We start from the raw sequence: 56,580 nt of genomic DNA on the forward strand, positions 1-56,580 counted from the left end.
GATCGACAACACCATGCAGGAACTGGGCTGGAAGCCCGAGGTGACGATGGAGCAGGCGCTGCGACGGATATTCGAGGCCTACCGCGACCACGTGGTCGACGCCCGCACCCTGGTCAGCGGCGACTAAGGCATACGCGCGGGCCGCCGTGTCGGCGCCCGCCAAGCACCCCCAACCTCAACCCTCCCTCAATCCGCCCAAGAACAAAACAAAGCCCCCGCCCGGCCTGCGCCTGCGGGGGCTTTGTCCTACTACCGCGGCAAGGATCAAATCTCGACCTTGGTGCCGAGTTCGACCACGCGGTTGGCGGGAATCTGGAAGAAGTCTGACGGCTTGGCGCCGTTCTGGTGCATCCAAGCGAACAAGCTCTCGCGCCACATCGACATGCCCGGCAGCTTGGACGGGATAACCGATTCGCGCGCGATGAAGAAGGACGTCTCCATCAGCTCGAACTGCATGCCGAGCTTGCGCTGCGCGAGTTCCAGCACCTTGTGCACGTCCGGGGTTTCCTTGAAGCCGTAGTCGGACTTCAGGATATACACGCCACCGCCCAGGTCCTTGCAGCTCAGGCGGTGTTCGTCATCGACATAAGGAATGTCGCGCGTGACGAAACTGAGAAAGACTACACGTTCATGCAGCACGCGGTTGTGCTTCAGGTTGTGCAGCAGCGACACCGGCACCGAGTCGGTATTGCCGGTCAGGAACACGGCCGTGCCTTCCACCCGGTGCGGCGGGTGCGCCAGCAGGCCGGCAATGAAGGGCTCAAGCGGAATGCCATCTTCAAGGCTGCGTGCGCGCAACAGCTTGCGGCCGCTGTACCAGGTCATCAGCAGGAAGAACGCGGTACCGCCCATCAGCAGCGGGAACCAGCCGCCTTCCGCGATCTTCAGCAGGTTGGCCGCGAAGAACGCCAGGTCCACCATCAGGAACGACAGGCCGATCAGGGTCACCAGCACCGGGTTCCACTTCCAGACATTGCGCATCACCACGGCGGCCAGGAAGGTGGTGATCACCATGGTCGTGGTGACCGCAATGCCATAAGCAGCGGCCAGGTTATCCGATTTCTTGAAGGCCACCACGACCGCCACCACGAGCACCAGCAGGATCCAGTTGATGACCGGCAGGTAGATCTGGCCGATTTCCGCCTCCGACGTGTAGCGGATCCGCATGCGCGGCACGAAGCCCAGCTGGATGGCCTGGCTGGTCAGCGAGAACGCGCCAGAAATGACCGCCTGCGAGGCAATCACCGTGGCGCAGGTCGCCAGCAGCACCATGGGCAGTTGCAGCGCACTGGGCACCATCAGGTAGAACGGATTGGCCACGGCTTCCGGATGGTTCAGCAGCATCGCCCCCTGGCCAAAGTAGTTCAGCATCAGGCACGGCATCACCAGCACGAACCACCCATAGCGGATCGGGCGCGCGCCAAAATGCCCCATGTCCGCGTACAGCGCCTCGGCACCGGTCAGCACCAGGAACACCGAGCCCAGCACGACAAAGGCCTGCAGCGAATGCTCCATCAGGAACTTGATGCCATGGTGCGGGCTGATGGCCATCAGGATGCCCGGCGCCTGCAGCAGGTGCAGCAGGCCCAGCGCGCCCAGGGCAATGAACCAGGCGACCATGATCGGCCCGAACAGCTTGCCGACGGCATGCGTGCCGCTGCGCTGAATGAAGAACAGCGCGGCCAGGATGACCAGCGTGATGGGAATGACAAAGTGGGAAAGACCCGGGGCGGCAATCTCCAGCCCCTCCACCGCGGACAACACCGAGATGGCCGGCGTGATGACCGCGTCGCCGTAGAACATGCAGGCGCCGAAGATGCCCAGCATCATCAGCAGCTTGGCCATGCGCGAGCGTGGCGCCGCGGTGCGCAGTGCCAGCGCCATCAGGGCCAGCACGCCGCCCTCGCCATTGTTGTCCGCCCGCATCACGAACAGGACATATTTGAGCGACACCACGATGATCATGGCCCAGAACAGCATCGAAATGATGCCGAGCACCGCGTCCGGGCTGAAGGGAATGCCATGTTCCTGGCTGAAGCACTCCTTGAGCGCGTACAGCGGGCTGGTCCCGATATCGCCGAATACGACGCCGATTGCGCCGATCACAAGAGCGCGCGTGCTCGGGCTCTCGACAAAGTAGTGGCTGGTGGTTGCGGATTGGGTGGTCATGAATTCTGGTCTCGACGACCGGATCGCGGGCGGTAGAGCGCTCTACCCGGAATCCGGCCCGACACAGCAGCCGTGAATCGGCCGCCTCCCTCTTCAGTTGTTCTATTGCGTTGCACAAACGGCCGCAATTCTAGATGAACTGCGGCGCGCCGGCCACTGACGATGCCCCCGATACCGCTGGCGGAACGCATCAAGCATGGGTGGGAAGTGGTGGATGGTCAAGTCCTGCAGCAAATAGCACCGGACCTGCCAGCGCTGGAACGACGTTGCCATGTTGCCACAAAATGAGATATTTACATCACTTTTCGTGTGAGATGGTCTTATACGCCGAGGTAGCGATCGAGAGCCTCATGCTTGCCGGCGAGGTCTGCGGCGGGGCCGGTCAGGACGACACGCCCCTTCTCCAGCACGACCACGCGGTCCGCGTGGGCGAGCACGGACCGGAAGTTGCGATCCACCACCACGGAGGCGATGCCCGTCGCCCGCACGGTGGCAATGACCTCCCAGATCTCGCGCACGATGCGCGGCGCGAGCCCTTCCGTGGCTTCGTCAAGCACCAGGCAGTCGGGGTTGGTCATCAACGCGCGGCCGATCGACAGCATCTGCTGCTCGCCGCCGGACAGTTGTTGTCCTCCATGGTCCAGGCGCTCCTTGAGCCGCGGAAACAGGTCGAGCACGCGCGCCTCGTCCCAGTCATGGCGGCCATTGCAGCCCTTGCGTGCCGCCATGACCAGGTTCTCGCGCACCGACAGGTTCGGGAAGATGCCGCGCCCTTCGGGCACGTAGGCCACCCCAAGGCGCGCCACCTCGTGGGGCTGCGCGCGCGAAACATCGCGCCCGGCCACGCGGATGCTGCCGGTGCGCTGGCGCACGTGGCCCAGCAGCGTTCGCAGCAGCGTGCTCTTGCCCATGCCATTGCGCCCGAGCAGGCCCACGGTCTCGCCCGTGCCGACGCGGAAGTCCACGTCGCGCAGGATATGGCTGGAGCCGTACCAGGCGTTGATGCCGCTGGCTTCGATCATCGCTGCCGTCATGCCGGCACCTCGTGGTCTTCGCCCTCGCCCAGGTAGGCGAGCTGGACTTCCCGGTTGGCGCGAATGGCATCGGGCGTGCCGCTGGCAATGACCGCGCCGTTGACCATCACCGTGATGCGGTCGGCCACGGCAAACACGGCATCCATATCGTGCTCTACCAGCAGGATCGCATGGCCTTCGCGCAGGCCGCGCAACAGCGCCAGCATGCGCGACGACTCTTCGGCGCCCATGCCCGCTAGCGGCTCGTCCAGGAGGAGGGCCACGGGCTGCGTGGCCAGGCACATGGCCACTTCGAGCTGGCGCTTCTGGCCGTGCGCGAGTTCGCTGGCGAGCCGCCCCGCATGCGCGGCAAGCCCCGCACGCTCCATGGCCTCGTCGGCAAGCGCGCCGCTCATGCGGCAGCCGCCGGCGCCCTCCCAGAGCCGCCAGGCGCGCTGGGCACGCGACTGCGCCGCCAGCCGGCAGTTCTCGCGCACGGTGAGCGGCAGGAAGATGTTATTGCGCTGGTAGCTGCGGCCAATGCCATGCCGGGCCAGCCGCGGCTGGGACCACCCGGTCACATCCCGCCCCTGCAGGTGAAGCTGGCCTGCCGAAGGCGGCAGTTCGCCGGACAGCATATTGATCAGCGTGGATTTGCCGGCGCCGTTGGTGCCGATCACTGCGTGGATCTCGTGCAGCGCCAGCGACAGATCCACTCCCGCCACGGCGGTCAGGCCGCCAAAACGGCGCGTCAGGCCGGTGGCCTGCAATACCGGTGTGCTCATGCGGCCTCCGTGTTGCGGTGGTGGCGGCGTTCACCGCCCGCCTCCTGCGCTGCGTCGTCGTCATCGCCGTTGCGCACGCCCGGGGCTCGCGCCTTCGGGCGCAGCACCGCCGGCAGGCTCACCAGCCCGCGCGGCAGCAGGGCCACCGCGACGATGATGAAGCCGCCCATCAGCAACTGCCAGTGCTTGGTCATCGTGCTGAACCACTCGGCCACCAGCACAAAGGAAAAGGCGCCCAGCACCGCGCCGGCCAGGCTGCCCACGCCGCCCAGGATGACCATCAGCATGGCATTGCCCGACTGGTGCCACGAGGCGATTTCCGGGTTGACGAAGCCGAACTGGACCGCATACAGGAAGCCCGCCAGCCCCGCCAGCATGCCGCCGGCGACGAACGCACCGAGCTGGTAGCGGTACGTGGCATAGCCCGCTGCGCGCATGCGCTGCTCGTTATGGCGGATGCCCACCAGCGCGTGCCCGAAGCGCGAACGCAGCAGCAGCGCCAGCACTGCTACGGTCACGCCCATGGCGGCCCAGACCATCCAGTAGAAATGACTGGGGTCGTTGACGGTCACTTGCCGCAGGCCGGGCACCGGGAATTCCGGGCGGAAGTAGATGTACGTGCCGTCGCTGCCGCCAGCGATCTTGGTGTCGTGGAAGACGAAATACACCATCTGCGCGAACGCCAGCGTCACCATGATGAAGTAGACCCCGCGCGTGCGCAGCACCAGCATGCCGACCAGCATCGCCAACACTGCCGCGGCGCCCAGGGCCCCGGCCAGCAGCAGCCAGCCGTTGCCGGGACCGGACTCCGGCGCCAGCATGGCCGTGGCATAAGCCGCCGCCGCGAAGTAGGCGGCATGGCCCAGGCTCACCAGGCCGGTATAGCCGATCAGCAACTGCAGCGAGAGCGCGAAGATGGCCATGATCATGACCTTGCTCAGCAGCTCGATATAAAACTTGTGGCTGTCTGCGGTCAGCACCAGCGGCAGGCTGGCCAGCACCGCGAATGCCACCAGCCACGCAAAGGCGACGCGCGCGCTGCCGTGCGAAGCCGCCGGGGAAAGCTTGGTATCCATATCAACCCGCCTTGAACAGGCCTTGCGGCTTCCACAACAGGATCACCGCCATCAGGAGGTAGATCAGCACGCCCGACGCATCCTGCCAGAACACTTTGCCAAAGGTATCGACGAAGCCCAGCAGCAGCGAGGCGACCAGCGCGCCCTTCACCGAGCCGATGCCGCCGATCACCACCACCACGAAGCAGACGATCAGCACCTGCGCGCCCATGCCCGGGTACACCGACGACACCGGCGCGGCAATCATCCCCGCCAGCACCGCCAGCGCCACGCCCAGCGCGAACACCACGCGGTACAGCACCGTCACGTTGATGCCGAGCGACTGCACCATTTCACGGTTGGTGGCGCCCGCGCGGATCATCATGCCCAGGCGCGTGCGCCGGATCACGAAGTACATTGCCGCCGCCACCAGCAGGCACACCGCCGAGATGAACAGGCGGTAGACCGGGTACGTCATGTCGTTGCCGATCGGCAGCGCGCCGTCCAGCAACGCGGGCACGGGCACGCCGTGCACATCGTCGCCGACCAGGATGCTGCGCAATTCCTCGAACACGAGGATCAGGCCGTAGGTCATCAGCACCTGCTGCAGGTGGTCGCGCTCGTAGAGGAAGCTGAAGAACACCCACTCCAGCACGTAGCCGAACGCCACGGCCAGCACGATGCCGAGCGGCACGGCAATCAGCAGGTTGCCCGTGAGGCTGGCCAGCGTGAACGCCAGATAGGCCCCGAGCATGTAGAAGCTGCCATGTGCCAGGTTGATGACGCCCATGATGCCGAAGATCAGCGTCAGGCCGCTTGCCACCAGGAACAGCAGCAGCCCGTACTGCACGCTGTTCAGGCACTGGATCAGGAAAGAGACGATGTCCATGCTGCGTGGGGAAGATGCCCGGCGCGCGGCAGGCCGCGGCACCGGCGCATCATGCCGGTCGAAAGGTCGGAATCAGAGACGGCAGCCGCGCGCCGGATCGGCCAGCGACTTCACCGCCACGGTGCTCACCTTGTTCTCGCGGCCGTCCACCTTGCGCAGGTAGAAGTCCTGCACCGGGTTGTGCGCCTTGGACAGTGTGAAGGCACCGCGCGGGCTGTCCACCCTGGCCGCTTCCATGGCCTTGTAGACATCGGCCTTGCGCGACATGTCGCCCTTTACCGCATTGGCACCGGCGGCGAGCAGCTGCGCGGCGTCGTAGCCCTGCACGGCGTACACGTCCGGCTGCAGCTTGTACGTCTTGGCGTAGTCGAGGCGGAAGCTCTTGTCGCGCGCGTTGCTCAGGCCGTCGGCATAGTGCAGCGTGGTCTCCAGGCCCTGCGCGGCGTTGCCCTGCGCTTCGAGCGTGCCGTCGGTCAGGAAGCCCGAGCCGTAAAGCGGAATCTTGTCCTTGAGCCCGGCCGCGGCCCAGTCCTTGACGAACTTGACGGCGCCGCCGCCCGCGAAGAACACGAACACGGCGTCCGGCTTGAGCGCCGCCACTTCGGTGATCAGCGCCTGGAACTCCACGTTGGGGAACGGCAGGCTCAGTTCCTTCACCACCTTGCCGCCCTTGCCTTCGAAGGCTTCCTTGAAGCCCTTGACCGATTGCTCGCCGGCCGCGTACTTCCAGGTCAGGGTGACCACCTTCTTCATGCCGCGCTCGGCCAGCACATGGCCCATGGCGTAGCCGGGCTGCCAGTTGGAGAACGACGAGCGGAAGATATTGGGGCCGCACAGCGGACCGGTCGCTTCATCGACGCCGGCGTTCGGGATGATCAGCAGCGTGTTGTTTTCCTTGGCCACCTTGACGATGCCCATCTGCACGCCCGAATGCACGGTGCCCACGACCACGTCGACCTGGTCGCGCTTGATCAGCTTGGTGGCGTTCTCGGGCGCCTTGGCGGGATCGGATTCGTCATCGACCTTGAAGTACTCGATGTCGCGGCCGCCGAGCTTGCCGCCCTGCTGCTGCACGTACATGCGGAAGCCGTTCTCGATGGCCGTACCCAGTGACGCATACGTACCCGTGTAAGGCAGCATGAACCCTACCTTGATCTTCCCGCCCTGCGCGCTTTGCGCATGGACGGCCCCGGTGGCGGCAAGCATTGCAGCGACGGCAAGGCAGGCAGGCGCGAGCCTGCGCGATGTGAAGCGGTGCATGATGTCTCCTGGTGGTCAAGCCGGCGGTTCGTGGAACCGTGATCGATCCCTTCCCCCAGGTTCGGATGCATAGCCGGACGCATGCCGGGATGCGAACGCGGGGGCGGGCAACGAATTATTTTAGGTATGAAGTATGTGCGTTTATAAACCGTACCGCCTCCTGCGTCAACGGCGCCGGCCGGTCGCGATGTGGCGAATGACCGCACCGCGCGAGTTTAAGCAAGGCGGTTTGTGGGGCATATCGATGGATACCCTCGATCTGGGCCATGGTGCCGTACACATCGTCCTCGCCCTGCACCGCCTGCACCGGGCAGCGCAATTGCGGCAGCAGCGCATGCAAGTCCCACTGGCGAAACGCGGGATCGAGCCAGATGTCGTTCCAGCCCCAGAAAGCCGAATCCACGTCGTCGTGGTAGCGCGCCAGGCGGCTGCGCAGGTCGGTCTCAAGATAGGCCTGGCGCGTGGCTTCTATGCTGCGCACGGACACGTCTTCGACGAGGATATGCGGCGCCAGCACGGTGACGCCATCGACGGCATCGGGAAAGCTGCCGGCGTGGATCAACGCAATCGAGCCGCCGTCGCTATGGCCGAACAGCCAAGGCCTGCCATGACTGCGCCCGGGACCGATGTCCAGCGCATCGAACAGCGCCGGCAAGGCTTCGCGCGCCTGCCGGTGCATGAAGTCGACGCCCCACTTTTCGTCGTGTGGCCGCGGCGTGGAGCGCCCGTAGCCATAGCGCGAGAACACCAGTCCGCGAAAATCGCCGGCCTCGCAGAAGCTCAGCGGAAAGTCGCGCCACATGCCGACCGAGCCGAGCCCTTCATGCAGGAACACCACCAGCGGGCGCTGCGTGCGTTCGGGGCGCAGCCACTGATGCTCGATCCGGATGCGTCGGCCGTCGAACGGAATATCCACCCACTCGCTCTGCATGCTCGCCTTGTCGTCAGGCATTGGCGGAAACGGTTGCGGCGCCCGCGCCGGCCTGCCGCGCGGCTTCCTCGCGCTGGCGCAGGCGGAAGCGCTGGATCTTGCCAGTGGCCGTCTTGGGCAAGTCCTCTACGCACTCGATCTGACGCGGGTACTTGTACGGCGCCAGCCTCGACTTGACGAAAGCCTGCAGTTCGGCCGCCATGCCAGTATGCCAATGCTGCCCCGGCCGCATCACGACGAAGGCCTTCGGCTTGACCAGGTCGTCGGCATCGGCCACCCCGATCACCGCCGCCTCCAGCACTGCCGGGTGCTGGGCAAGCGCGGCCTCGACCTCGAATGGCGAGACATAGATGCCGCCGACCTTGAGCATGTCGTCGCTGCGCCCGGCGTAGATGTAGTAGCCGTCGGCGTCCTGCAGGTACTTGTCGCCGCTGCGCGTCCACGCGCCAACGAAGGTGTCGCGGCTCTTGTCGCGGTTGCACCAGTACATCAGTGCCGCGGACGGCCCCTTGATGTACAGGTCGCCGATCTCGCCGGGCCTGGAGGGCTCGCCAAGCTCGTCCAGCAGCTTGAGTTCATAGCCGGGCACCGGCTTGCCGGTGGTACCGTAGTGGACGTCCCCTGGGCGGTTCGACAGGAAGATATGGAGCATTTCGGTGGAGCCGATGCCGTCGAGGATGTCGCAGCCAAAATGCGCCAGGTACCGTTCGCCGATATCCCGCGGCAGCGCCTCGCCGGCCGAGGTACAGACGCGCATGGCCACGTCGCTGCGTGGCGGCAGGTCCGGCGCGGCCAGCATGCCGGCAAACAGCGTGGGCACGCCGCAGAACACAGTGGGCCGATGCTCGCGCAGCCGCTGGAATACGGCGCCCGGCGTCGGCCGTTCCGCCATCAATACCGTGGTGGCGCCGACCGACAGCGGGAAGGTCAGCGCATTGCCAAGTCCGTAGGCAAAGAAGAGCTTGGCCGCCGAGAACACGACATCGTCTTCGCGCAGGCCCAGCACGCGGCGCGCGTACAGGTCGGCCGTGTGGAACAGGTTGCCGTGCGTATGCACGGTGCCCTTGGGCCGGCCGGTCGAGCCTGACGAATAGAGCCAGAACGCCATGTCGTCCGGCCCCGTGCCCGCATCCGGCGCGGTCGAACGCGTACGCGCCACGACCGCCTCCACGCTGCAGCTGGGCGCCGCGTCCTGATACGGGCCCGCCTGGATCAGCATCGGAGACAGGCCGCTCTTCGCGATCGCGGTCTTCATGGTGGGCAGCAATGCCTCCGACACCACCACCGCGCGCGCACCGCAGTGGTCGAGCATGTAGGCGTAGTCATCCGCCGTCAGCAGCGTGTTCACCGCAACCGGCACCACGCCGGCGAGCAGGCAACCGAGAAAGACCGTTGGAAAATCGATCGTATCGAGCGCGCACAGCAGCAAGCGCTCTTCGCGCCGGAAGCCGGCGTCATGCAGCGCGGCGGCAAATCGGCGGCAGCGCGCGTCGAGTTCGGAGAAGGTCAGCGTGCCGGCATCGTCGACATAGGCAATCTTGTTGCCCCGGCCGGCGGCCAGGTTGCGGCCGAGCAGGTCGGCGGCAGCGTTGTACCGGGCAGGCAACGCAGTGATGTCGGATTCGGCAGTTCCGGGCGAAAGCGATACACCCGCCGGCGAACCGGCAGCGGTATTGGGGGGCGTCATGTCTCCACTCCTTGGTGTCGCCCGCCGCCGGCGCAAGGCACCGGAGGCGCGGCGGCGTCAGGCCGGTCGCTCTTGGATTGCCGCTGCGCTGAGGCGATCGCATCGGCTTGTTGATGCATTTTATTTCATATCAACTATCATGCAAGTTAGTAGATGCACTATATGACACCACAAGCCCTTCCACCCCAAAGGACTCCCTTATAATTCGCCTCTTTTTACGGCCGGATACCGCACAAGGGCCAGCCAAGACCGCCTGATACACCAGCACGCCATGCGCCGAGAACCCGAACCGCTGCCCTCGCCCGATGCCCGCACCAGCGGCGCCAGTGGCGAACGCGATCCTTATCTCACGCAATTGGGCGAGCGCATCCGCTCGCTGCGCGCCGCGCGCGGCATGTCGCGCAAGGACCTGGCGCGCGGCGCGGATGTCTCGGAACGGTATCTGGCCAACCTGGAAACCGGCACGGGCAATGCGTCGGTGCTGCTGCTGCGGCAGGTCGCGCGGGCGCTCGATGTGCCACTGCCGGTCGTGTTGGCCGAAGTCGACGGGCTCAACGGCCAGCAGGCCACCGAATTTGCGCAGCTCGTGCAATGGCTGGCACAGTTGCCCACGGGCGACCTGGCACGCGTGCGCGAAGCCTGTCGCCATGCGCTCGCCCCTGCCGAATCGCGGGATGCGCGCCACCGCCGCATTGCCCTGATCGGCTTGCGCGGCGCGGGAAAATCCACGCTCGGCCGCGCCCTGGCGGCGGCGGAAGACATGCCGTTCGTCGAACTCAATAATGTGATCGAGCAGGAAGCCGGCGCCAGCCTCTCGGAGATCCATTCGCTATATGGCCAGGCCGCGTACCGCCGCTACGAGATGCGCGCGCTCGAACGCGCACTGCGCGAGCACGACAGCATGGTGCTTGCCACCCCGGGCAGCCTCGTTTCCGAGCCAGCCACCTTCAACCTGCTGCTGTCGCGCTGCTATACCGTGTGGGTCAAGACCTCGCCGGAAGAGCACATGGCCCGCGTGGTGGCACAGGGCGACATGCGTCCCATGCAGGGCAACCGCGAGGCCATGACGGACCTGCGCCGCATCCTGCAGGCACGCGCGCCGCTCTACGCCCGCGCTGACATCGCGCTGGACACCAGCGGACAGGACGCCCACACCTCGTTGCAGGCCCTGCGCGCCCAGCTTCCCAACGTCACCGCCTGAGTCGGCCCCTCTTGCCCGCGGCGGCGCAGAAAGGTATTGCGTCGCTCGGTACCATGCACTATATTTCATTAAAAGCCGCAAGGCACTATAGTGCATCAAGGAGACAGCCATGTCCGCGCCGGCCACCGCCCCCAGCCAAGCTTCCGACCAACCCGTCACGTTTGAGCGCCACCCTGATCAATACCGCCACTGGAAACTCACGTTTGACGGCCCGGTCGCCACGCTGGCGATGGACGTCGATGAGGAAGGCGGACTGCGGCCGGGCTACACGCTGAAGCTGAATTCCTACGACCTGGGCGTCGACATCGAACTGCACGACGCCCTGCAACGCATCCGCTTCGAGCACCCGGAAGTCCGCACGGTGGTGATGACCAGCGCACGCGACCGCATCTTTTGCTCGGGCGCCAATATCTTCATGCTGGGCCAGTCGTCGCATGCGTGGAAGGTGAATTTCTGCAAGTTCACCAACGAGACACGCAACGGCATCGAAGACGCCAGCCGCCACTCGGGGCTGAAGTTTATTGCCGCGTGCAACGGCACCACGGCGGGCGGCGGCTATGAGCTGGCGCTGGCTTGCGACGAGATCGTGCTGGTCGACGACCGCTCCTCCGCCGTCAGCCTGCCGGAAGTGCCGCTTCTGGGGGTGCTGCCGGGCACCGGCGGCCTGACACGGGTGACCGACAAGCGCCACGTGCGCCGCGACCATGCCGACATCTTCTGCACCACCACCGAAGGCGTGCGCGGCCAGCGCGCCAAGGACTGGAAGCTCGTGGATGACGTGGTCAAACCCGCACGCTTTGCCGAATATGTCGCCGAGCGCGCCGCCGCGCTGGCGGCCACCAGCGATCGCCCGCAAGGCCATCATGGCGTCGAACTCACGCCGCTGTCGCGCACTGCCGAGGAAGACGGCTATCGCTACGACACCGTGCGGGTCCACTTCGACCGCGCCGCGCGCAAGGCCACCATCACGGTATTCGGGCCGGATCGTCACCAGCCGACGGACCTGGCGGGCATCGTGTCCGCGGGCATGCAGTGGTGGCCGCTCAAGATGGCGCGCGAGCTCGACGACGCCATCCTGACACTACGGACCAACCATCTCGATATCGGCATGTGGGTCATGAAGACCGATGGCGATCCCGCCGCCGTGCTGGCCGCCGATGCACTGATGGAGGCGCACGCCAGCCACTGGTTCGTGCGCGAAATCATCGGCATGCTGCGTCGTACGCTGGCGCGGCTGGACGTGTCTTCGCGCAGCTTGTTCGCGCTGATCGAGCAGGATTCCTGCTTCGCCGGCACGCTGCTGGAACTGGCACTGGCGGCTGATCGCAGCTACATGCTGCACTTGCCCGATGCACCGGATGACGCGCCGCGTGTGTTCCTCAGCGATGCCAACTTCGGCCGCTACCCGATGCCCAACGGCTTGTCGCGGCTGGCCGCGCGCTTCTATCAGGACGAAGCCGCCATCACCGCCGCGCGCGAGCACATCGGCGCGCCGCTCGACGCGCTCAGCGCGGATTCGCTGGGACTGATCACTGCCGCCCCCGACGACATGGACTGGGAGGACGAGATCCGCATCGCGGTCGAAGAGCGCGCCAGCCTGTCGCCCGATGCGCTCACGGGCCTCGAAGCCAATCTGCGCTTCGGCCCTGGCGAGACCATGGAAACCCGCATCTTCGGGCGCCTGACGGCATGGCAGAACTGGATCTTCAACCGCCCCAACGCGGTGGGCGAAAACGGCGCGCTCAAGGTGTTCGGTACCGGCAACAAAGCCCGCTTCGACTGGAACCGCGTGTGAGACTGGTTCAGGACGATTCTGACGTCGTTGCGCGGCCTTGCCGTACTACTTGTACTGTCTGCGGCCCCGCGCCTAGCCAGAACCGCTTCGCTTCGCCCTGAACCAGTCTCACGAGAATCCCGACACGCACCCCAAATACAGGAGACACCCCGTGAGCATCTACTACAGCCAGAAGATCCCCAACAACGTCAACCTGGCGGACGACCGCGCGCTGCAGCGTGCACTGGAGCACTGGCAGCCGGCGTTCCTGGACTGGTGGCGCGACATGGGGCCGGAGGGCTCGCACGACTTTGACGTGTACCTGCGCACGGCGGTGTCGGTCGACCCGTCGGGCTGGGCGCATTTCGACTACGTGAAGATGCCCGACTACCGCTGGGGCATCTTCCTGCAGCCGGCCGACCCGGCGCGCCAGATCCATTTCGGCGAGCACAAGGGCGAAGCCGCGTGGCAGGACGTGCCCGGCGAGCACCGCGCCAACCTGCGCCGCATCATCGTCACGCAGGGCGATACCGAACCCGCCTCGGTCGAGCAGCAACGGCACCTGGGACTGACCTGCCCGTCGCTGTACGACCTGCGCAACCTGTTTCAGGTCAACGTCGAGGAAGGCCGCCACCTGTGGGCCATGGTGTACCTGCTGCACCGCTACTTCGGGCGCGACGGGCGCGAGGAAGCCGAGGCCCTGCTGGACCGCCGCTCCGGCGACCAGGACAACCCGCGCATCCTCGGCGCGTTCAACGAGCGCACGCCCGACTGGCTGTCGTTCTTCATGTTCACCTACTTCACCGACCGCGACGGCAAGTTCCAGTTGTGCGCGCTGGCCGAATCGGGCTTCGATCCGCTCGCGCGCACCACGCGCTTCATGCTGACCGAGGAAGCGCACCATATGTTCGTGGGCGAATCGGGTGTGTCGCGCGTGATCCAGCGTACCTGCGAGGTCATGCGCGAGCGCGACATCCGCGACCCGGCCGAGGTGCGCGCCGCCGGCGTGATCGACCTGGAGACCATCCAGCGCTACCTGAACTTCCACTACAGCGTCACCATCGACCTGTTCGGCGCGGACCAGTCGTCCAATGCGGCCACGTTCTACAGCGCCGGGCTCAAGGGCCGCTTCGAGGAAGGCAAGCGCACCGACGACCACGTGCTCAAGAGCGACGTCTACCGCGTGCTCGAAGTGCGCGACGGCCAGCTCGGCGAGCGCGAGGTGCCGATGCTCAACGCACTCAACGAAGTGCTGCGCGACGACTACATCCGCGATTCGATCGGCGGCGTGGCGCGCTGGAACAAGGTGATCGAAAAGCACGGCATCCCGTTCAAGCTGACGGTCCCGCACAAGGCCTTCAACCGCAAGATCGGCACGCTGTCCAACGTGCATGTATCGCCGACCGGAGAGGTGCTGTCCGAAGCGCAGTGGCAGGCCAACGCACCGAAGTGGCTGGCGACGGAAGCAGACCGCGCCTATGTCGCCTCACTGATGGGCCGCGTGGCCGAACCGGGCAAATACGCCAACTGGATCGCCCCGCCGGCCGTCGGCATCAACCGCCAGCCGATGGATTTCGAGTACGTGCGGTTCAACTAAGCGGCCGCCCCCCCGATCTCAAGACATCGCAAGACATCACAAGACAGACAGGACTGTCAGCCCCGGGGCCGCATACGGCCCCGCCCCACATGGAGACATACCATGGGCGCCCCCGAAATCATCAAGCAGCACCTGATCGATCCGGAAATCTGCATCCGCTGCAATACCTGCGAGGACACGTGCCCGATCGATGCCATCACCCATGACGAGCGCAACTATGTGGTGAAGGCCGACGTCTGCAATGCCTGCAACGCCTGCCTGTCGCCGTGCCCTACCGGCGCCATCGACAACTGGCGCACCATGCTCAGGGGCCAGGCCTACCCGATCGAGGAACAGCTGCTGTGGGACGAGTTGCCGGCCGAGGTACCGCTGCCAGCGGCCGACCTCGACGCCGCGGGCACTGATGAAGCCGTGCGCGCCGACACTGCGGCCGCGGCCGATGAAGGCGGCGTGACGGTACAGGCCGTGGAAACAAGCCGCCACACCTCGTCGCGTGCGCCTTGGTCGGCGGCCCACCCTTACGTGAACCTGCACGGCGTGCGCGCGCCGGTGACAGCTACGGTGGCTGGCAACTACCGGCTGACCGCGGAGGACGCCTCCAGCGACATCCACCACATCGTGCTGGACTTCGGCACGCACTTCTTCCCCGTGCTGGAAGGACAGGCCATCGGCATCTTGCCGCCCGGCACCGACGCCGCCGGCAAGCCGCACTACATCCGCATGTATTCGATTGCCAGCCCGCGCGACGGCGAACGCCCGGGTTACAACAACCTGGCGCTGACGGTGAAGCGCGTCGAGGAAGACCACGACGGCAATCCGGTGCGCGGCGTGGCCTCCAACTTCCTGTGCGACCTGGCCAAGGGCGACACCGTGCAGGTGGTGGGGCCGTTCGGCACCACGTTCCTGATGCCCAACCACCGCGAGGCCAGCATCATGATGGTGTGCACCGGCACCGGTTCGGCGCCGATGCGGGCCATGACCGAGCGCATGCGGCGCAACATGGAGCACTTCGGCGGACGCCGCATGCTGTTCTTCGGGGCCCGCAACGCGCGCGAGCTGCCCTATTTCGGCCCGCTGCTGAAGCTGCCCAGGGACTTCCTGGACATCCACTTCGCCTTCTCGCGCGATGCCGGGGTGCCACGCCGCTATGTACAGGACGCGATCCGCGAGGCGTCCGCCGGCGTGGCGGCCCTGCTGGCCGACCCGCACGGCCATGTCTACATCTGTGGCCTGAAGGGGATGGAAGAAGGCGTGCTGTCGGCCTTTGGCGACGCCTGTGCCGCGGCCGGCCAGTCCTGGCAGGAGCTGGAGGCCACCATGAGGAGCGAAGGCCGTCTGCATATCGAGACTTACTGAGCAAGACGTGGCGGGCAGCCGCCTCTGCATCCGCCGGCTGCCTCGTACCGCGCCGCGGGCCGGATTCCCGCACCTGGCACTTCCCTTCTGAAATGACTCGCCTATAATGTTTCTGAAGAAACAGGAGCAGAGGCGATGCAATCGAGGCGAATTCCGGAAACAGAACCCGCCAGCGGGCCGGACCCTGGCGCCACGCTGACCAAGGCCGTCATGCGCGCGGCCGGCTTCCTGGGCATCAGCCAGGCGATCGTGGCCAGCGTGCTGGGCATCAGCACGGCTTCGGTTTCACGCATGGCATCCGGCCTGTACATCCTCGACAAGCACCGCAAGGAGTGGGAATTCGGCGTGCTGTTCGTACGGCTGTTCCGCTCGCTCGATGCCATCCTCGGGCACGGCGACCAGGCCCGGCTATGGCTGACCAACGAGAACCTGGCGCTGGGCGGCAAACCCCTCGAAATGATCCGCACCACCGAAGGTCTCGTTCGTGTCGTTCACTACCTGGACGCCACCCGCGGTCGCATCTGAGCGCCGGCCGTTCGCGCTCAGCCTCTGGCGTGCGGTGGAAGCCCAGCACGTGGTTTCGACCATGCCCCTGGTCGACAGCCTCGACGAGCAGGCCGTGCTGGAAGCCGTGCTCGACGCCGGCAAGCCCGCCGTGCCCGCGGAAGCGCGCCATCTGCACTATCTCCTGTTCACGCCGTTCCGTTATCCGCCGTCGCCATGGGGCTCGCGCTTTCGCGCCAGCCAGGACCCGGGCGTGTTCTATGGCGCAGAGGAAATCCGTACCGCCTGCGCCGAACTGGGCTACTGGCGCTGGCGCTTCCTGAACGATAGCCCCGCCCTGCCCCGCATCGACGCCCGTGCCCAGACCCTGTTCGAGGTCAGCGTGCGCACCGACGGCGTGGCGCTGGACGCGCCGCCCTTCGATCGGGACAGCGCGCAATGGACCGATCCCGACAGCCACGAGACCTGCCAGGCCTTTGGCCGCGTCGCGCGCGAAGCCGGCATCGGCCTGATCCGCTACACCTCGGTGCGCGACCCGCAGCATGGACCTTGCGGCGCCGTACTGTCTCCGCGCGCATTTGCCCACCCGCAGCCGCTGGCAACCACCACCTGGATGCTGACCGTGCGCCGCGACCGCGTGATCTGGCAGCGTGACGACCTGCAGCAGCGCGACAGTTTCGAGTTCGCGGCATCGCTGTGGCAACGCACAAGCGAAAGTCCGCCGGACGTCTGAACTTAGCCAGCCACGTTGCCGTCCAACCGTTATGGCAGGCGGCATTGCATGCTGATTCATATTTTCTTCAGGCAGGTATTGCAATGCGGCATCCAGTGCCCTATAATCTTTTCTTCGACGGACGCGGGGTGGAGCAGTTGGCAGCTCGTCGGGCTCATAACCCGAAGGTCGCAGGTTCAAGTCCTGCCCCCGCAACCAACGCATCAGCGCGTCGAACAACGCAAAGCCCGCAATCGCGGGCTTTTTGCTTTCCGGGTCCGGTGCACCGCCTTGCGCCCTTGCGGTCTCAGGCATGCGCGCCGCGCGGTGATACACTTTGCCCCATTCCTCCCGGACGCCCCTCATGAAATTCTGCTCGAACTGTGGCCATGCGGTTGTGCTGCGCGTACCAGACGGCGACAACCGCCCGCGCAGTGTTTGTGACAACTGCGGCACCATCCACTACGTCAATCCCCGCAACGTGGTCGGCACGATCCCGGTCTGGGAAGACAAGATCCTGCTGTGCAAGCGCGCGATCGAGCCGCGCTACGGTTTCTGGACGCTGCCGGCCGGGTTCATGGAGATCGGCGAGACCACGGCGCAGGCCGCCTCGCGCGAAACGCTGGAGGAAGCCGGTGCCCGCGTTCAGGTCGGAGAGCTGTTCTCGATCCTGAACGTTCCGCATGTGCACCAGGTGCATCTTTTCTACCTGGCCACGCTGGACGACCTCGACGTCGCCCCCGGCGAGGAAAGCCTGGAAGTAAAGCTGGTGGAGGAAGCCGACGTGCCGTGGGACGAGCTCGCTTTCCCCACGGTGATCCACACGCTGCGCTGCTTCTTTGCCGACCGCGCCGCGGGCCGGTTGCAGGACGGCAGCTTCCGGCTGCACAGCCTGGATATCGACAAGCCCATGCGCCCGCTGACCAGCCGGGCGACGGTCACCCCCTGATCGCTTCTGCCCCGGCAGCCCCAGCATGATTGCCTGGCTGGATCCGCAAGATCCGTTTCCGCCGGTGGAGCGCGCGCTGGGGCCTGCCACCGAGGCGCCGGGCCTGCTGGCCGCCAGTCGCGACCTGTCGCCCCAGCGGCTGCTGCTGGCTTACCGCCAGGGCATCTTCCCGTGGTACTCGGTGGGCCAGCCGGTGCTGTGGTGGAGCACCGATCCGCGCATGGTGCTGGCACCGCAGGCCCTGAAGATTTCCACCACCTTCCGCAAGACGCTGCGCCGCGTGCTGCGCGACCCCGACTGGGAAATCCGCGTCGACGACGACTTCCTGGCCGTGATGCGGGCCTGCGCGCTGACACCGCGCGAAGGCCAGGACGGCACCTGGATCACCGGGGAGATCATTGCCGCCTACAGCGCGCTGCACGGCAGCGGCATGGCGCACTCGGTCGAGGCCTGGTACCGCGGCGAGCGCGTGGGCGGGCTCTATGGCGTGGCGCTGGGCCATATGTTCTACGGCGAATCGATGTTCGCGCACCGTACGGATGCCTCCAAGATCGCGCTGGCGGCGCTGTGCGCGTTCCTCGGCAACCACGGCGTGCCGATGATAGACTGCCAGCAGGAAACCGATCACCTGGCCTCGCTTGGCGCGCGCCCGATCTCGCGCGCGGAGTTCCTGGCGCATGTGCGGACCGCTTCGGCACAACCGGCGATCACGCCGTGGCGGTTCGACAAATCGGTGCTGGAACGGTGGACCGCCACGCCCGCCGCCCCGGCCGTCTGACAAGCTGGCTGCATCATCCGCCCCAGGTCCTGAGCCATGAGCAAGCTGAAGGAGCTTCCGCTTTCCGCCTTGCAGTTCTATGCAACGGCACCCTATGCCTGCAGCTATCTCGATGGCCGCATGGCCCGCTCGCAAGTGGCGACGCCGGCCCACCTGATCAATGCGGACGTGTACTCGCGGCTGGTGCGCGCCGGGTTCCGCCGCAGCGGCATCTTCACTTACCGGCCCTATTGCGATGAATGCCACGCTTGCACGCCTTGCCGCGTGCTGGTGGACCAGTTCGAGCCGGACCGCTCGCAACGCCGCGCCTGGCGCCGCCACGGGCACCTGCAGGCGCTGGTGGCACCGCTGACGTATGTCGAAGAACACTACGCGCTGTACCTGCTGTACCAGTCGATGCGCCACGCCGGCGGCGGCATGGACCAGGACAGCCGCGACCAGTACGAGCAGTTCCTGCTGCAAAGCCGCGTGAACTCGCGCCTGGTGGAGTTCCGCGAGCCGCCGGGCTCGCCCGAGGCCGGCAAGCTGCGCATGGTCAGCATGATCGACGTGCTCGACGACGGCCTGTCATCGGTCTATACGTTCTACGATCCGCTGGAGCGCAACGCCAGCTACGGCACCTACAACATCCTTTGGCAGATCCGCCAGACGCGTGAACTCGCCCTGCCTCACCTGTACCTGGGCTACTGGATCGCGGAAAGCCGGAAGATGGCCTACAAGGCACGTTTCCGCCCGCTGCAGATACTAAGCGGCAACCAATGGCGGGCGTTCGAGGACGAAGTACACGACACGATGCCCGCCGCGCAGGCGGACGGCGCCGGCCCCGCGCAGAAATAGCGGGCAACCGCCGCCGGCATGCGCGGGCCGGCCACCAGGCCGCACGGCGCGCGGGCAAGCGCCCCTGCCGCCCCTGCCGTTACAATGCCGGCTTGGTTTTCACTCTGCACCGGCTCCGGTCGCCTCTCCCCGTGCTCAACGCGCTCTACCCCCTGCTCCGCCCCGCCCTGTTCTCGATGGACGCGGAGGACGCCCACCACTTCACCCTGAACAATCTCCTGCGCGCGCAGCGCATGGGCCTGGCCGGCTGCATCGGCAACCGGATCGCCGACGATCCGCGCACGGTGATGGGCGTGCGCTTCCCCAACCCGGTAGGCCTTGCCGCCGGCCTGGACAAGGACGGCGCCTATATAGACGGGCTGGCGGCGTTCGGCTTCGGCTTCATCGAAGTGGGCACCGTCACGCCGCGCGCGCAGGCCGGCAACCCGCGCCCGCGCATGTTCCGCCTGCCGCAGGCCGATGCGCTGATCAACCGCATGGGCTTCAACAACGGCGGCGTCGATGCCTTCATCGCCAACGTCAGGGCCTCGCGCTGGAAGGCTGAAGGCGGCGTGCTGGGCCTGAACATCGGCAAGAACGCCGACACGCCGATCGAACGCGCCGCCGATGATTACCTGTACTGCCTGGAGCGCGTCTATCCGCACGCGAGCTACGTGACGGTCAACATCTCGTCGCCGAACACCAAGAACCTGCGCCAGCTCCAGGGCGCCAGCGAACTCGACAGCCTGCTGTCGACGCTCAAGAGCGCGCAGCAACGACTGGCCGACCAGCACAAGCGCTACGTGCCGGTGGCGCTGAAGATTGCGCCGGATCTCGACGCCGACCAGATTGGCAATATCGGCGACGCGCTGGTGCGCCACAAGATCGACGGCGTGATCGCCACCAACACCACGATCTCGCGCGATGCCGTGAAGGGCCTGCCGCACGCGGAAGAAGCCGGCGGCCTGTCCGGGCGGCCCGTATTCGAGCAGTCGACGCACGTAGTGCGCGCGCTGCGCCAGGTGGTCGGCGAAGAAGTGCCGATCATCGGCGTGGGCGGCATCTTCAGCGGCGCCGACGCGCGCGCCAAGATCGATGCCGGCGCCAAGCTCGTGCAGGTCTATAGCGGCCTGATCTACCGCGGCCCGACGCTGGTGCGCGACTGTGCCGCCGCGCTGCGCGCCTGAAATCCATGCAGGACGGCAAGGAGGGAAACATGGAAACCATCCGCCTCGGACGCAGCGACCTGCAGGTCTCGCGCATCTGCCTGGGCACCATGACCTTCGGCGAGCAGAACACGGAAGCCGAGGGTCACAGCCAGCTCGACTATGCGCTCTCGCGCGGGATCAATTTCATCGATACCGCCGAGATGTACCCGGTCAGGCCGCGCGCCGAAACCTACAGCCGCACCGAGCAGATCATCGGCAACTGGCTAAAACGCCAGCCGCGCGACCGCGTGGTCCTGGCGACCAAGGTCGCCGGGCCTGGCCGGATGCCGTGGATCCGCAATGGGGACGACTTCACGCCCGCGGGCATCCGCGCGGCGGTGGACGCGTCGCTGCAGCGGCTGCAGACCGACTACATCGACCTGTACCAGATCCACTGGCCCGCGCGCAACGCGCCGATCTTCGGGCAGACCCGCTTCGATCCGTCCCTGGAGCGGCCCTGCACCTCGATCCAGGCGCAGCTCGAAACCTTTGCCGAACTGGTTCAGGCGGGCAAGATCCGCCATGTCGGCGTCTCCAATGAAACGCCATGGGGCGTGGCCGAGTTCGTCAGGCTGGCGGAGCAGCACGGCTTGCCGCGCATCGCCACCATCCAGAACCCGTACAACCTGGTCAACCGCAGCTTCGAGCAAGGCCTGGACGAGGCCTGCTTCCGCAGCGACGTCAGCCTGCTGGTCTACAGCCCACTCGCGTTCGGCCAGCTCACCGGCAAGTACCTGAGCGGCGACCCCGCGAAGCCCGTGTTCAACCACGCCGCGGTCGGCCGGCTGACGCGTTTCGGCGCCGACTGGAGTCCGCGCTATATGCGCGCGGAGACGATGGCGGCGTCCGCCCGCTACGTCGAGCTTGCGCGCAAGGCCGGACTGTCGCCGGCGGCGCTGGCGCTGGCCTGGTGCTATTCGCGCTGGTTTGCCGCGAGCACCATCATCGGCGCCACGTCGCTGGAGCAATTGCGGGAAAACATCGATGCGCGGCAAACGCAATTGCATGAAGACGTGATTGCCGCAATCGGGGAAATCCACAAGGAAATCTGCAATCCCGCGCAATAATCTGCGCCCAGATGGCAAAAAATGGGGCTCCGGCAGCATCGGATGCCCCGCATCCCCTCCGAGACTTCGCATTTCGTGCGCGAGAAGTGGTATCCTCGCAGGCTTATCGCTGTCTTGCCCGCCGCGCAAGCGCGCGCTTCCACCAGCCGCCGGAAGTGCCACGCGCAAGCCACGGGCAGGCGCTGTCCACGCCATCGTGGCGGCCCGGCAGCGAGACCATGCTTGTGCGCGGCCGTACCATCCAGAACCGAGTCACTCGGAGGAGAACAGATCGAAATGAAGGGTCTCAAGGCAACCAAGTCCATCCTCGGCGGCGCAGTCGCGCTGGCATTGCTGTGCGGCGGCGCCGTGCACGCCCAGACCGTCAAGGTCCTGTCGATCGTGGACCACCCCGCGCTGGACGCCATCCGCGATGGCGTGCGCGAGGAGCTGAAGGCCGCCGGCTATGACGCCGACAAGAGCCTGAAGTGGGAATACCAGAGCGCCCAGGGCAACACCGGCACCGCCGCCCAGATCGCCCGCAAGTTCGTCGGCGACAACCCCAACGCCATCGTTGCCATCGCCACGCCGTCGGCCCAGGCCGTGGTCGCCGCCACCAAGACCGTGCCCGTGGTGTACTCGGGCGTGACCGATCCGGTCGCCGCGCAACTGGTCAAGAGCTGGGCGCCGTCGGGCACCAACGTGACCGGCGTGTCGGACAAGCTGCCGCTGGACAAGCAGGTTGCCCTGATCAAGCGCGTGGTGCCGAATGCCAAGACCGTCGGCATGGTCTACAACCCGGGCGAAGCCAACTCGGTGGTAGTGGTCAAGGAACTGAAGGAACTGCTGGCCAAGCAGGGCCTGACCCTGAAGGAAGCCGCCGCCCCGCGCACGGTTGACATCGGCGCCGCCGCCAAGAGCCTGGCCGGCAAGGTCGACGTGATCTACACCAACACCGACAACAACGTGGTTTCGGCCTACGAAGCGCTGGTCAAGGTTGCCAACGAGTCGAAGATTCCGCTGGTCGCCGCCGACACCGACAGCGTCAAGCGTGGCGCCATCGCCGCGCTGGGCATCAATTACCTGGACCTGGGCCACCAGACCGGCAAGGTCGTGGTGCGCATCCTGAAGGGCGAGAAGCCGGGCGTGATCGCCTCGGAAACCAGCAGCAACCTTGAACTGTTCGTGAACACCAGCGCCGCGCAGAAGCAAGGCGTGACGCTGTCGCCGGACCTGGTCAAGGAAGCCAAGACCGTCATCAAGTAAGCAGAACGTCTGACCTGTGCCGTCCGCGCCTGGCGGACGGCCGCGCGTCCGCTAGTCCACCACAGTACAAGATCCAGACCGCCCTACCCGGGCACGCCCCCTGAACGAGACGGCGAGCCGACCGACCTTATCCGGGCGGGCCGCGCCAGCCGTCAACAGGATTCACCATGTCCCTCTTTTCCCTTCTGGGTGCCCTGGAGATCGGCCTGATCTTCAGCCTGGTTGCCCTCGGGGTGCTGATTTCCTTCCGCATCCTCAATTTTCCCGACCTGACCGTTGACGGCAGCTTCCCGCTGGGCGGCGCCGTCGCCGCGACGCTGATCTCGGCCGGGCAGGACCCGTTTGTCGCCACCGCCATCGCCATCGTGGCCGGCGCCGTGGCCGGCTTCATCACCGGCTGGCTGAACGTGCGGCTCAAGATCATGGACCTGCTCGCCAGTATCCTGATGATGATCGCACTGTACTCGGTCAACCTGCGCATCATGGGCCGCCCCAATGTGCCGCTGATCACCGAACCGACGCTCTTCACCATCCTGCAGCCCGAATGGCTGCCTGATTACGTGCTGCGCCCGCTGGTGCTGTTCATCGTGGTGGTGGTCGCCAAGGTCGGCCTGGACTGGTTCTTCTCGTCGCAGCTCGGCCTGGCCATGCGTGCCACCGGCGCCAATCCGCGCATGGCGCGCGCGCAGGGCATCGCCACCGGCCGCGCCACGCTGGCCGGCATGGCGCTGTCCAACGGACTGGTCGCACTGGCCGGCGCGCTGTTCGCGCAGACCCAGGGCGGCTCCGATATCTCGATGGGCATCGGCACCATCGTGATCGGCCTGGCCGCGGTGATCATCGGCGAAACCATCCTGCCGGCACGCCGCCTGGTATGGGCCACGCTTGCCGTGGTGCTGGGCGCCATCCTGTATCGCTTCTTCATTGCGCTGGCGTTGAACAGCGACTTCATCGGCCTCAAGGCGCAGGACCTGAACCTGGTCACCGCCGCGCTGGTGACGATCGCCCTGGTGCTGCCCGCCACCCGCAAGAAGCTGTTTGCCCGCAAGAACGGAGGTGCCTGAGATGCTGCGCGCACAAGACCTGAAGCTCACCTTCAACCCGGGCACTCCGATCGAGACCCGCGCGCTGCGCGGCCTGAGCCTGGAAATCCCGAGCGGCCAGTTCGTGGCCGTGATCGGTTCCAACGGCGCCGGCAAGTCGACCTTCCTGAATGCGATCAGCGGCGACCAGATGGTCGATTCCGGCCGCATCACCATCGACGACACCGACGTGACGCGCCAGCCCGCATGGGATCGCGCGCCCCTCGTGGCCCGCGTGTTCCAGGACCCGATGGCCGGCACCTGCGAGGCGCTGACGATCGAAGAGAACATGGCGCTGGCGATGGCCCGCGGCGCCAAGCGCGGCTTCCGCCCGGCGCTGAACCGCACCTCGCGCGAGCTGTTCCGCGAGAAGCTGCGCCTGCTGAACCTGGGCCTGGAAAACCGCCTGACCGACCGCATCGGCCTGCTCTCGGGCGGCCAGCGCCAGGCGGTGAGCCTGCTGATGGCCTCGCTGCAGCCGTCGCGCATCCTGCTGCTCGACGAGCACACCGCCGCACTGGATCCGAAGACCGCCGCGTTCGTGCTGGAACTGACCGCGCGCATCGTCGAGGAAAGCAAGCTGACGACGATGATGGTCACGCACAGCATGCGCCAGGCACTGGACTACGGCCAGCGCACGGTGATGCTGCACCAGGGCCAGGTCGTGCTGGACGTGTCCGGTGACAAGCGCAAGGGGCTCGATGTACCCGACCTGCTGCGCATGTTCGAGCAGACGCGGCACGAGCAGCTGGACGACGACGCGCTGCTGCTGGGCTGAGCATTCGCAGCGTGCCATGACAAAGGGGAGCCGCACGGCTCCCCTTTGAGGGGCGCGTTCATATAAGTAGGTCGCCCCTTCAGGGGCGAAACCTGAGGCCGTCGACCCTCGACAGCGACCAGCCGCAGCCACTAACCTCAGGCGCACCAGCAGCAGCCCCTCCAACACCCCAGCAACACAAATCGGCGAAGAACGGCACGCGACGCTCAGTCGACGGTGAGATGCCGCTGGCGGATCACGCCAGCCCAGCGCGTGCTTTCCTGCTGGATGGTGGCGGCAAGCTGCTGCGGCGTGCCGCCCGCGGCCTCCATGCCCAGCGTGGCCAGCTTTTCCCTGAGCGTGGCATCGGCCAGCACCGCATCAAGATGCAGGCTGAGCTTGCGCACCACCTCCGGGGGCGTACCGGCCGGGGCCATCAGCGCATACCACGACACCGCCTCGAACTTCGGGAAGCCCTGCTCGGCGATGGTCGGCACGTCGGGCAGCACCGCCGAGCGCCTGGGGCTCGCCACGCCCAATGCGCGCAGCTTGCCGGCCTTGATATAGGGCAGCGCGGCCGATAGCTGGGCGAACATCATCGTTACCTGGCCGCCGACCACATCGGTCATGGCCGGGCTGACGCCCTTGTATGGCACGTGATTCAGCTTGATATGGGCGTCGAGCTGCAGCAACTCGCCAGCCAGATGGGCCTGGCTGCCGGCGCCGGGCGAGGCGAAGCTCAGCTCGCCGGGCTTCTGCGCGGCCAGCCTGAGCAGGTCCGCCAGCGTTCTTGCCGGCGTAGCAGCATTGACCACAAGCACGTTCTCGGCCGTAGCCAGCATCGCCACCGGGGCCAGGTCTGCCGGCTTGTACGGCAGCTTCGGCATCAGCGTGGGGTTCACCGCGATATTGCCTACCGGCACGAGGGCCAGCGTATAGCCGTCGGGCGCGGCCTTGGCCACCATGTCGACGCCAATGGTGCCGGCAGCGCCGGCCTTGTTGTCGACCAGCACGCTCTGCGTGGTGGCCTTGGCCAGGCCTTCGCCGACCACACGGGCGAGCACGTCGGCCGGGCCGCCGGCGGCGAACGGCACCACGATACGCACCGGCCTGGCGGGATAGGCGTGCGCTTCGGCAAGGGCGGGTGCGGCGCCAAGCCATGGCGAGCAGACCGCCACGCAGGCAATCAGGACGCGCGCGGCAAGATGCCGGAAGACGGATTTCACAACAGGTTCTAAAGCGGATTTCATGACGGTTTCCCCAATTGGCATTGATCTGGCCTGGCTCCCCCACCGCGCCGACACTCTTGTTTTCGTGCCTGGCCGTGCCCGGTCACACGTGCTGCGTCATTCCGGCCCCCGGTTGCGGACGCCGGCGTCAGTCAGGGCAAAGCCCGCCTGGTCCGCCTCGCGCGCCAGCGCGGGCAAGTCGACATAGTCGGCGGGCTGCACCGCGGCAAAGCGTGCCAGCCCCAGCATGGCCAGCAGCGCAGTGCCCGTTGTGCCCTCGTGCAGCGTCAGCAGCGCCGCACGCACGCGCTGGCACTCGTGCGGGTCCGCTTGCGCGGAGGCGACCAGCGGCGGGATCGGTGCGGCCGGGGTTACGTCCAGCGTCTTCAGTCGCGCCATAAGCACGGGCTCAAAGCGCCGCAGCAGGTCCAGCACATAGCTGTCGACCACGCCCACGTCGGCATGCCCGCCGATGACCGCGTCGATCACCTCGCGCGGGGTCGGCGTGGGCCGGGCAGTGGGCCGGTACAGTGCGCGCGTGCCCGACGGCGCCTGCCTCATTAGGTGGTGGCGCGGTGCGTTGTAGCCTGAGTTGGACTCCGGCAGCATGCATGCGAGCCGCCTGCCGAAGGACTGCGCCAGCGTCTGCACCGGAGCATCCGCGCGCACGATGAACTCGCTGAAGTAGACCGGACGCCCTTCGTAGCGCGCCAGCGCCGGCACCGGAGCGGCCAGCAACTGCGGCGCCACCGCGGCGCGGGCATAGGGATAGCCGCACATAAACACGCAGCCACAGTCCGGCCGCGCCCACAGCGCGCTGACCGGGGCCGGCGCGGCATGCTCAACATAGGGCAGTGCCACGCCGGCGCGCTCGGACACGTGCGCGAGCAGCGCGCGCCATGCCTGCTCCGCCAAGGCAGTGACCGAGTACATGCGAGCGTTGGCGATCATGCGTAGAGCAGCTTTTGGCCCAGGCCGCGCTGCTCGGCCTTCTTCAGGATCGCGTGGCCGAGCGCGATATCGCTCAGCGACAGCCCGCGGTGCCAGAACAGGTTGGTCTCGTCGTCGCTCTGGCGGCCCGGCTTGCGTCCGGCCACGATTTCGCCCAGCTCGGCATGGAGCGTCTGCTCCGACAGCTTGCCAGCTTCCACATGCGCGCGCAGCGAGCCGAACATCCCGCCCTTGCACTGGCCCCAGTCATCCACCACCATCTTCGTCATGATGTCGGTCAGCGAAAGCTCGACCGCGCTCATGGTGCCGTAAGGCACGACGAAGGCACCCGGTTTGATCCACTCCGTCTTCAGCATCGGCGTCGGGCGCTCCAGGCGCGAGGCCTCGACCACGATGTCGGCGCCGCGCACGCACGATTCCCAGTCTTCGGTAACCACGATCTTCTTGCCGAGATCGCGCTCCAGCCGCGCGGCGAAGGCATTGCGGCTTTCCGGGCGGCGCGAGTGCACGCGAATCTCGTCGAAGTCGAACAGGCTGTCCAGCAGGCGCACATTCCAGTAGGAGGTGCCGCGCGCGCCGATATGGGCCAGCACCTTACTGTTCCGGCGTGCCAGGTGCCTGGCGCCGAGCGCGGTAAGCGCGCCCGTGCGTGCATCAGTGATGAAGGTCGCGTCGACCATCGCCACCGGCATGCCGGTGCGCGGATCGAACAGGTTGAGCATTGCCATCTCCGACGGCAGGCCGAGCTTGTAGTTGTCGACGAAGTCGCCGACGATCTTGACGCCGGCCATCCCAAGCGGCGCAACGTAGCCGCGCAGCACATTGAAATGGCCGTTGAAGGCGGGATCCGGAATCAGGTGCACGCGCGGCTCGATCACGGTCTGCCCGTTGCCCTGCGCTACCAGCGCCTGCTCGACCGCGTCGAGGATTTCGGCCTCGGTCATTTCCAGCCGCGCGATGTCCTTGCCGTTGATATAGGTGAGATGGATGTCGCTCATACAGTCCCCTGCCTCCAAGATAAAAATGCCTGCACGCCGCAGGTGCGTCGCGCACCGGACTGCAGCCCAGCACTCACACTTCAGGTGCCTCGCGCCGCCGGTGTGCTCCGCCTCGGTGCAGCAGTTATCGGGTCGCTGCCCTGCGAGCAAAGCGTGTATCGATGGAATCCAGTGTAGGTATGGCGCCATTGACTGTCATATGCTTATATGTCCGCCAGCCTTAACATAAAGTTAATCCCATGAAAATGAACCTGCGCCAGATCGAGGTGTTCCGCGCGGTGATGCTGACCGGCTCGATCAGCGGCGCGTCCAAGTTGCTGTATGTGTCACAGCCCGCCATCAGCCGGCTGATGTCGCACACCGAGCAGCGGCTCGGACTGGAACTGTTCCGGCGCACCAAGGGCCGGCTCTACCCCACGCCGGAAGCGCGGCGCTTGCTGGGTGAAGTGAATGTGGTCTATGAAGGCATCGAGCGCGTCAACGAGATCGCCGAGGACCTCGCGGCCAATCGCACCGGCAGCCTGCGCATCACGTGCAGCCCTAACCTGGGCCAGACCGTGCTGCCGCGCGCCATTGCCAGCTTCCGCGCCGCGCACCCGGCGGTGCGCGTGGTGGTCCGTACGCAGATTCCGGGAAATATGCTGCGCGCACTACTATCGGGGCAGGTGGACCTGGCGGTGTCGAACATGCCGCTTGCGCACCCCAACCTGGAGGCACGCCTGCTGGTGAAGAACGCGATCGTCGCACTGGTCCCGGTGGGGCACCGCCTGGCCACGCGCAGTTGGGTACGCACGGCCGAGCTGATCGGCGAAGACCTGATCGGCTACGGACCGGATGTGCCGTTCGGGTTACTGGTGCATGAGATGTTCGGCAACGAGGGCAATCAGCCCGATATGCGGGTGCAGGTGGAGCAGGCGCATGTGGCGCGTGCGCTGGCGCAGGCCGGCGCCGGCATCGCGCTGGTCGATGCCATGACCGTCTTCGGCCAGAGCTGGCCCAATATCGTCGCGGTGCCGGTGCGCACCAAGGTCAATGCCTCGGTGCAGATTTTCCATGTGCAGACCGAACCGCTGTCGCGGCTGTCGCTGGAATTCGTCGATACGCTGACGGCGATGATGAAGCGCTAGCGGCGATGCCCTGAAGCCTCAGACCGTTGCCGCCTTGTCCAGCCAACGCATCAGTTGATCGGTCACCGCCGTGCCCGAAAACGAGCAGCTGTCTTGCGCGAAGACCGCCGACATCTCCATCCGACGCAGCAGTTCCTCCATCGCCTGGCCGAACACCGGAGGCAGCGTCAGCCCCGGGGCAGCCTCGCGCCACGCACGCACGAGGCCGTCGGCCGGCACCGAACCGGCCACATACTGATCCAGGGCCGTGCGCATACGCGCCAGTGCCTCCTGATTGGCTGCACTCATGAACGCACCCTCCTTTCCTTGTACAGTTCGCGGAACGTGCGGCCCGACGGCGCCGGCATGTCGCGGGTTTCGGTCCAGCCCTTGCCGGCCATCGGCAGGCTGGCAATCAGCTTGCTGTTGCCGCCCATGCGCGTCAGCAGGCGCGCGCCGACGCGGCTGGCGAAGGCATACAGCGCCGGGCGCTTTGCCACGTAGCCCCAAACCTGCAGCGCCAGTTTCTCCTGCCACGGCCGCAGTCCGCGCTCCAGCTGCTTTTCGCGCAGCTTGCGCAGCAGGTCCGAGAGGGGGATCGATGCCGGGCAGACGCGATTGCATTCGCCGCACAACGTCGCCGCCTGCGGCAGGTCCACCGCGTTGGCCAGGCCGACATAGCTAGGCGTCAGCACACTCCCCATCGGCCCCGGATAGACCCAGCCATACGCATGGCCGCCGATCTTCTGGTAGACCGGGCAATGGTTCATGCAGGCGCCGCAGCGGATGCAGCGCAGCATCTCCTGGAACTCGCCGCCGATCAGGCCGCTGCGGCCGCCGTCGACGAGCACGAAGTACATATGCTCGGGACCATCGCGCTCGCCTTCGGCACGCGGGCCGGTCAGCAGCGAAAAATAGTTCGAGATGGCCTGCCCAGTTGCCGAACGTGGCAGCAGCCGCATCACGGTCGCCAGGTCTTCCAGCGTCGGCAGCACCTTCTCGATGCCGGTGACTGCCACATGTACGCGCGGCATGACCGTGCACATGCCTTCATTGCCTTCGTTGGTGACCACCGCCACCGAACCGGTCTCGGCAATGATGAAGTTGCCGCCGGTCACGCCCATGTCGGCGGACAGGAATTCGGGGCGCAGCACTTCGCGGGCTTCGCGCGTCATTTCCGGGATATCGGTCAGGCGAGGCTTGTGGTGGACCTTCGCGAACAGGTCGGCGATCTCGTCCTTGTCCTTGTGCACCACCGGCGCAATGATGTGCGACGGCGGCTCGGAGTCATTGATCTGCAGGATGTATTCGCCGAGATCGGTCTCGATGCTCTGCACGCCCATCTCGCCGAGCACCTGGTTCAGCCGCATCTCCTCGGTCACCATCGACTTGCTCTTGATGACCTTCTTCACGCCGTGCTTCTGCGCGATCTCCGCGACCAGGCGCGCCGCATCGGCCGTGGTTTCGGCAAACAGCACCGTGGCGCCGCGGCGCGTGGCGTTTTCCTCGAAGGTGGCAAGCCAGACATCCAGGTTTTCCAGCGCGCGGTTGCGGCGCTCCTTGAGCGCGGCGCGCGTGGCGTCGAAATCGATGTCGCGGATGGCATCCGCGCGCGCCGTGACGAACTTGGTGGAGAGCTTCTTGAGGTTCTGCTGCAGGCGCTGGTCGGCCAGCTTCTGGCCGGCGCGCGCCTTGAATTCCATGCTGTGGACTTCCATCGTCGCGTCTCCGTTGCTCAGGCGTCGCCAGCCAGGACCTGTGCGATATGCAGCACGCGGGTCTGCGTATCGCCGCTGCGGCGCAGGCGGCCTTCGATATTGAGCATGCAGCCCAGGTCGCCCAGCACCACCGCATCGGCGCCGCTGGCCTTGATGTTGGCGCACTTCTCGTCGACGATGGCCGTCGAGATATTGCCGTACTTGACCGAAAAGGTGCCGCCGAAGCCGCAGCAGGCCTCGCAGTCCTTCATTTCGGTGAGCTGCACGCCGGGCAGCTTGCCCAGCAGTTCACGCGGCTGCGCCTTGACGCCCAGCTCGCGCAGGCCCGCGCACGAATCGTGATAGGTGACGTGGCCGGCGAATGTCGAATCGAGGTGTTCGATCTTTGCGACGTTGACGAGAAAATCCGTCAGCTCGAACACGCGTTCGCGCAGGCGTTCGTAGCGGCCGTTAAGTTCAGGATCATCGCGCAGCAGGTCGGCGTAATGCTGACGGATCATGCCACCGCAGCTACCGGACGGCACCACCACGTAGTCGAACATCTCGAACTCGCGCAGGAATTTCTCCGCCAGGTCGCGCGACACCGCGCGCTCGCCCGAGTTGTAGCTCGGCTGGCCGCAGCAGGTCTGGGCTTCGGGCACCATCACCTCGTAGCCGGCGCCTTCCAGCAGCTTCAGCACGGAGAAGCCGATCTCCGGGCGCATGAGGTCCACCAGGCAGGTGGCGAACAGGCCGACTCGCATTTGCTTTCTTTCTCCAGACCCCGAAACCCCGCAATTATGCGCGTTTTGCGCTGCCGGGTGGCGCACAAACCATTCAGGCATGCTGTGAATGCAGTCCAGGCCGCGTCACATCTCTTCGGACCTCCGACTAGAGGATTCTTACCGGAATGTCATTTCACCTATTGAAATTTTCACGATGCGAGATAGAATCAGGCAAACGCTTAATTTGCCGCAGGGCAACATTTTCCTATGTCAGACGCAGACAAGTCGCCTGGAAAGACATCGATCCAGGTCATTGAACGCATGATGACGCTGCTGGACGCACTCGCCCAGCACGCCGATCCGGTCAGCCTGAAAGAGCTATCGATATCTACCGGACTGCACCCTTCCACGGCCCACCGCATCCTCAATGACATGGTCGCGTGCCGCTTTGTCGACCGCTCCGACCCTGGCAGCTACCGGCTTGGCATGCGCCTGCTGGAACTTGGGAACCTGGTCAAGGCACGCCTGTCGGTTCGCGACGCGGCACTGGCGCCGATGCGAGCGCTGCACCGCGTGACCGGGCAGACGGTCAACCTGTCGGTGCGCCAGGGCGACGAGATCGTGTATATCGAGCGCGCCTACAGCGAGCGTTCCGGCATGCAGGTCGTGCGTGCCATCGGCGGCCGTGCGCCGCTGCACCTGACTTCGGTCGGCAAGCTGTTCCTGGCCGCAGACGAGTCCACGCGCGTGCGCAACTATGCCACGCGCACCGGCCTGGCCGGGCATACGCGCACCTCGATCACCGACCTGCCCAAGCTCGAGCGCGAACTCAGCTGGGTACGCACCAACGGCTACGCGCGCGACAACGAAGAACTGGAACTGGGCGTGCGCTGCATCGCCGCCGGCATCTACGATGATTCGCGCCGCCTGGTAGCGGGCCTGTCGCTGTCGGCGCCCGCCGACCGCCTGCAGGACAGCTGGTTGCAGAACCTGAAGGACACTGCGCTGCAGATTTCGCGCGGAATGGGCTACGTGGTCGAGTCCGAAGCCGCCTGATCCGGTTGTTACTGGCGGCGGGGCAATCCAGGCTCCGCCGCCGGGCTGGCCAATCACGGGCAACGACTTCAAGGGTTTACGCTTAGTTTTCAGATAACCTGCAAACTCTATAATCGGGCCGCCATGCGAACCCGAGCGATCACCCTGACCGAACAGGTCACCCGACAGTTGCGTACCGACATCGAGAACGGTATCTATTCCGTGGGCAATCGCCTGCCCACTGGGAGGCAACTGGCCGATCAGTATGGCGTCAGCGCCGCCGTGATCCGTGAAGTGACGGAGCATTTGCGCTCGCAGGGGTTCGTGCAGACACGCCAGGGCGTGGGCTGCACCGTGATTTCACGCACCGGCTCCGCCGGCTTCCAGCTGCCGCGCGAGCCCGACCTGGGCCGGACCGAGTTGGCCGACCTGTATGACCTGCGTATCGACCTGGAAAGCGCAGCCGCAGCGCTAGCCGCCACGCGGCGTAGCGCCGCCGACGTCGAAACCCTTTCCGCCCTACTGCAACGTCTGAAGGCGCATCTCTATGATGCCCAGCCGGCGGTCGACCTCGATGCTGCGTTCCATATCGGCATTGCCAGTGCCACGCATAACCCGTATTACCGGCAATTGCTGCAGTACATGAACCTGCAGCTCCATGAGGCTGTCGCCACCGCGCGCGCCAATACGCTGCTGCAAGCGCGCCTGCCCGAAGCCGTGCACAAGGAACACGAAGCCATCTTCGAAGCGATTCGCGAAGGCGATGCCAACGCAGCGCGCCAGGCGACCATCGTCCACCTGCAATGTGCGGCGCAGCGCCTGGGCCTGGCCCTGCGCCCCCGCGCAGTCCATCCCCGCCCTGAAAGCTGAAAGCGATCCATCCATGCAAGCCGCCAACCTGCCCCAGCGCCTCACCGAAGCCCTTGGTCCCGACACCGTGCTCACGCAGCCCGACGACATTGCACCGTGGTTGTCCGATTGGCGGGGCATCTACCGCGGCCAGGCCCAGGCGGTGGTCCGCCCGCGCACGGTCGACGAGGTCTCGCGCTGCCTGGCGTTATGCCAGCAGGCCGCGGCACCGGTCGTGCCGCGCGGTGGCAACACTGGCCTGTGCGGCGCGGCCACGCCTGACAACGGGGCGCAGAACGTTGTCCTGAGCCTGGATCGCATGCATGCGATCCGCTCGCTCGACACGATCGCCAACACCATGGTGGCGGAAGCCGGCTGCATCCTCGGCAACCTGCGGCGCGCCGCCGCCGACGCCAACCGCCTGCTGCCGCTGAGCCTGGCGGCAGAGGACTCGTGCCAGATCGGTGGCAACCTGGCCACGAATGCCGGCGGCGTCAATGTCGTGCGTTATGGCATGACGCGCGAACTGGTGCTCGGCGTCGAGGCCGTCATGCCCAACGGCGAGGTCTTCCATGGGCTGCGCACGCTGCGCAAGGACAACACTGGCTACGACCTCAAGCAGCTGCTGATCGGTTCGGAAGGCACGCTTGGCGTCATCACGGCCGCCGCACTGCGATTGTTCCCACGCACCGACACGCGCAGCGTCGTGCTGGCCGCAGTGGCATCACCGCAGCAGGCGCTGGAGCTGTACGCACTGCTGTTCGAGCAGTGCGGCGCGCGGCTGCAGGCTTTCGAATTCTTCACCGGCGCATGCCTGGACCTGGTCCTCGCGCATGCTGAAGGCGTACAGGAGCCTTTTGTCCAGCGCTATCCCGCCTATGTGCTGGTGGAACTGGCCGACACCGCGGAGGAAGACGCGCTCAACGCGCTGCTGGAACGCGTCATCGGCGAGGCGCTCGAGCGCGGCCTGTGCCTCGACGCCGCGGTGTCCGCCTCGCTGGCACAACTGCAGGCGCTGTGGAAACTGCGCGAAGAAATCTCCGAAGCGCAGCGTGCGGACGGGCCGCACCTGAAGCACGACGTATCGCTGCCGATCGAACAGATCCCGGCGTTCATGGTGTCGATGGAAGCGCGCCTGCGTACGCTGGATCCGGCCATCCGGCCGTTCGTCTTCGGGCACTTCGGCGATGGCAACCTGCACTACAACCTGTCGCGCCCGGCAGGCGCACCTAAGGACTGGGCGGCGGCGCACGAAGACACCGTGACCGGTACCGTGCTCGATGAAGTCATGCGCTACGGCGGCAGCATCAGCGCCGAACATGGCATCGGCCAGCTCAAGCGACATGCGTTCCTGCAGTACAAGGATCCCCTGGAACTGCGGCTGATGCGCGAGATCAAGCGCGCCTTTGACCCGGCCGGTATCATGAATCCGGGCAAGCTGCTCTGACGCGGCAAAACCCGTAAGAAGGTAAAGCCCCATAAAAAACGCGCCATGATTGGCGCGTTTTATTGTTGAGCGGGCGAAGTTCAGGTTCCGCGCGACGGCTGCGAAGCCAGGATCGCGCGTGCCCCGCCAGGCGTTTGCGTCATGTTCGGCGAGGGCGGGAAAGCGTGCGGCTGGGGCGCCGATGGCGGCGAGGTATGCTCCAGCCAGTCCCGGACGCGCGTGGCGTCAGCAAAGCGCGACAGCTTGCCTACGGAATCCAGGAACACCATCACCACATTGCGGCCGTTGACCTTGGCCTGCATGACCAGGCATTGGCCAGCCTCGGAAATGAAGCCGGTCTTCTGCAGGCCGATATCCCAGTTGCCACCGCGCACGAGGCGGTTGGTACTGACGTAGTGCTGCGTACGGCCCATCACACTGACTTCGTGCTCGGCCTGCGTCGAAAACTCGCGGATGGTTGGGTTGCGGTAGGCCGCATTGACCATGCGCGCGAGATCCATGGCGCTCGACACATTGCTGCTCGACAGGCCATTCGAGTCCACGAAGTGGCTGTCGTTCATGCCCAGTTCACGGGCCTTGCGGTTCATGGCCTGGACAAAGGCGGGAAGACCACCCGGATAGTTGCGGCCCAGCGCCGAAGCGGCGCGGTTCTCGGACGACATCAGCGCCAGCAGCAGCATTTCCTGGCGTGTGAGCTGCGTCCCGAAGCGCAGGCGCGAGCTGCTGTGCTTCTCGGTGTCCCTGTCTTCTTCCGTGATAGTCAGCGGCTCGTCCATCGGCAAGCGAGCATCCATCACCACCAGCGCGGTCATCAGCTTGGTGATCGACGCGATCGGCAGCACCGCGGTCGGATTCTTCTGGAACAGGACCTCATTCGTGTTTTGGTCCATCACGAGCGCGACGCTCGAGCGCAGGGCAAGCGCGTCTTCGGTATCGCGCAACCCCATGGCTTCACCCAGAGACGGCTTGGCCGGCGTGTAAACGGCACGCACCGGCGCGGCCCGATGCGAGGCCACGACCTGGCGTTTGCCGTTCTTCAGCACGATCACCTTGCGCGAAGAGGCTTCGGCCGTCGTGCTCTTACCACTTGCACTGGTTTTGGACGATTTTGCATGCTTTTTGGCAGGCTTCTCGGCAGATGTCGACTTGGTAGCCGCTTCAACCACGGGGGCGGCCAGCATCGAGGCAGATGCCAGCACGGCAACGGCCATGGCACTCATGGGCGTAAAGCCGAAAATTCTCGAAAAAATGGAATCAGACCGAAACATGATTCATTCAGCGCATCAGGATGGCGCTAGTTTAGGAAATTAAGAAATTGTTAGCAAGATTAAAGACTTACGGACGCAAGTTAAAGTTCGATTTGCAATCATTTCCACATGGCGGAATGATTGATCGAATTGTTGATCTTTCGTCACTCGCGTCATCACAGACGCCCCGCAAGCCACTACACTGCCGAGGCAGTGCCGCAAGCGGCAATCTTCCTTCGTATATCGGCGCGTATCGTTACACATTGATACACCTCTAACTATGAGAGGAAACGCGCAAACCCACTAACTGGTTCACGTTCCGTGCTAAGTCGGTTTTCAATCGCCTCCGGATCCGCATAGCCAAGCGACATCCCGCACACCACCATCTCCTCGCCGGGCAGACGCAGGTGATCGCCAATGATCTTGTGAAACTGCGTGAACGCGGCCTGCGGGCAGGTGTCGAGTCCGCGCGCCCTGGCGGCAACCATGATGCTCTGCAGAAACATGCCGTAGTCGAGCCAGCTACCGAGTTCCATAATCCGGTCGATCGTGAAGATCATGCCGACCGGTGCGTCGAAGAAGCGGAAATTGCGCGCATGCTGTTCATGCATGCGCGCCTTGTCCTCGCGGCTGATCTCAAGCAGGCCGTAGAGATCCCAGCCCACCTTGCGGCGCCGATCCAGGTAGGGGTTCACCCATGAGCGCGGGTAGTACGGATACTCTTCCAGGTACTTGCTGTCGCGCTCGGGGTCTTCATAGGCGGTCAGCAGGTCGGCGCACAGCCGGGCCTTGGCGTCACCCGCCAGCACATAGACGCGCCATGGTTGCGTGTTGGTGCCTGACGGCGCGCGGCTGGCGACGGCGAGTATCTCTTCCACCATCTCGCGCGGCACCGGCGTTTCCAGGAACGCCCGGACCGAACGGCGCGTGAGGATAGCACGGTCGACGCAGTCAACCGCCTGCTGCGAAGCAGCCCCGGCGGCCACTTGCATGCCAGCTTGCGTGTCCTGCGACATCTTGCCTACCTCCAATCACGCCTCGCCCTGCGCTTGCGCGCCAGGCACCGTCAGGGGCTGCAGCGCGCGGCGCAGCGGCTCGGGCAGGGGCACCGGGCGACGCGTGACGCGATCGACATAGACGTGGACAAAATGCCCCTGTGCCGCCGCGATCTCGCTGTCCCCGCTGAACAGCCCTACCTCATAGCGTACGCTGCTCGTTCCCAGCCGCGCCACGCGCAAGCCCGCCGTGACCGTGTCCGGAAAGCTCAGTGATGAGAAGTAGTTGCACTGCGTCTCGATCACCAGCCCGATCGTGCTGCCTGCTTCAAAGTCGAGCACGCCTTGCCGGATCAGGTACGAATTCACGACGGTATCAAAATAACTGTAGTAGACAACGTTGTTCACGTGGCCATAGACATCGTTATCCATCCAACGCGTTGTGATGGCCAGGAAGTGCGGATAGGCACTGCGGTGCTCGGCTTGCGGTTTCATGGGCACGTTGCGGAACAGGAATGAAGGAAATACGCGAAACGGCTAGCGCCGGATGACCAGGGCGACACCCGCCGCTGCCAGGGCCATGCCGGAGGCCGCCAGCGGCGGAAAGTGCTCACCGAACAGCAGCCATGCCATCACGGCCGTGGTGGGCGGTGTCAGGTACATGAGGCTGGAGACGCGCGTGGCGGCGCCCTGCCGGATCAGCAGGAACAGCAGCGAGATGGCTCCGATCGACAGCGCGACCACAGACCAGGCGAGCGCGCCGGCCATCTCGGCATTCCAGTCCACGTGGCGGGTCTCGAACAGGAACATGAACGGCACGCAAGCCAGCGCCGATGCCGCGAACTGGATCACCGAGCCCATGCGCAGATCGAACACCGCGCAGAAGCGCTTCTGGTACAGCGTGCCGAAGGTGATGCTGAGCAACGCTCCACCCGCGAGCAGCACGCTGGCCGTGGACAGTCCGCTGGTGCTGAGCTTGTTCGCCACCACGAGCCCGACTCCCACTATGCCAAGCAGCAGCCCCAGCCACTGGCGCATGCTGATGCGCTCACCCAGGCGCGCGGATATCAGCGCGGTCAGGATGGGTTGCATCCCGACGATCAGTGCCGACATGCCGGCTGGCATGCCCAGCTTGACGGCAGCCCATACGCCGCCGAGATAACCCGTCTGCAGGAACAGCCCCGCTATCGCGATATGGCCGACCATGCGCCGGTCGGTACGCCCGTCCCGTTGCGGCAACGGCACGCGGGCCAGCCACACGAAGGGCACCATGAGCGCCAGCACGCCAACGAAGCGCAGGAACAGGAACGTCATCGGCTCGGCATGCGGCATGCCATACCTGGCAACAATAAATCCGGTGCTCCAGATCAGCACAAAGAGCCAGGGCATGCTGGCCGTCCAGAGCGCCCGCCGCGCGCTTGCCCCCATCTCTCCCGCCGCCATGCTCATGACGCCACCACGCGCGCCGCCGCGGCGCCATCCAGTGCGTAGCGCGCGTGATAGCGGGCAGCCAGGCCGACAGTCTGCGCATGCACCGCGACCGTATCTTCAATCCGGTTGCCGTAGCCGCCGGCCATGGCCACTGCGACCGGAAGCCGACGGGACAGCGCCGCCTCGAACACCATGGCATCGCGCCGGGCCAGGCCTGCCATGGACAGCTTCAGACGCCCGAGACGGTCGCCCTCATGCGGGTCCGCACCGGCCAGGTAGATCAGCAGGTCCGGAGCAAAGCGATCGAAAAGCTTGTCCAGCGCCGCCTGCAGTGCTGCGGCATAGGCATCGTCGCCGCAGCCATCCGGCAGCCCGACGTCGAGGTCGCTCGCCTCCTTGCGAAACGGATAGTTCTTCTCCCCATGCAGCGACAGGGTGAAGACGGTCGGATCCGCCTGCAGGATGGAAGCCGTGCCATTTCCCTGGTGCACGTCGAGATCGATCACCGCCACATGCCGCACCCGGCCGTCGCGCTGCAATACGCGCGCGGCAATGGCGGCGTCATTGAAGACGCAGAAACCGCCGCCTTTATCGGCATAGGCATGATGGGTGCCCCCCGCCAGGTTCACGGCAATGCTCTCGCCCATTGCCGCGCGGCAGGCTTCGATGGTCGCCCCGGCGGAGCGGCGCGAGCGCTCGACCATCGCCGCTGACCAGGGGAACCCGATCTCGCGCTGGCGCGCCGCGTCAAGCGTGCCGGCGGATGCATCGGCCACGTACGCGGCCGTATGGGCGAGAAGCAGCGCGTCGTCCCCCGCACGTGGCGCTTCGCGAAACTCCAGGCCCGGTACGCCGGCCACGGCTTCACGCAGCATGCTGTACTTGCGCATCGGGAAGCGATGGTCCGGCGGCAGAGGCAGCACGAAGTGGTCAGCGTAGTAGGCAAGCATGGGTGGAGCGAGAAGTTCGTTCTTGTTGTCGGCGCGACCCTTGCTTAGTCAAGCGTCGGCAGCTTGCGATGGTAGCACTGCTGGAAACCCATGTGCTGGGGCCTGGGTCATGGCGATTTCTGCACATTTCCAGATGACTGCACACTCATTTTGTGCGACGCACAAAAACTTCTTGACACAGGCCTGGCTTTCCCTAGAATTGCAATTGTTGCGGCGCACCAAAGCGACAGCACAAGCGCCCTGACCTTAATCCCTACGCCTGGGCCAGCCGACACGGAACGGTTTTCCGTCACGGTCCTGACATCTAGGCGGCTTAATTTGCTTGACCTTGAAGTTCACCACTGGAGACCAGCAATGATCCTCACCCCGGAACAAGTCGCAGCAGCGCAAAAAGCCAACCTGGAAACGCTGTTTGGCCTGACCACCAAGGCTTTTGAAGGCGTCGAGAAGCTCGTCGAACTGAACCTGCAGGTCGTCAAGACCACCTTCGCCGAAAACGTCGACAACGCCAAGAAGGCACTGTCCGCCAAGGATGCCCAGGAACTGCTGGCCATCCAGGCTTCGCTGGTGCAGCCGGTCGCTGAAAAGACCCTGGCCTACACCCGCCACCTGTACGAAATCGCTTCGGAAACCCAGAGCGAATTCACCAAGGTCGCCGAAGCCCAGCTGGCTGAAGGCTCGAAGAAGGTGCAGGCCCTGGTCGACAACTTCGCCAAGAACGCACCGGCCGGTTCGGAATCGACCGTGGCTATCGTGAAGTCGGCCATCTCGGCTGCCAACAACGCCTACGAGTCGGTCCAGAAGGCCACCAAGCAGGCTGTTGAAATCGCCGAAAGCAACTTCCAGGCTGCCGCCAGCGCCGCCAGCAAGGCTGCCCAGCAGGCCAGCGCCACGGCCCGCAGCGCCGCCGCCAAGAAGACGACCGCTGCCTGATAGCAAGCACGTCTGAAAGGTAGTACCAACGACCGGCTCTGCGCCGGTCCGTTGGCAAAGCGCACCGCCGCACGGCGCGCTTTGCCAACGATGATGGCGGCAACACACAACGCAGATTTGCCGCATCGCGTACCAGTGTCTCCTCGGTACCGCGGTCTCCTTGTCCAAAGGTATCGTTAAGCCCGGCCCTCGAGGTCGGGTTTTTTTTGCCCCTCTCCACCGACCTCTGACCTGCGCGAACGCCCGATAAAGGTCACGCCGCAGCGTTCTCCTTGCCCAATGCCGGAGCGGGCGACTATCGTTACGAAGGTGCAGCCCGCGGCATTCTGGCCTGCCAGGCCTGCGCGGCGCAGCGCTTGCGCAACGCAACAGCGTCAAGGAGAACCCATGAAGACGCAGCGCCACATCACGACCTATATCGTCATCGCGATGATCCTTGGCGGCGTGGTCGGCTACGCCTGTCATGTCGCGTTTCCCGATCCCAAGCTGGCGAAAGAGATCGCGGGCTACATCTCGATCATCACCGACGTATTCCTGCGGCTGATCAAGATGATCATCGCTCCGCTCGTCTTCTCGACGCTGGTCATGGGCATTGCGCATATGGGCGATGCCAGTACAGTCGGCCGCGTCGGCATCAAGGCGATGGCGTGGTTCATCACGGCCTCGCTTGTATCGCTGACGCTGGGACTGATCATGGCCACCATGCTCCAGCCGGGCGTCAACATCGGCCTGCCGCTGCCCGATGTCGGCTCCGCGACCAATCTCAAGACCAATGCCTTCACGCTGAAGGATTTCATCGCCCACCTGGTGCCCAAGTCCGTGGCCGAGGCCATGGCCAACAACGAGATCCTGCAGATCGTGGTGTTCTCGATCTTCTTTGGCACCGCCATTGCCACGCTGGGCGAACACGGCAAGCGCATGGCCGGCGTGATCGAGGACCTCGCGCAGATCATGCTCAAGATCACCGGTGCGGTGATGTGGCTGGCGCCGATTGCCGTGTTCGCCGCCATTGCGTCGACGGTGACGACGCAAGGCCTTGGCATCCTCCTGACCTTCGCCAAGTTCATGGGCAGCTTCTATCTTGCCCTGTTCGTGCTCTGGGCATTGCTGGCGCTCGCCGGCTTCGTGTTCCTGGGCAGGCGGATCGTCACGCTGATCAAGCTGATCCGCGAGCCGTTCCTGCTGTCGTTCTCTACCGCAAGCTCCGAAGCCGCATACCCGAAGCTGCTCGACGCGCTCGACAAGTTCGGCGTCAACCGGAAGATCTCCAGCTTCGTGCTGCCGCTGGGCTACTCCTTCAACCTGGACGGGTCGATGATGTACTGCACGTTCGCCGTGCTGTTCATTGCACAGGCCTATGACATCCACTTGCCGCTGGGCACGCAGATCACGATGCTCTTGCTGCTGATGCTCACGTCCAAGGGCATGGCCGGCGTGCCGCGTGCATCGCTTGTGGTGATTGCGGCGACGCTGAACCAGTTCAATATTCCGGAAGCCGGCCTGCTGCTGATCATGGGGGTGGACCAGTTCCTCGACATGGGCCGTTCGGCGACCAATGCGGTGGGTAATTCGATCGCCTCCGCCGTCGTTGCCAAGTGGGAAGGCCAGCTCGCCAGCGAATCGACGCTCGATACCGACGACCAGGGCGGCGTCGGTGGCATGGACGGAGAACGCGAGCCGGTGCCCAAGCCAGAGACCGCGCGTGCGTAAGCGGTGGTTCGCTGACCGAGAGGAGCGACACATGTCTAGCACTCTTGCCCGGCACGGGCGCAACGCGTGGTGGCGGATCGTGGCGCTATGCCTGGCGCTGTCGGCCGGCGTTGTGCTGGCCCAGGAGCCGATCGCCCTGTCTGGCACGCTGAAGAAGGCCAAGGAAACCGGCACGCTCACCATCGGCTACCGGGAATCGTCCCTTCCCTTCTCGTACCTGAACCAGGCTCGGCGACCGATCGGCTATTCGATCGACATCTGCACGGCCATCGTGACGGCCGCGGGCAATGAGGTAGGCCGAGACCTCGCCATCAGCTGGGTGCCGGTAACTTCCGAAAACCGGTTCGAAGCCATGATTTCCGGCAAGATCGACCTCGAATGCGGATCCACGACGCGTAATGCCGAGCGGCAGCAGCGTGTGGCGTTCTCGCCAGTGATCTTCGTCGCCGGTACCAAGCTGTTGGTGCCGCACGGCTCCCCGATCCGCACGTTCCGGGATCTCAAGGGCAAGACCGTGGTGGCGACCGCCGGCACGACCAACGCGGACGCGATCGAGCGCCTGTCCGCTCGCTTCGATCTCGGCCTGACCCTGATCCGCGCCCGTGACCACGCCGATGCCTTCGAGGTGTTGCGCCACGGCGGCGCCGATGCGTACGCCGGCGACGACGTGCTGCTGTACGGCTTCCTGGCCAAGTACGGGCTGGGCAAGAAATATGACGTGACGCGCGACTTCCTGTCGTACGACCCCTACGGCATCATGCTGCGCAAGGGCGACCCGCAGTTTGCCGCCGTCGTCGACAAGGCGGTTCGCGACCTGATCACCACGGGCGAGCTTGAGCGCCTGTACAAGCAATGGTTCATCAACCGCCTGCCCACTGGCGAACGCCTTGGCATTCCCATGAGTGCCCAGCTCGAAGACATTATCGAATCCACACCTCAACAGCCGGAATGACCCCTTCTGGCGGCCCGGCCCTCCCGTGCCAGCCGAATTGGCGGACGTCGCAAATTCCCGTCGGTTAATTGCGTTAATGAGCGAAAAGAAACCCGCCACGCGGGCGGGTTTCGTTGCCATCCGGTTGCTTGCTCTCAGCGTTTGCGCGGCGGCGGTACGTCGGTGCAGGTACCTTCGTAGATTTCCGCGGCCATGCCGATCGATTCGCCCAGCGTCGGGTGCGGGTGGATGGTCTTGCCGATATCCACCGCGTCCGCGCCCATCTCGATCGCCAGGCACACTTCGCTGATCAGGTCGCCGGCAAGCGTGCCGACGATGCCGCCGCCGATGACGCGGTGGGTTTCCTCGTCGAAGATCAGCTTGGTGAAACCTTCGTCGCGGCCGTTGGCAATCGCACGGCCCGAAGCAGCCCACGGGAACACGCCCTTGCTGTACTTGATGCCCTGCTCCTTGCACTGGTCCTCGGTCAGGCCGGCCCAGGCCACTTCCGGATCGGTGAAGGCCACCGACGGGATCTGCTTGGCATCGAAGTAGGCCTTCTCGCCGTGCGCGGCTTCCGCGGCCACGTGGGCCTCGTGCACCGCCTTGTGCGCCAGCATCGGCTGGCCGACCACGTCGCCGATCGCGAAGATGTGCGGCACATTGGTGCGCATCTGCTGGTCGACGTTGATAAAGCCGCGATCGGTCACGGCCACGCCGGCCTTCTCGGCGCCGATGCGCTTGCCATTGGGCGAACGGCCCACCGACACCAGCACCAGGTCGTAGCGCTGCGGCTCGGCCGGGGCCTGCTCGCCTTCGAACTTCACGTAGATGCCGTCCGGCTTCGCTTCCACGGCGACCGTCTTCGTGTTCAGCATGACCTTGCCGAAACGGTCCTTGTTCTTCTTTTCCCAGACCTTGACCAGGTCGCGGTCGGCGCCGTTCATCAGGCCCGGCAACATTTCGACGACGTCGATGTCCGCGCCCAGCGTGCTGTACACCGTGGCCATTTCCAGGCCGATGATGCCGCCGCCGATGACCAGCATCTTGTTGGGCACCTCGGGCAGTTCCAGCGCGCCGGTCGAATCGACGATACGCGGGTCTTCCGGGATGAACGGCAGCTTCACCGCCTGGCTGCCGGCGGCGATGATGGCCTTCTCGAAACGGATCACGGTCTTCTTGCCCGTGGTCTGCTTGCCCTCGCCCTCGGTCGCATCCACTTCCAGGTGATGCGGATCGAGGAAGGTGCCGATGCCGCGCACCACCTGCACCTTGCGTGCCTTGGCCATGCCGGCCAGGCCGCCGGTCAGCTTGCCGACCACCTGGTTCTTGTAGTGGCGCAGGCCGTCGAGGTCGATCTTGGCTTCGCCGAACAGGATGCCGTGGGCGGCCAGCGCCTTGGCCTCGTCGATCACCGCGGCGTTGTGCAGCAGCGCCTTGGACGGGATGCAGCCTACGTTCAGGCAGACGCCGCCGAGCGTGGCATAGCGTTCCACCAGCACGGTGTTCATGCCAAGGTCGGCAGAGCGGAAGGCAGCCGAGTAGCCTCCGGGACCGGCGCCCAGCACCAGCACGTCGCACTGGATGTCGGCGCCACCGGCGTGGCTGGCGGCAACCGGAGCCGGAGCCGGGGCGGCCGAAGGCGCCGCGGCGGCGGGTGCGGGTGCGGGGGCAGCGGCGGCCGGAGCCGGCGCGGCCGCGGCTTGCGCTTCCACCGTGCAGATCACGGCGCCCTCACCGATCTTGTCGCCCACCTTCACGCGCACCTCGACCACCTTGCCGGCAGCCGACGACGGCACTTCCATGCTGGCCTTGTCCGACTCCAGCACGATCAGCGACTGTTCCTGCTCGATCATGTCGCCCGGCTTGACCAGGACCTCGATCACTTCCACCGCGTCGAAATCGCCGATATCCGGCACCTTGACTTCGATCACACTCATGTTTGCTCCTCAATGGGCGCCTGCCTGCGTGGCCTCAGGGCGCGCCGTCGTTGTTGGTTGCCGCTGCGCCGGCGGCGCCGGCATCGTGCAGCCTTACGGTATGGACTTCAATCGGGCCTGCCGAACTCTTGTCGAACTCGATGCCGGCATCGACACCGATGCGCGCAATGGCGCCAGCATCCAGGTCGGGCTTGTCGTAGACCGCATGCATGGCCCCCAGCGCATAGTTGCGGCCTGAGCCGATGCCCCAGAAACGGTCGAACGAAAACACCTCGCGGTACGAGTAGACGCCGAAGATCCCGGCCGGGTTGGCGATCAGGCATACGATCTGCGACGACTCGTACGGATCATCCTCATCTTCCTTGGTGTTGATGAAGTACTCCGACTTGAGCCTTTCATGCACCTTCAGGAAGGTCCGGAACACGTCGTCGCGCGAACCGAGCCGGCACTCCTCGCCCATGCCCGCCAGCAAGGCGCGCATGACCGGGAAGTGCGCCGTGGTGCCGGCCAGCGCGACAAAGCTGTCGCCGATCGGAAACACCTTCTGGTTGCGCTCGTAGGCGCGCGACAGGCGCGTGTCACCGAACGTGACCAGCGCATCGGCCGCAATCGCCACCTCTGCATCCTTCCTGACGACGACACAGGTAGTCATGACTCGCCTCCCTGAGCGGCAGGCGCCATGGCCATGCCCGTCACGGACATGGCCGCGGCCGCCTTACAGCAGGATGCGGCGGAAATCCGCCAGCAGCTGCCCGAAGTACGTATTGAAGCGGGCCGCCTCGGCACCATCGATCACGCGGTGGTCCCACGACAGCGACAGCGGCAGCGTCAGGCGCGGCGCGAACTGCTTGCCGTCCCAGACCGGCTTCTGGTACGACTTGCACACGCCCATGATGGCCACTTCCGGCGCATTGATGATCGGCGTGAAGTACGTACCGCCGATGCCGCCCAGCGACGAAATCGAGAAGCAGCCGCCCTGCATCTGGTCGGGCTTGAGCTTGCCGTCGCGCGCCAGCTTGGCCAGCTCGCTCATTTCCTGGCTGATCTCGATCACGCCCTTCTTGTCGGCGTCCTTGATCACCGGCACGACCAGGCCATTCGGCGTATCGGCCGCGAAACCGATGTTGAAATACTTCTTCAGCACCAGGTTGTCGCCGTCGAGCGAGGCGTTGAAGTTCGGGAACTTCTTGAGCGCCGCCACGGTGGCCTTGATCATAAACGCCAGCATCGTCACCTTGACGCCGGACTTCTCGTTTTCCTTGTTCAGCTGCAGGCGGAACGCCTCCAGGTCGGTGATGTCCGCTTCGTCATGGTTGGTGACGTGCGGGATCATGACCCAGTTGCGGTGCAGGTTGGCGCCCGAGATCTTCTTGATGCGCGACAGGGCCTTGTTTTCGACCTCGCCGAAGCGCGTGAAATCGACCTTCGGCCACGGCAGCAGGCCGAGTTCGCCGCCACCGCCGCCAGCCGCGGCAGCCTGTGCCGGCGCGGCGGCCTGGCCGGTCATCACGCCCTTGACGTAGCGCTGCACGTCTTCCTGGGTGATGCGGTTCTTCGGGCCCGTTCCCGGCACGCGGGAAACATCCACGCCCAGCTCGCGCGCGAACTTGCGCACCGACGGCGATGCATGCGCGACCTTGCCGGTTACGCCGACCGGGGCTGCGGCAGCCGCTGCCGGAGCCGGTGCAGCGGCGACGGGCGCCGGGGCCGGGGCCTGGGCAGGCGCCGCAGCGGGAGCCGGGGCTGGTGCCGCGGCGGCCGGTGCCGGTGCGGCTGCGCCTGCGGCGCCTTCCAGCAAGATCAGCAGCGTGCCTTCGGACACGTTGTCGCCCACCTTGACCTTGACTTCCTTGACCACGCCGCCTTGCGGGGATGGCACGTCCATGGTGGCCTTGTCCGATTCCAGCGTGACGACAGCGTCTTCGGCGTTGATGGTGTCGCCCGGCTTGACGTGGACTTCGATCACGGGGACTGCGTCGTAGTCACCGATATCGGGAACCTTGACTTCAATCGTGCCGCCGCTCGCGGCCGGAGCAGGCGCCGGGGCGGCAGCCGGAGCGGGCGCGGGCGCCGCAGCCTGGGCCGGCGCGGGAGCCGGTGCTGCGGCGGCTGGAGCCGGGGCCGGCGCGGATGTGCCGGCGGCTTCCAGCATCACCAGGACGGAGCCTTCGGACACGTTGTCGCCCACCTTGATGCGGACGTCCTTGACCACGCCGGCCTGCGGCGAGGGCACGTCCATGGTGGCCTTGTCCGATTCCAGCGTGACCAGCGCGTCTTCCGCGTTGATGCTGTCGCCGGGTTTCACATGCACTTCAATGACGGGAACGGCGTCATAGTCGCCGATGTCCGGCACCTTGATTTCAATCGCTTGACTCATTCAGTGTCTCCTGGGCAGGCCGGCACGCGCGACTTCCGCAAGCGGCGAGATTACCCTCGCCGCCCGCTTCTGTCACGCCGCTGTGCCGCAAGGCGCCCGGGCTTACCCCGGGGCGCCCGCGGCACGGCATCGCCGTACTGCGGGGGGTTGGTGCAGGAAGCCGGTCAGACCGACATCGGGTTCGGCTTGCTCGGGTCGAGGTTGTACTTCTTGATCGCTTCGGCCACCTTGTCGCGGCTGATGGCGCCCTCGTCGGCCAGCGCCTTCAGCGCGGCCAGCGTGACCCAGTGGCGATCCACCTCGAAGAAGTGGCGCAGCTTTTCGCGGGTGTCCGAGCGGCCGAAGCCGTCGGTGCCCAGCACCACGTAGCGACGCGGCACGAACGGACGGATCTGTTCGGCGAACGCGCGCACATAGTCGGTCGAGGCAATGACCGGGCCACGGGCCGACTTGAGCTTTTGCGCGACGAAGGACTCGCGCTGCGGCTCGGACGGGTGCAACAGGTTGAAGCGCTCGGCGGCCTGGCCTTCGCGGGCCAGCTCGGTGAAGCTCGGGCAGCTCCACAGGTCGGATTCGACGCCCCAGTCCTGCTTCAGCAGCTCGGCGGCGGCGATCACCTCGCGGAAGATCGTGCCCGAGCCCAGCAACTGCACGCGCGGCGCGTTGCTGTTCTCGACGCCCTTGCGGAACTGGTACATGCCCTTGACGATGTCCTTCTCTACGCCAGCCGGCATTTCCGGATGCTCGTAGTTCTCATTCATCACCGTCAGGTAGTAGTAGACGTCTTCCTGTTCGGCGTACATGCGGCGCAGGCCGTCCTGCATGATCACTGCCAGTTCGTACTGGAAGGTCGGGTCGTACGACATGCAGTTCGGGATCACCGAGTGGAACACGTGCGAGTGGCCGTCCTCGTGCTGCAGGCCTTCGCCGTTCAGCGTGGTGCGGCCGGCGGTGCCTCCCAGCAGGAAGCCGCGCGAACGCATGTCGGCAGCGGCCCAGCACAGGTCGCCGATACGCTGGATGCCGAACATCGAGTAGTAGATGTAGAACGGGATCATCTGCACGCCGTGCGTCGAGTACGACGTCGCGGCCGCGATCCAGTCGCACATGGCGCCGGCTTCGTTGATGCCTTCCTGCAGCACCTGGCCAGTCTGCGATTCCTTGTAGAACATCAGCTGGTCATGGTCTTCCGGCACGTACTTCTGGCCTTCCTGGTTCCAGATGCCGACCTGGCGGAACAGGCCTTCCATGCCGAAGGTGCGCGACTCGTCCGGCACGATGGGCACCACGTGCTTGCCGATCTGCTTGTCTTTCAGCAGCGTGTTCAGGATACGGACGAAGGCCATGGTGGTGGACACTTCGCGGCCTTCGCCGGTGGCCTTCAGCAGTGCGTCGAACGCGGACAGCTGCGGCACCGGCAGGGCTTCGGCCTTCTGGCGGCGGGCTGGCAGGTAGCCGCCCAGGTTCAGGCGCGCCTGGCGCATGTATTCCAGTTCCTTCGAGCCTTCCGGGAAGGTGATGTACGGCACCTCTTCCAGCTTGTCGTCGGCAACCGGGATGTTGAACTGGTCGCGGAACTTGCGGATCGCGTCCACCGGCATCTTCTTCTGCTGGTGGGCCACGTTCATGGCCTGGCCGGCTTCGCTCATGCCATAGCCCTTGATGGTCTTGGCCAGGATCAGCGTCGGCTGGCCCTTGTGCTCGCTGGCGGCCTTGTAGGCGGCGTAGATCTTGTGCGGATCGTGGCCGCCGCGGTTCAGGCGCCAGATGTCGTCGTCGGACCAGTCGGCCACCATCGCCTTCAGTTCAGGCGTGTTGAAGAAGTGCTCGCGGACGTAAGCGCCGTCCTTGGCCTTCATGGTCTGGTACTCGCCATCCACGCAATCCATCATGCGCTTCATCAGCAGGCCCTTGGTGTCGCGCGCCAGCAGGGAGTCCCACTTGCTGCCCCAGACCACCTTGATCACGTTCCAGCCGGCACCGCGGAACTCGGATTCCAGCTCCTGGATGATCTTGCCATTGCCGCGCACCGGGCCATCGAGGCGCTGCAGGTTGCAGTTGATGACGAAGACCAGGTTGTCCAGCTTCTCGCGGCCGGCCATGCCGATCGCGCCCAGCGATTCCGGCTCGTCGGTCTCGCCGTCGCCCAGGAAGGCCCAGACCTTGCGGTCGCCGGCCTTGGCCAGGCCGCGGCTGTCCAGGTACTTCATGAAGCGGGCCTGGTAGATGGCCATGATCGGGCCCAGGCCCATCGACACGGTCGGGAACTGCCAGAAGTCCGGCATCAGCCACGGGTGCGGGTACGACGAGATGCCCTTGCCATCCACTTCCTGGCGGAAGCTGTCGAGCTGGTCGGGCGTCAGGCGGCCCAGCAGGAACGCGCGCGAGTACACGCCCGGCGCCGAGTGGCCCTGCACGAAGACCAGGTCGCCGCCGCTTTGTTCGGACGGAGCGCGCCAGAAGTGGTTGTAGCCGACGTCGTACAGGGTCGCGGCCGAAGCGAACGACGAGATGTGGCCGCCGACGTTGGTGTGCTTGTTGGCGCGCAACACCATCGCCATGGCGTTCCAGCGGGTGTACGAGCGGATACGGTGCTCGATGTCCTGGTCGCCGGGAATGCGGGCCTGCTGCTCGACCGGAATCGTGTTGATGTATTGCGTCTCGGCATGGAACGGCTGGGTAACGCCGTTTACGCGTGCGTACTCGATCTGCTTGTCGATCAGGAAGGCCGCGCGCGAAGGGCCTTCAGCGGCGAGAACGCCTTGCAGGGCGTCCAGCCATTCATGGGTTTCCTGGGGATCGGCGTCGTTGGCGCTGGATGCGCCGAGAATCTGCTCGGGTACGGCGGACATGGCTGTCTCCTGGTGAATTCCTGCTCCGGAGACCCTGGCTTTTGGCATTCGGGTCCGGGGTGACGGGGTATGACTTGCGGATGCGTCGCCGCAGCGCCTTGCATCGGAAGCCGCCGCCAGGGGTCCTGTTCCGGACCCTCCGCGCGGCAGGCGCATGGTTACCGCCCGCGTTTCTGGTCGAAGCGATTCTATGGAAGCAGAAAGGGCAACACAAGTGAAATTTTCAAATTGCGATATCGTTTTTTACAATGTGGAATCTTGTCGCGGCGCACCAAATGCCACATGGCCAGCGGGCGCCGGCGCGGGGCAAGCCCCGCCGCCTCGTCAGGTTTTTACTTGAATTCATTGGCGCTTTCCCCAAGCGACGCACCGCAGTATTCCCGCTACACTGGCCGGTCAGCCGTCAATCCCTGTCATGTCGTTTTTCAATCGTTTCCTGTCCAGCCTGCGCGCAGCCATCCTCCCCCCTTCCGCCGCCGATACGGCCAGGGCAACCGGTGGTGACGGCACGCACGCCGCGCCGCCGGCCAGCACGCTGGGGGCCCTCGACACGATGGCACAGGTCGATGACGGCGGCACCGTCGCCGCGCCGACGCGCGGACTGTGGTGGCTGCGCTGGCGCAACCTGGTCGCCACGAGCTGGTTCATGTTCATCCCGCTGGTGGCCATCGTGCTGTTCAGCGCGGCGATGGGCGTGATTCTCTGGTCCCTGCACGAGACCGAGCGCCAGCAGCAGCGCGATGCCCTGTATCGCGACGCGGCCTGGGCGCAGCAGCGCGTGCGCCTGTCCCTGCTGAGCAACCAGGACCAGCTGGCCTCGCTCGCGCGAGACATTGCCGCCGCGCAGCTCGAACAGGGCGCATACCGGACCGCGGCGCAGGAGATCCTGCGCGAGAACCCCGAGATTGTCTTCATCAACTGGCTCGACGCCACGCGCCGCGGGCGCTGGTCGCTGCCGTCCACCTCGGAGTTTGCGGCGCGGCTGCGCGAGAACCAGGAGCAGCCGCTCGAACCCGAGGTGCTCGACACCTTCGACGCCGCGCGCGAAACCCAGCGCGTGGTCTACTCGCGCCCGCTCACCAATGACCGCGGCGACAGCTTCATGCTGATGGAGGTGCCGATCGTGCGGGACAACGAGTTCCTCGGCACGCTGGGCGCGCTCTATTCCATCAACGGCATCCTCACTCACCTGCTGCCGCCGGAACTGACCGAGCGCTACCGCTTCTCGTTGATCGACAAGAACAACCAGACGCGCGCCAGCACCTCGCTGCGCCCGGTGCCGGGCAATGCGCTGTCGTACGAGGTGCTGCTCGACCCACCCGGGCACTCGCTGTCGCTGCGCGCCGATGCCTACCCGCCGCCGTCCAACCTGCCCAACAACATGCTGCTGTGGCTGGTGGTCGGGCTGTCCTGCTTCCTGCTGTGGAGCCTGTGGAGCATGTGGCGGCACACCAGCCGCCGCTCCGAAGCGCAGCGCGCGCTGCTGGCCGAAACGTCGTTCCGCCGCGCTATGGAGAACTCCATGCTGATCGGCCTGCGCGCGCTCGACCTGAACGGCCGCATCACCTATGTCAACCCGGCGTTCTGCCGCATGACCGGCTGGCAGGAAAACGACCTGGTTGGCCGCCTGCCGCCCTTTCCCTACTGGCCGCCGAATGACCAGCAGGAGATGCAGAAGCAGATCGACCTCACGCTGCAGGGCAAGTCGCCGGCCGGCGGCTACGAGATGCGCGTGATGCGCCGCGACGGCAGCAGCTTCTTCTCGCGCATGTATGTGTCGCCGCTGGTGGACAGCCGCGGCCGCCACACGGGCTGGATGAGTTCAATGACGGACATCACCGAGCCCAAGCGCGCGCGCGAGGAGCTTGCCGCCGCGCACGACCGTTTCACCACCGTGCTGGAGAGCCTGGACGCCGCCGTTTCGGTGCTGGCCACCGACAAGGCCGAACTGCTGTTCGCCAACCGCTATTACCGCCAGTTGTTCGGCTGGGAGGCCGATGGCCACCTGAAGCTGGCCGGCGATGACGTCGACAAGGACCAGGTCTCGAGCGACAACACCGACTATGTCGACGCGTACGCCGGCCTGCCCGCCTCCGAACTGATGCCGTACACGTCGGACGCGCGCGAAGTGTTCGTGCCCGACATGCAGAAGTGGTTCGAGGTGCGCCGCCGCTATATCCAGTGGGTGGATGGCCACCTCGCGCAGATGCAGATCGCCACCGACATCACGGTGCGCAAGGCCGCCGAGGAAATGACGCGCCAGCATGAGGAACGCCTGCAGTTCACCAGCCGCCTGACCACCATGGGCGAGATGGCATCGTCGCTCGCGCATGAGCTCAACCAGCCGCTGGCCGCCATCAACAACTATTGCATGGGCGCGGTGGCGCGGCTGCATTCGGGCCGCAGCACCCCCGAGGACCTGATCCCCGTGCTGGAAAAGACCTCGGCGCAGGCCGTGCGCGCCGGCACCATCATCAGCCGCATCCGCGGCTTCGTGAAGCGCAGCCAGCCGCAGCGGCGCGAGGCCTCGCTGCACGACATCGTCGCCGACGCCGTGGGCCTGGCCGACCTCGAGGCCACGCGCCGCCGCGTGACCATCCTGACGCGCCTGCCCGCACCGCCCGTGATGATCTACGTGGACCCCGTGCTGATCGAACAGGTGCTGGTGAACCTGCTAAAGAACGCCGTGGAAGCCATGGCCGGCATGCCGGCCCCGCGCGCCGGGGGCGTCGTGCGCCTGCATGCGCGCGTGGAGCCGGGCGAGTTCGGCAACAACGTCCGTATCGACGTGATCGACCAGGGCCCCGGCGTCGACGAAGCCACCAAGGAACGGCTGTTCGAACCGTTCTTCAGCACCAAGTCCGACGGCATGGGCATGGGCCTGAACATCTGCCGCTCCATCATCGAATCCCACCAGGGCAGGTTGTGGGTCGAGAACAATGCCGATGGCATCGGCTGTACGTTTAAAATCATGCTGCCGCTGCAGCCGGCGATGGCCGACCAATAACGACGCGCACCCGATCGTGGCACGCCCCGCCCCCCGCGCTGGTGGGGTGCGGGATCTGTTACATAGCGCCGCTGCCGGTTACACTGCTGCCGCAAACGAATGGTTGTCCCAGGAGACTTCATGACCGCAACGCCAAACCCTGCCCCTCACCGCGGCGAGACCGTCTTTATCGTCGATGACGATGAAGCGATGCGCGACTCGCTGACCTGGCTGCTGGAAGGCAATGGCTACCAGGTGCGCAGCTTCAGCAGCGCCGAGCAGTTCCTGGCGGCCTATGACGCCAGCCAGGTTTCCTGCCTGATCCTCGATGTGCGAATGCCCGGCATGAGCGGCCCGGAACTGCAGGAACGCATGATTGCCGAGAACATCGATATCCCCATCGTCTTCATCACCGGCCACGGCGATGTGCCGATGGCGGTTTCCACGATGAAGCGCGGCGCCATCGACTTCATCGAGAAGCCGTTCGACGAATCGGAACTGCGCGCGCTGGTCGAGCGCATGCTGCAGAAGGCCCGCACGGACCACTCGGCCGCGCGCGAGCAGCGTGCCGCCAAGGACCTGCTGGGCAAGCTGACCACGCGCGAGCAGCAGGTGCTGGAGCGCATCGTCGCCGGCCGCCTGAACAAGCAGATCGCCGACGACCTGGGCATTTCCATCAAGACCGTGGAGGCGCACCGCGCCAACATCATGGAAAAGCTCAACGTCAATACCGTGGCCGACCTGCTGCGCCTGGCGCTGTCGCGCAACAGCTGATCCGGCAGGCTGCCCCGGCGCCCGCCGGGGCAGGCAATCGACGCCACTTCCCCGTCGCCCCCGCCTCAGTCGCTCAAGTACTCCTCATCCCGGAACGTCACCACCCATTGTGGCCGGTAGACCACAAAAATCGCGACCAGCATGCCGGTGAGGAACGCCTCGCCAAACGCGAGGATGACAATGGCTGCGAGCGTATCGGCGGTGCTGAACGGAAGCCCTGGAGCCATCCAGTGCCGCCAGGCGGCCTCCGCCGCCCCCGCGCCCATGGCCGCCAGGCCCGCGCAGAAGTAGCCATGGCCGAGGATGAACACGAATGGATGGCGCGGCAGCGTGTGGCGCATGATGCCCTGCAGCCCGGCCGAGATCAGCGCCGGCAGCAGCGCCAGCCAGACATAGCGTATCCAGAGCGACGGCCAGTCGAACAAGGCCCAGCTGTGACCGGCCAGGTATTCGAGGCCAAGCATGGACACCACGTCGACCACGAACAGCGATACCAGCGCCAGCGGCAACCCGAACAGCGTGACCATCAGCGTCGCGCCGAGGAGCTGGATCACCAGGCCGCCGACCAGCGTGGCACGCACCGTCCACAACAGCGCCACCAACACCATCGCGCCCAGCCAGGCATGCTGCAGGGAACCGCGCCGCAGCAAGTGCCAGGGGCGGCGGCTCAGCGCCCAGCCAAACCCGGCAATGGACACGAAGACGAGCAGCGGATCGGACAACAGGGATGGGAGCGCGGTGTGCATGTGACGATGCTACCAGCGTGGCCGGGCATCCCGGCTTGCCAGCGGTCAAACGGCAACGCGGCCGTCGCGGGGCGGAATGCCCGCCCGTCACCCCGTATAATTCGCCTTTAAGCTCTGCCGGCCGGGCGCCGCCCCGCGACGGCGCCTTCACTCCCGGCCATAAACCCGCCCTGTCCCCCATGTCTGCACAACTGATCGACGGCAACGCACTTGCCAAACATATCCGTTCCGAAGCCGCCGTGCGCGCCGCCCGCCTGACCGAACGCGGGCACCAGCCCGGCCTGGCCGTGGTCCTGGTCGGCGAGGACCCGGCCAGCCAGGTCTATGTGCGCAACAAGGTCAAGGCCTGCGAGGACAACGGCTTCCACTCGTCGCTGGACCGCTACCCGGCCGACCTGTCCGAAGCCGACCTGCTGGCCCGTATCGACGCGCTGAACAAGGATCCCAAGATCCACGGCATCCTGGTGCAACTGCCGCTGCCCAAGCACATCGACAGCCACAAGGTGCTTGAGGCCATCGCCCCGGAAAAGGACGTCGACGGCTTCCATGTGGCCAATGCCGGCGCACTCATGACCGGCGCCCCGCTGTTCCGCCCGTGCACGCCATACGGCTGCATGAAGATGCTGGAATCGATCAACTACCCGCTGCGCGGCGCCCGTGCGGTGGTGGTCGGCGCCTCGAATATCGTCGGCAAGCCGATGGCCATGCTGCTGCTGCAGGCTGGCGCCACGGTCACCATCTGCAACAGCAAGACGCGCGACATCGGCGCCCATACCCGCGACGCCGACGTGATCGTTGCCGCCGTGGGCAAGCGCAACCTGATTACCGCCGACATGGTCAAGCCCGGTGCGGTCGTGATCGACGTGGGCATGAACCGCGACGACAACGGCAAGCTGTGCGGTGACGTGGACTTCGCCGGCGTGCGCGAAGTGGCCGGCCATATCACGCCGGTCCCGGGCGGCGTCGGCCCGATGACCATCACCATGTTGCTGATCAATACGCTGGAAGCCGCCGAGCGCGTCGCCGGCTAAGCCTGCCGGCCGTTGCGGCGGAGGCCGCAACGGCACTGGAAAAGCCGCGGCGCTGCCCCCATCTGCAAGCCATTGCCTCTTCAGGCCAGACAACCGAGAACCGCCATGGACCAAGCCCTCAACAATCCACTGCTGGACTTCACCGACCTGCCGCGCTTCTCCGAGATCCGCCCCGAGCACATCAGCCCGGCGCTCGACGTGCTGCTCGAGCGTGCGCAGGCAGCCGTGGCGCGCGCCGAAGATCCGGCCACGCCGTCCGACTGGGCCAGTGCCGTGGAAGCGCTGGAAGCCGTCACCGAGCCGCTGGGCCGCGCCTGGGGCGTGGTCGGGCACCTGAGCGCGGTCGCCGATACGCCGGAGCTGCGCAAGGCGCACGCCGAGAACCTGCCGCGCATGACGGAGTTCTGGTCGTCGCTGGGCCAAAGCCTGGCGCTCTATGAAAAGTACAAGGCGCTCGCAGCCAGCCCCGAATTTGCCGGCATGAGCGCCGCGCGCCACCAGCTCATCGAGAACGAGCTGCGCGGCTTCCGTCTGGGCGGCGCCGAACTGCCCGAGGACAAGAAACCGCGCTTTGCCGAAATCCAGGAACAGCAGGCGCAGTTGTCCAAGGCATTCTCCGACCACGTGCTCGACGCCACCAACGCCTACGCGCTGATCATCGAAGATCCGGCACGGCTATCCGGATTGCCCGAGGACGCACAGGAGGCTGCCCGCCACGCGGCGGAGAAGGACGGCAAGGCCGGCTGGAAATTCACGCTGCACTTCCCCTCCTACTTCCCCGTGCTGCAGTACGCGGACGACCGAG

49 protein-coding genes, 1 tRNA gene and 1 pseudogene (1 of these 51 only partly in view) are annotated in these 56,580 nt (G+C 65.7%); 27 read left to right on the forward strand and 24 right to left on the reverse strand.

Annotation, left to right across the window (positions count from 1 at the left end; translation table 11 throughout):
• Window positions 1-127 (forward strand): annotated as a pseudogene (locus AC3FNH_RS18720) (bifunctional UDP-4-keto-pentose/UDP-xylose synthase); the annotation flags it as partial.
• Window positions 128-264: 137 nt separating this feature from the next.
• Here the strand turns inward: AC3FNH_RS18720 and AC3FNH_RS18725 are convergent.
• From AC3FNH_RS18725 to AC3FNH_RS18760, 8 genes are all read right to left on the reverse strand, one after another.
• Window positions 265-2,169, reverse strand: coding sequence for a potassium transporter Kup (locus tag AC3FNH_RS18725; RefSeq protein ID WP_488721148.1), 1,905 nt, complete (start codon window positions 2,167-2,169; stop codon window positions 265-267).
• Window positions 2,170-2,489: 320 nt separating this feature from the next.
• Window positions 2,490-3,203 (reverse strand): ABC transporter ATP-binding protein, encoded by a 714-nt coding sequence (locus AC3FNH_RS18730; protein ID WP_276097605.1) that lies wholly within the window; start codon window positions 3,201-3,203, stop codon window positions 2,490-2,492.
• Window positions 3,200-3,967, reverse strand: a complete 768-nt coding sequence (locus AC3FNH_RS18735; protein ID WP_276097606.1) for an ABC transporter ATP-binding protein — start codon at window positions 3,965-3,967, stop codon at window positions 3,200-3,202. The genes AC3FNH_RS18730 and AC3FNH_RS18735 overlap by 4 nt, the downstream gene beginning before the upstream one ends.
• Window positions 3,964-5,043, reverse strand: coding sequence for a branched-chain amino acid ABC transporter permease (locus tag AC3FNH_RS18740; RefSeq protein WP_276097607.1), 1,080 nt, complete (start codon window positions 5,041-5,043; stop codon window positions 3,964-3,966). Before AC3FNH_RS18740 ends, AC3FNH_RS18735 begins: the two co-directional genes overlap by 4 nt.
• Window position 5,044: 1 nt before the next feature.
• A complete protein-coding gene (locus AC3FNH_RS18745; RefSeq protein ID WP_488721149.1) occupies window positions 5,045-5,911 on the reverse strand; it encodes a branched-chain amino acid ABC transporter permease in 867 nt (288 codons plus the stop codon).
• A gap of 72 nt (window positions 5,912-5,983) precedes the next feature.
• Entirely contained in the window at window positions 5,984-7,171 is a 1,188-nt protein-coding gene (locus AC3FNH_RS18750; protein WP_488721150.1) for an ABC transporter substrate-binding protein, read from the reverse strand.
• Window positions 7,172-7,286: 115 nt separating this feature from the next.
• Window positions 7,287-8,102: an alpha/beta fold hydrolase gene (locus AC3FNH_RS18755; RefSeq protein WP_488721206.1), complete on the reverse strand. Its 816-nt coding sequence runs from the start codon at window positions 8,100-8,102 to the stop codon at window positions 7,287-7,289.
• Window positions 8,103-8,115: 13 nt separating this feature from the next.
• On the reverse strand, window positions 8,116-9,789 hold the full coding sequence (locus AC3FNH_RS18760) for a benzoate-CoA ligase family protein (RefSeq protein WP_488721151.1): 1,674 nt from the start codon (window positions 9,787-9,789) through the stop codon (window positions 8,116-8,118).
• A 271-nt stretch (window positions 9,790-10,060) separates the two neighbouring features.
• Here AC3FNH_RS18760 and AC3FNH_RS18765 point away from each other — a divergent pair, with 271 nt between their 5' ends.
• The 15 genes from AC3FNH_RS18765 (at window position 10,061) to AC3FNH_RS18835 (ending at window position 24,856) form a co-directional block, all read left to right on the forward strand.
• Entirely contained in the window at window positions 10,061-10,990 is a 930-nt protein-coding gene (locus AC3FNH_RS18765) for a helix-turn-helix transcriptional regulator (RefSeq protein WP_488721152.1), read from the forward strand.
• Between the two features lie 109 nt (window positions 10,991-11,099).
• Entirely contained in the window at window positions 11,100-12,785 is a 1,686-nt protein-coding gene (gene boxC, locus AC3FNH_RS18770) for a 2,3-epoxybenzoyl-CoA dihydrolase (protein WP_488721153.1), read from the forward strand.
• Window positions 12,786-12,936: 151 nt separating this feature from the next.
• Window positions 12,937-14,361, forward strand: a complete 1,425-nt coding sequence (gene boxB, locus AC3FNH_RS18775; RefSeq protein ID WP_488721154.1) for a benzoyl-CoA 2,3-epoxidase subunit BoxB — start codon at window positions 12,937-12,939, stop codon at window positions 14,359-14,361.
• A 102-nt stretch (window positions 14,362-14,463) separates the two neighbouring features.
• Entirely contained in the window at window positions 14,464-15,717 is a 1,254-nt protein-coding gene (gene boxA, locus AC3FNH_RS18780) for a benzoyl-CoA 2,3-epoxidase subunit BoxA (RefSeq protein WP_488721155.1), read from the forward strand.
• A gap of 135 nt (window positions 15,718-15,852) precedes the next feature.
• Window positions 15,853-16,242 (forward strand): MbcA/ParS/Xre antitoxin family protein, encoded by a 390-nt coding sequence (locus AC3FNH_RS18785; protein ID WP_276097615.1) that lies wholly within the window; start codon window positions 15,853-15,855, stop codon window positions 16,240-16,242.
• Entirely contained in the window at window positions 16,202-16,954 is a 753-nt protein-coding gene (locus AC3FNH_RS18790; RefSeq protein ID WP_276097616.1) for an RES family NAD+ phosphorylase, read from the forward strand. Before AC3FNH_RS18785 ends, AC3FNH_RS18790 begins: the two co-directional genes overlap by 41 nt.
• Before the next feature lie 122 nt (window positions 16,955-17,076).
• A tRNA-Met gene (locus tag AC3FNH_RS18795) sits at window positions 17,077-17,152 on the forward strand.
• Between the two features lie 145 nt (window positions 17,153-17,297).
• Entirely contained in the window at window positions 17,298-17,882 is a 585-nt protein-coding gene (locus AC3FNH_RS18800) for an NUDIX hydrolase (RefSeq protein WP_153956161.1), read from the forward strand.
• A gap of 25 nt (window positions 17,883-17,907) precedes the next feature.
• On the forward strand, window positions 17,908-18,660 hold the full coding sequence (gene aat / locus AC3FNH_RS18805; RefSeq protein ID WP_276097617.1) for a leucyl/phenylalanyl-tRNA--protein transferase: 753 nt from the start codon (window positions 17,908-17,910) through the stop codon (window positions 18,658-18,660).
• Window positions 18,661-18,696: 36 nt separating this feature from the next.
• Window positions 18,697-19,497 carry an arginyltransferase gene (locus AC3FNH_RS18810; protein ID WP_276097618.1) on the forward strand — a complete coding sequence of 267 codons (801 nt, stop codon included), beginning with the start codon at window positions 18,697-18,699 and terminating at the stop codon, window positions 19,495-19,497.
• A gap of 131 nt (window positions 19,498-19,628) precedes the next feature.
• On the forward strand, window positions 19,629-20,663 hold the full coding sequence (locus AC3FNH_RS18815) for a quinone-dependent dihydroorotate dehydrogenase (RefSeq protein WP_276097619.1): 1,035 nt from the start codon (window positions 19,629-19,631) through the stop codon (window positions 20,661-20,663).
• Between the two features lie 29 nt (window positions 20,664-20,692).
• Complete coding sequence (locus AC3FNH_RS18820) at window positions 20,693-21,751, forward strand: aldo/keto reductase (RefSeq protein WP_488721156.1); 1,059 nt, start codon at window positions 20,693-20,695, stop codon at window positions 21,749-21,751.
• A gap of 276 nt (window positions 21,752-22,027) precedes the next feature.
• A complete protein-coding gene (locus AC3FNH_RS18825) occupies window positions 22,028-22,996 on the forward strand; it encodes an ABC transporter substrate-binding protein (protein WP_488721157.1) in 969 nt (322 codons plus the stop codon).
• A gap of 167 nt (window positions 22,997-23,163) precedes the next feature.
• Window positions 23,164-24,060, forward strand: coding sequence for an ABC transporter permease (locus tag AC3FNH_RS18830; protein WP_276097622.1), 897 nt, complete (start codon window positions 23,164-23,166; stop codon window positions 24,058-24,060).
• 1 nt (window position 24,061) lies between these two features.
• Entirely contained in the window at window positions 24,062-24,856 is a 795-nt protein-coding gene (locus AC3FNH_RS18835; protein WP_276097623.1) for an ABC transporter ATP-binding protein, read from the forward strand.
• A gap of 206 nt (window positions 24,857-25,062) precedes the next feature.
• On the opposite strand, the gene AC3FNH_RS18840 is transcribed toward AC3FNH_RS18835, so the two are convergent.
• From AC3FNH_RS18840 to AC3FNH_RS18850, 3 genes are all read right to left on the reverse strand, one after another.
• Window positions 25,063-26,085: a tripartite tricarboxylate transporter substrate binding protein gene (locus AC3FNH_RS18840; protein ID WP_488721158.1), complete on the reverse strand. Its 1,023-nt coding sequence runs from the start codon at window positions 26,083-26,085 to the stop codon at window positions 25,063-25,065.
• 96 nt (window positions 26,086-26,181) lie between these two features.
• Complete coding sequence (locus AC3FNH_RS18845) at window positions 26,182-27,015, reverse strand: phosphate/phosphite/phosphonate ABC transporter substrate-binding protein (protein ID WP_488721159.1); 834 nt, start codon at window positions 27,013-27,015, stop codon at window positions 26,182-26,184.
• On the reverse strand, window positions 27,012-28,013 hold the full coding sequence (locus AC3FNH_RS18850) for an ornithine cyclodeaminase family protein (protein WP_488721160.1): 1,002 nt from the start codon (window positions 28,011-28,013) through the stop codon (window positions 27,012-27,014). Before AC3FNH_RS18850 ends, AC3FNH_RS18845 begins: the two co-directional genes overlap by 4 nt.
• Before the next feature lie 239 nt (window positions 28,014-28,252).
• On the opposite strand from AC3FNH_RS18850, the gene AC3FNH_RS18855 reads away from it, so the two are divergent.
• Window positions 28,253-29,140 (forward strand): LysR family transcriptional regulator, encoded by an 888-nt coding sequence (locus AC3FNH_RS18855; protein ID WP_488721161.1) that lies wholly within the window; start codon window positions 28,253-28,255, stop codon window positions 29,138-29,140.
• Between the two features lie 18 nt (window positions 29,141-29,158).
• Here the strand turns inward: AC3FNH_RS18855 and AC3FNH_RS18860 are convergent, their stop codons facing one another.
• The 3 genes from AC3FNH_RS18860 to AC3FNH_RS18870 are packed head-to-tail and all read right to left on the reverse strand — an operon-like array spanning window position 29,159 to window position 31,580.
• On the reverse strand, window positions 29,159-29,428 hold the full coding sequence (locus AC3FNH_RS18860) for a hypothetical protein (protein WP_488721162.1): 270 nt from the start codon (window positions 29,426-29,428) through the stop codon (window positions 29,159-29,161).
• Window positions 29,425-30,837 (reverse strand): LutB/LldF family L-lactate oxidation iron-sulfur protein, encoded by a 1,413-nt coding sequence (locus AC3FNH_RS18865; protein ID WP_488721163.1) that lies wholly within the window; start codon window positions 30,835-30,837, stop codon window positions 29,425-29,427. The genes AC3FNH_RS18860 and AC3FNH_RS18865 overlap by 4 nt, the downstream gene beginning before the upstream one ends.
• 17 nt (window positions 30,838-30,854) lie before the next feature.
• Window positions 30,855-31,580: a (Fe-S)-binding protein gene (locus tag AC3FNH_RS18870; protein ID WP_276097627.1), complete on the reverse strand. Its 726-nt coding sequence runs from the start codon at window positions 31,578-31,580 to the stop codon at window positions 30,855-30,857.
• Between the two features lie 228 nt (window positions 31,581-31,808).
• Here AC3FNH_RS18870 and AC3FNH_RS18875 point away from each other — a divergent pair, with 228 nt between their 5' ends.
• The 3 genes from AC3FNH_RS18875 to AC3FNH_RS18885 all read left to right on the forward strand — a co-directional run bounded on the left by AC3FNH_RS18875 (window position 31,809) and on the right by AC3FNH_RS18885 (window position 34,872).
• Window positions 31,809-32,597 (forward strand): IclR family transcriptional regulator, encoded by a 789-nt coding sequence (locus tag AC3FNH_RS18875; RefSeq protein ID WP_276097628.1) that lies wholly within the window; start codon window positions 31,809-31,811, stop codon window positions 32,595-32,597.
• Window positions 32,598-32,720: 123 nt separating this feature from the next.
• Window positions 32,721-33,446, forward strand: coding sequence for a FadR/GntR family transcriptional regulator (locus AC3FNH_RS18880; RefSeq protein WP_488721164.1), 726 nt, complete (start codon window positions 32,721-32,723; stop codon window positions 33,444-33,446).
• A gap of 13 nt (window positions 33,447-33,459) precedes the next feature.
• Window positions 33,460-34,872, forward strand: a complete 1,413-nt coding sequence (locus tag AC3FNH_RS18885) for an FAD-binding oxidoreductase (protein WP_488721165.1) — start codon at window positions 33,460-33,462, stop codon at window positions 34,870-34,872.
• Window positions 34,873-34,952: 80 nt separating this feature from the next.
• On the opposite strand, the gene pbpG is transcribed toward AC3FNH_RS18885, so the two are convergent.
• From pbpG to AC3FNH_RS18910, 5 genes are all read right to left on the reverse strand, one after another.
• Entirely contained in the window at window positions 34,953-36,092 is a 1,140-nt protein-coding gene (gene pbpG / locus AC3FNH_RS18890; protein WP_488721166.1) for a D-alanyl-D-alanine endopeptidase, read from the reverse strand.
• Window positions 36,093-36,397: 305 nt separating this feature from the next.
• A complete protein-coding gene (locus tag AC3FNH_RS18895; protein ID WP_276100740.1) occupies window positions 36,398-37,111 on the reverse strand; it encodes a nitroreductase in 714 nt (237 codons plus the stop codon).
• 39 nt (window positions 37,112-37,150) lie between these two features.
• Complete coding sequence (locus AC3FNH_RS18900) at window positions 37,151-37,609, reverse strand: acyl-CoA thioesterase (RefSeq protein ID WP_488721167.1); 459 nt, start codon at window positions 37,607-37,609, stop codon at window positions 37,151-37,153.
• A 42-nt stretch (window positions 37,610-37,651) separates the two neighbouring features.
• Complete coding sequence (locus tag AC3FNH_RS18905; protein ID WP_276097633.1) at window positions 37,652-38,563, reverse strand: DMT family transporter; 912 nt, start codon at window positions 38,561-38,563, stop codon at window positions 37,652-37,654.
• Window positions 38,560-39,495, reverse strand: a complete 936-nt coding sequence (locus AC3FNH_RS18910; RefSeq protein WP_488721168.1) for a histone deacetylase family protein — start codon at window positions 39,493-39,495, stop codon at window positions 38,560-38,562. Before AC3FNH_RS18910 ends, AC3FNH_RS18905 begins: the two co-directional genes overlap by 4 nt.
• Before the next feature lie 354 nt (window positions 39,496-39,849).
• Between AC3FNH_RS18910 and phaP1 the strand changes: the two genes are divergently transcribed.
• The 3 genes from phaP1 (at window position 39,850) to AC3FNH_RS18925 (ending at window position 43,090) form a co-directional block, all read left to right on the forward strand.
• Window positions 39,850-40,428, forward strand: coding sequence for a TIGR01841 family phasin PhaP1 (phaP1, locus tag AC3FNH_RS18915; protein ID WP_488721169.1), 579 nt, complete (start codon window positions 39,850-39,852; stop codon window positions 40,426-40,428).
• Between the two features lie 387 nt (window positions 40,429-40,815).
• Entirely contained in the window at window positions 40,816-42,138 is a 1,323-nt protein-coding gene (locus tag AC3FNH_RS18920) for a dicarboxylate/amino acid:cation symporter (protein ID WP_276097636.1), read from the forward strand.
• A gap of 31 nt (window positions 42,139-42,169) precedes the next feature.
• A complete protein-coding gene (locus AC3FNH_RS18925) occupies window positions 42,170-43,090 on the forward strand; it encodes an amino acid ABC transporter substrate-binding protein (protein ID WP_488721170.1) in 921 nt (306 codons plus the stop codon).
• A gap of 134 nt (window positions 43,091-43,224) precedes the next feature.
• Here the strand turns inward: AC3FNH_RS18925 and lpdA are convergent, their stop codons facing one another.
• The 4 genes from lpdA to aceE form a co-directional block, all read right to left on the reverse strand.
• Window positions 43,225-45,009: a dihydrolipoyl dehydrogenase gene (gene lpdA / locus AC3FNH_RS18930; protein WP_488721171.1), complete on the reverse strand. Its 1,785-nt coding sequence runs from the start codon at window positions 45,007-45,009 to the stop codon at window positions 43,225-43,227.
• 34 nt (window positions 45,010-45,043) lie between these two features.
• Window positions 45,044-45,661, reverse strand: coding sequence for an Ntn hydrolase family protein (locus AC3FNH_RS18935; protein WP_276097639.1), 618 nt, complete (start codon window positions 45,659-45,661; stop codon window positions 45,044-45,046).
• Window positions 45,662-45,724: 63 nt separating this feature from the next.
• Window positions 45,725-47,386, reverse strand: coding sequence for a dihydrolipoyllysine-residue acetyltransferase (gene aceF / locus AC3FNH_RS18940; RefSeq protein ID WP_488721172.1), 1,662 nt, complete (start codon window positions 47,384-47,386; stop codon window positions 45,725-45,727).
• Between the two features lie 164 nt (window positions 47,387-47,550).
• The gene (gene aceE, locus AC3FNH_RS18945) at window positions 47,551-50,238 is read right to left on the reverse strand and encodes a pyruvate dehydrogenase (acetyl-transferring), homodimeric type (protein ID WP_276097641.1); all 2,688 of its coding nucleotides are present in this window, start codon (window positions 50,236-50,238) and stop codon (window positions 47,551-47,553) included.
• 415 nt (window positions 50,239-50,653) lie between these two features.
• Between aceE and AC3FNH_RS18950 the strand changes: the two genes are divergently transcribed.
• Entirely contained in the window at window positions 50,654-53,245 is a 2,592-nt protein-coding gene (locus AC3FNH_RS18950; RefSeq protein ID WP_276097642.1) for a PAS domain S-box protein, read from the forward strand.
• Between the two features lie 120 nt (window positions 53,246-53,365).
• A complete protein-coding gene (locus AC3FNH_RS18955; RefSeq protein WP_488721173.1) occupies window positions 53,366-53,998 on the forward strand; it encodes a response regulator transcription factor in 633 nt (210 codons plus the stop codon).
• A 65-nt stretch (window positions 53,999-54,063) separates the two neighbouring features.
• On the opposite strand, the gene AC3FNH_RS18960 is transcribed toward AC3FNH_RS18955, so the two are convergent.
• Entirely contained in the window at window positions 54,064-54,744 is a 681-nt protein-coding gene (locus tag AC3FNH_RS18960; protein ID WP_488721174.1) for a hypothetical protein, read from the reverse strand.
• Between the two features lie 179 nt (window positions 54,745-54,923).
• On the opposite strand from AC3FNH_RS18960, the gene folD reads away from it, so the two are divergent.
• Both folD and AC3FNH_RS18970 read left to right on the forward strand, forming a co-directional pair.
• Entirely contained in the window at window positions 54,924-55,775 is an 852-nt protein-coding gene (gene folD / locus AC3FNH_RS18965; RefSeq protein WP_488721175.1) for a bifunctional methylenetetrahydrofolate dehydrogenase/methenyltetrahydrofolate cyclohydrolase FolD, read from the forward strand.
• 105 nt (window positions 55,776-55,880) lie between these two features.
• Window positions 55,881-56,580, forward strand: the start of a protein-coding gene (locus tag AC3FNH_RS18970; protein ID WP_488721176.1) for a M3 family metallopeptidase. 1,379 nt of this gene lie beyond the right edge of the window; 700 of the gene's 2,079 nt are visible here — the first part of the coding sequence; the start codon lies at window positions 55,881-55,883; its stop codon lies beyond the right edge, outside the window.

It is taken from the genome of Cupriavidus sp. 22TCCZM01-5, assembly GCF_057798915.1.

What these genes read in the sequence shown, in the direction of transcription:
- AC3FNH_RS18725 (WP_488721148.1), bottom strand. Translation starts at nt 2,169, where the DNA reads ATGACCACCCAATCCGCAACCACCAGCCACTACTTTGTCGAGAGCCCG.
- AC3FNH_RS18730 (WP_276097605.1), bottom strand. Translation starts at nt 3,203, where the DNA reads ATGACGGCAGCGATGATCGAAGCCAGCGGCATCAACGCCTGGTACGGC.
- AC3FNH_RS18735 (WP_276097606.1), bottom strand. Translation starts at nt 3,967, where the DNA reads ATGAGCACACCGGTATTGCAGGCCACCGGCCTGACGCGCCGTTTTGGC.
- AC3FNH_RS18740 (WP_276097607.1), bottom strand. Translation starts at nt 5,043, where the DNA reads ATGGATACCAAGCTTTCCCCGGCGGCTTCGCACGGCAGCGCGCGCGTC.
- AC3FNH_RS18745 (WP_488721149.1), bottom strand. Translation starts at nt 5,911, where the DNA reads ATGGACATCGTCTCTTTCCTGATCCAGTGCCTGAACAGCGTGCAGTAC.
- AC3FNH_RS18750 (WP_488721150.1), bottom strand. Translation starts at nt 7,171, where the DNA reads ATGCACCGCTTCACATCGCGCAGGCTCGCGCCTGCCTGCCTTGCCGTC.
- AC3FNH_RS18755 (WP_488721206.1), bottom strand. Translation starts at nt 8,102, where the DNA reads ATGCAGAGCGAGTGGGTGGATATTCCGTTCGACGGCCGACGCATCCGG.
- AC3FNH_RS18760 (WP_488721151.1), bottom strand. Translation starts at nt 9,789, where the DNA reads ATGACGCCCCCCAATACCGCTGCCGGTTCGCCGGCGGGTGTATCGCTT.
- AC3FNH_RS18765 (WP_488721152.1), top strand. Translation starts at nt 10,061, where the DNA reads ATGCGCCGAGAACCCGAACCGCTGCCCTCGCCCGATGCCCGCACCAGC.
- boxC (WP_488721153.1), top strand. Translation starts at nt 11,100, where the DNA reads ATGTCCGCGCCGGCCACCGCCCCCAGCCAAGCTTCCGACCAACCCGTC.
- boxA (WP_488721155.1), top strand. Translation starts at nt 14,464, where the DNA reads ATGGGCGCCCCCGAAATCATCAAGCAGCACCTGATCGATCCGGAAATC.
- AC3FNH_RS18785 (WP_276097615.1), top strand. Translation starts at nt 15,853, where the DNA reads ATGCAATCGAGGCGAATTCCGGAAACAGAACCCGCCAGCGGGCCGGAC.
- AC3FNH_RS18800 (WP_153956161.1), top strand. Translation starts at nt 17,298, where the DNA reads ATGAAATTCTGCTCGAACTGTGGCCATGCGGTTGTGCTGCGCGTACCA.
- aat (WP_276097617.1), top strand. Translation starts at nt 17,908, where the DNA reads ATGATTGCCTGGCTGGATCCGCAAGATCCGTTTCCGCCGGTGGAGCGC.
- AC3FNH_RS18810 (WP_276097618.1), top strand. Translation starts at nt 18,697, where the DNA reads ATGAGCAAGCTGAAGGAGCTTCCGCTTTCCGCCTTGCAGTTCTATGCA.
- AC3FNH_RS18820 (WP_488721156.1), top strand. Translation starts at nt 20,693, where the DNA reads ATGGAAACCATCCGCCTCGGACGCAGCGACCTGCAGGTCTCGCGCATC.
- AC3FNH_RS18825 (WP_488721157.1), top strand. Translation starts at nt 22,028, where the DNA reads ATGAAGGGTCTCAAGGCAACCAAGTCCATCCTCGGCGGCGCAGTCGCG.
- AC3FNH_RS18830 (WP_276097622.1), top strand. Translation starts at nt 23,164, where the DNA reads ATGTCCCTCTTTTCCCTTCTGGGTGCCCTGGAGATCGGCCTGATCTTC.
- AC3FNH_RS18835 (WP_276097623.1), top strand. Translation starts at nt 24,062, where the DNA reads ATGCTGCGCGCACAAGACCTGAAGCTCACCTTCAACCCGGGCACTCCG.
- AC3FNH_RS18840 (WP_488721158.1), bottom strand. Translation starts at nt 26,085, where the DNA reads ATGAAATCCGCTTTAGAACCTGTTGTGAAATCCGTCTTCCGGCATCTT.
- AC3FNH_RS18845 (WP_488721159.1), bottom strand. Translation starts at nt 27,015, where the DNA reads ATGATCGCCAACGCTCGCATGTACTCGGTCACTGCCTTGGCGGAGCAG.
- AC3FNH_RS18850 (WP_488721160.1), bottom strand. Translation starts at nt 28,013, where the DNA reads ATGAGCGACATCCATCTCACCTATATCAACGGCAAGGACATCGCGCGG.
- AC3FNH_RS18855 (WP_488721161.1), top strand. Translation starts at nt 28,253, where the DNA reads ATGAAAATGAACCTGCGCCAGATCGAGGTGTTCCGCGCGGTGATGCTG.
- AC3FNH_RS18860 (WP_488721162.1), bottom strand. Translation starts at nt 29,428, where the DNA reads ATGAGTGCAGCCAATCAGGAGGCACTGGCGCGTATGCGCACGGCCCTG.
- AC3FNH_RS18865 (WP_488721163.1), bottom strand. Translation starts at nt 30,837, where the DNA reads ATGGAAGTCCACAGCATGGAATTCAAGGCGCGCGCCGGCCAGAAGCTG.
- AC3FNH_RS18870 (WP_276097627.1), bottom strand. Translation starts at nt 31,580, where the DNA reads ATGCGAGTCGGCCTGTTCGCCACCTGCCTGGTGGACCTCATGCGCCCG.
- AC3FNH_RS18875 (WP_276097628.1), top strand. Translation starts at nt 31,809, where the DNA reads ATGTCAGACGCAGACAAGTCGCCTGGAAAGACATCGATCCAGGTCATT.
- AC3FNH_RS18880 (WP_488721164.1), top strand. Translation starts at nt 32,721, where the DNA reads ATGCGAACCCGAGCGATCACCCTGACCGAACAGGTCACCCGACAGTTG.
- AC3FNH_RS18885 (WP_488721165.1), top strand. Translation starts at nt 33,460, where the DNA reads ATGCAAGCCGCCAACCTGCCCCAGCGCCTCACCGAAGCCCTTGGTCCC.
- pbpG (WP_488721166.1), bottom strand. Translation starts at nt 36,092, where the DNA reads ATGAGTGCCATGGCCGTTGCCGTGCTGGCATCTGCCTCGATGCTGGCC.
- AC3FNH_RS18895 (WP_276100740.1), bottom strand. Translation starts at nt 37,111, where the DNA reads ATGCAAGTGGCCGCCGGGGCTGCTTCGCAGCAGGCGGTTGACTGCGTC.
- AC3FNH_RS18900 (WP_488721167.1), bottom strand. Translation starts at nt 37,609, where the DNA reads ATGAAACCGCAAGCCGAGCACCGCAGTGCCTATCCGCACTTCCTGGCC.
- AC3FNH_RS18905 (WP_276097633.1), bottom strand. Translation starts at nt 38,563, where the DNA reads ATGAGCATGGCGGCGGGAGAGATGGGGGCAAGCGCGCGGCGGGCGCTC.
- AC3FNH_RS18910 (WP_488721168.1), bottom strand. Translation starts at nt 39,495, where the DNA reads ATGCTTGCCTACTACGCTGACCACTTCGTGCTGCCTCTGCCGCCGGAC.
- phaP1 (WP_488721169.1), top strand. Translation starts at nt 39,850, where the DNA reads ATGATCCTCACCCCGGAACAAGTCGCAGCAGCGCAAAAAGCCAACCTG.
- AC3FNH_RS18920 (WP_276097636.1), top strand. Translation starts at nt 40,816, where the DNA reads ATGAAGACGCAGCGCCACATCACGACCTATATCGTCATCGCGATGATC.
- AC3FNH_RS18925 (WP_488721170.1), top strand. Translation starts at nt 42,170, where the DNA reads ATGTCTAGCACTCTTGCCCGGCACGGGCGCAACGCGTGGTGGCGGATC.
- lpdA (WP_488721171.1), bottom strand. Translation starts at nt 45,009, where the DNA reads ATGAGTGTGATCGAAGTCAAGGTGCCGGATATCGGCGATTTCGACGCG.
- AC3FNH_RS18935 (WP_276097639.1), bottom strand. Translation starts at nt 45,661, where the DNA reads ATGACTACCTGTGTCGTCGTCAGGAAGGATGCAGAGGTGGCGATTGCG.
- aceF (WP_488721172.1), bottom strand. Translation starts at nt 47,386, where the DNA reads ATGAGTCAAGCGATTGAAATCAAGGTGCCGGACATCGGCGACTATGAC.
- aceE (WP_276097641.1), bottom strand. Translation starts at nt 50,238, where the DNA reads ATGTCCGCCGTACCCGAGCAGATTCTCGGCGCATCCAGCGCCAACGAC.
- AC3FNH_RS18950 (WP_276097642.1), top strand. Translation starts at nt 50,654, where the DNA reads ATGTCGTTTTTCAATCGTTTCCTGTCCAGCCTGCGCGCAGCCATCCTC.
- AC3FNH_RS18955 (WP_488721173.1), top strand. Translation starts at nt 53,366, where the DNA reads ATGACCGCAACGCCAAACCCTGCCCCTCACCGCGGCGAGACCGTCTTT.
- AC3FNH_RS18960 (WP_488721174.1), bottom strand. Translation starts at nt 54,744, where the DNA reads ATGCACACCGCGCTCCCATCCCTGTTGTCCGATCCGCTGCTCGTCTTC.
- folD (WP_488721175.1), top strand. Translation starts at nt 54,924, where the DNA reads ATGTCTGCACAACTGATCGACGGCAACGCACTTGCCAAACATATCCGT.